Below are 56,871 nucleotides of genomic sequence, written 5' to 3' on the forward strand. Positions count from 1 at the left end.
CACTCACCATCGCGACCGCCATCATCGCCGAGGCGAGCCTCTCCTTCCTCGGGCTCGGCCAGCAGCCGCCTGCCCCTAGCTGGGGCTCGATGCTCAATGTCGCCAAGAACTATCTCGAACAGGCGCCCTGGATGGCCATGTGGCCGGGTGCCGCTATTTTTCTCGTCGTGATCGGCTTCAATCTCCTCGGCGACGGCCTGCGCGATGCGCTCGACCCGCGCGAAGCATGAATAAACTCAAAAGGATGCCCCCAATGACCGCATTCACCACCCGCCCTGAAATCCTCGGCACCTTCGGCGTCGTCACGTCGACGCACTGGATCGCATCCGCCGTCGGCATGAGCATTCTCGAAAAGGGCGGCAACGCCTTCGACGCGGCCGTTGCGACAGGCTTCGTGCTGCAGATCGTCGAGCCGCATCTCTGCGGGCCGGGCGGCGACATGCCAGCCATCCTCTATTCCAAGAAGAAGGATAAGGTCGAGGTCATCTGTGCCCAAGGCCCGGCACCGGCCGGCGCGACGATCGAGCATTACAGGCGCGAGGGGCTGAAACTGATCCCCGGCGATGGCCTGCTCGCCACCGTCATCCCCGGTGCCTTCGATGGCTGGATGCTGATGCTACGCGATTACGGCAGGCTGACCGTCCGCGACGTACTGGAACCGGCGATCCATTATGCGGAGAAAGGCCATCCAGTCCTGCCGCGCGTCTCCGCCACCATCGCAGGTCTTGCCGATTTCTACCGCAAGGAATGGCCGACCTCCTACGAGACCTGGCTGCCGGGGGGAGCTGCGCCCGAACCCTGGTCCAATTTCAGGAACCCGGTTCTTGCCGACACCTGGAAGCGTGTTGTCGCGGAAGCGGAAAGCAAGAGCGATCGCGAAGCGCAGATCGAAGCCGCTCGCGATGCCTATTACCGCGGCTTCGTCGCAGAAGCCATCGACAGCTATGTCAGCAAGACGGAGGTCATGGATGCAAGCGGCGGGCGCCACAAGGGCGTGCTGACCGCCGACGACATGGCCAACTGGCAGGCGACGGTCGAGGCGCCGCTGACCTATGATTATCACGGCTGGACGGTCGCCAAGATCGGCCCCTGGGGTCAAGGCCCCGTCTTCCTCCAGACACTGTCGCTGCTCAAGGGTTTCGATCTGGCCGGCATGGATCCCGCCGGCGCCGATTTCGTCCACACCGTGACCGAGGCCATGAAACTCGCCTTTGCCGATCGCGAGGTCTATTACGGCGACCCCAATTTCACGCGCGTACCGCTCGAAACCCTGCTGTCGGACGCCTATGCCGGCGAGCGCCGCCGGCTGGTTTCGTCAGAGGCGTCGCTTGCCCTGCGCCCCGGCAAGCTGCCCGGCTTTGAAAGCCAGTACGATCTTACCATGGCGATGCTCGACGCACCGGAAGCCAAGAGCGGCGCGGTCTATGAGCCCACCATGTCGCATCTTACCGAGAAGCGCGGCGACACCGTGCATATCGATGTCATCGACCGCGAAGGCAACATGGTCTCGGTCACGCCATCCGGCGGCTGGCTGCAATCCTCGCCGATCATTCCAGGCCTCGGCTTCTGCCTCAATTCTCGCGCCCAGATGTTCTGGCTGCAGCCGGGTCTGCCCTCCTCGCTGGCACCGGGCAAGCGGCCGCGTACGACGCTGACCCCGACAATGGCACTGCATGAAGGACGCCCGACGCTGGCCTTCGGCACGCCCGGCGGCGATCAGCAGGAGCAGTGGCAGCTGTCCTTCTTCCTGCGCTATGTCCATCATGGGCTGAACCTGCAGGAAGCGATCGACAAGCCGCTGTTCCACAGCACGCATTTCCCGAGCTCCTTCTATCCGCGCACCCGCGAACCGGGCGGCCTGACGGCGGAGGCGAATTTCGGCGCTGAGGTGCTCGATACGCTCCGCAAGAGAGGCCACCAGCTGACCGTCGCACCGGAGTGGACCGTGGGTCGGCTGACCGCCGCACGGCGCGACGCCGATGGCCTCTTGCGCGCAGCGGCAACACCTCGTTTGATGCAAGCCTATGCCGTTGGGAGATAGAGCCGATGACCTGGTCGATCGTTGCCCGAGAACCCGAAACCGGACATCTCGCCATCGCCGTCGCCACGCGCTTCTTTGCCGTCGGCAGCATCGTGCCGCATATTCGCGGCGGCATCGGCGCGGTTGCGACGCAGGCTTTTGCCAGCCCGCTTTACGGCATCGACGGACTTGCGATGCTGGCATCCGGTCATGCGCCCCGTGAAATTCTGGAAACGCTGAGCGCCCGCGACGAAGGCCGCGAGCAGCGGCAGTTTCACCTGATCGACAACAAGGGCAACAATGCCGCCTTTACCGGCGCCAAGTGTATCGATTGGGCGGGGCATCTGGTCGACGACAATGTATCGGTGGCTGGCAACATGCTGGCTGGACCGCAGGTGATTGCTGAAACGCTTGCGACCTTCAAGAAAACCGCAGGCAAACCACTTGCGGAGCGGCTGCTCCAAGCCATGCGGGCGGGCGAAGATGCAGGCGGGGATAAGCGTGGCAAGCAATCAGCAGCACTCGTCATCCACCGCGACCAGGATTACGCTTGGCTGAACATCCGAGTCGACGACAGCGCCGATCCGCTGACCGAACTCGAGCGGCTCTACGCAGTTGCGCAGGAACGCTATTTGCATGTCGCAGAAACCATGCCGACGCGGCAGAACCCCAGCGGGATGACCGACCGCCGCGAGATCGACGAAAAGATTGCCGCGCTTGAGGCCAAGAGGATTGCCGAAGGTCGCCCTTCAGCCTCCCGTGCCACGATAGCAGCTCCATCGTGAGTAAACGCAGTTGAAGCCTGACCAATGGTAAAATCATAAAAGGGAACTTCATGCCGATCGTTGCAGCGCCGATGACCAATGCAGACACCCAGCCTGTTCTTTCCATCTCCAATCTCACCACGTCGTTTCTCGTCGATGGCGAGTGGCGCAAGGTCGTGAAGGACATTTCCTTCGATGTAATGCCGGGAGAGACGGTCGCCATCGTCGGCGAAAGCGGTTCCGGCAAGAGCGTGACGTCCCTTTCGATCATGCGGCTGCTCGCCAGGGCCAGCAGCCGCATCGAGGGCGAAGTCAAGCTCAACGGCCGCGATCTCCTGGCATTGCCGGAGGCCGAGATGCGAAAGGTGCGCGGCAAGGACGTCGCGATGATCTTCCAGGAGCCGATGACTTCACTCAATCCGATCTTCACCATCGGCCGGCAGATTTCCGAGGCGCTGACCTGCCATGGCAATATTTCCAAGGCGGAGGCAAAAGCCGAAACGATCCGCCTTCTGGAAAAAGTGCGCATCCCCAACGCGTCCTCGCGCTTCGACGAATATCCGCATCAGTTTTCAGGCGGCATGCGCCAGCGCGTGATGATCGCGATGGCGCTTGCCAGTCGCCCGAAACTCCTGATCGCCGATGAGCCGACGACCGCGCTCGACGTGACAATCCAGGGCCAGATCCTCGATCTCATCAAGGTGCTGCAGGAAGAGGAAGGCATGTCCGTCCTCTTCATCACCCACGACATGGGCGTCGTCGCCGAAATCTCCGACCGCACCATCGTCATGTATCGCGGCGAAGCGGTGGAGACCGGCAAGACCGACGATATCTTTCATCGCGGCCAGCATCCTTATACCCGCGCCCTGCTGTCAGCCGTGCCGCGCCTCGGTTCCATGAAAGATCAGCCGCAGCCGCTGCGCTTCCCGGTCGTCGACGCGAGCACCGGCGAGCGCAGCGAACCGAAGGCGCTCGCCGATACCGTCGATCACGGCAAGACACCAGTGCTCGAGGTGAAGAACCTCGTCACACGCTTCGATCTTCGTGGCGGCCTGCTGGCCCGCCCAACGGGCGCGATCCATGCGGTCGAGAATGTCTCCTTCGATCTTGCACAAGGGGAAACGCTGTCGCTGGTCGGCGAATCCGGCTGCGGTAAGTCGACGACGGGGCGCTCCATCATGCGCCTCATCAATCCCAAATCCGGCGAGGTTCGCCTCGACGGCTATGACGTGATGAAGCTCAATACGCTCGATCTGCGCCGGATGCGCCGCAGCATCCAGATGATCTTCCAGGACCCTTTCGCGAGTCTCAATCCGCGTATGACGATCGGCGCTGCGGTTGCCGAACCCTTCATCGAGCATCGCTTGGGCACGCGCGCCGAAGCCCGGGAAAGGGCCGCCGATCTTCTGGAGCAGGTCGGCCTGAAAGCCGATATGATGAGCCGTTATCCGCACGAATTCTCGGGCGGCCAGCGGCAGCGCATCTGCATCGCCCGCGCGCTCGCCCTCGACCCGAAGGTGATCGTCGCCGACGAAAGCGTCTCGGCGCTCGACGTGTCGATCAAGGCGCAGGTTTGCAATCTGCTAATGGATCTGCAGCAGAGCCTCAATCTCTCCTATCTCTTCATCTCGCACGACATGGCCGTGGTCGAGCGCGTCAGCCATCGCGTCGCGGTCATGTATCTCGGCGAGATCGTCGAGATCGGCCCGCGCGCGTCGGTTTTCGAGAATCCACAGCATCCCTACACGAGGAAGCTGATGGCGGCCGTCCCGGTACCGGATCCATCCCGGCGCGGCATCCGGCGCAACCTCGCCGTCGACGAATTGAAGAGCCCGGTGCGCCCCGTCGGCTATCAGCCACCCGCGCGACACTACCGCGAAGTCTCGCAGGGCCATCTGGTTCGAATGGAAGAGGCTGCCTGAGGCGCATTCTGACCTTGACGCCACCGAATTCCGGGCAAATATCGGCATCCTGTTTTCCGTCTCATCTGGAGTGAATGATATGACCGATAGCGTGCTCGATATTCCGGTAAAGAGGATCGACGGCAGCGATACGACGCTTGCCGACTATCGCGGCAAGGTCATCATGGTCGTCAATGTCGCGTCCAAATGCGGCCTGACGGTACAGTACGAAGGATTGGAAAAGCTCTATGAAGAAAAGCGCGGCGAAGGTCTGGTCATCGCCGGCTTCCCGGCCAATGATTTCAAGGGCCAGGAGCCAGGCACCGACAAAGAGATTCTGGACTTCTGCACGCTGACCTACGACGTGCAGTTCCCGATGTTCTCCAAGATCGCAGTGACTGGCGACGAGCGTCATCCGCTGTACGACAGCCTGATCGCATCCGGCGTCGAGACCATCGGCGACGGTCCGATGCGTGCCCGCCTCGCCGATCGCGGCCTGCACACCGGCGACAATGGCGGCATCGTCTGGAACTTCGAGAAATTCCTGATTGGCCGCGACGGCAAGGTTGCCGCGCGCTTTGCGCCCGACGTAACCGCCGACGATCCGCGCCTGCTCTCAGTTCTGGAAAAGGAGCTGGCGCGCGCCAACTGAGGCGTGAGCTCTCTTTTGGACCTCCAAAAATAACACATCACATCAATAGGTTGCGCTACTTTTCAGGGCGAGGGCCTGGCGTGTTCAGCCGGATGGCGTAATTGCCTGCCCTCCAGCCTGGGAGTATCTTTCCCTATCCGAATACATCGTGACGGAACGCTGCATCAATTCTGATGGGAGGATGTCATGCGCGAACCTGATATGCAGAAACTCGATACCCTTGTCGGGCGCTTGGTCGGCGATCTCGGCGCGGCGGTCTCAGGCGTGTTGGTAACGCTCGGAGACCATTTGGGCCTGTTCAAGGCCATGGCTGACGGAACGCCAAGGACTTCGGCCGATTTGGCCGACAAAGTCGGTGTGAAAGAACGCTATGTGCGCGAATGGCTGTCAGCTCAGGCAGCCGCCGACTATGTCAGTTATGACGATAAGACCGAGCGCTTCTACCTGACGCCGGAACAGGCAATGGTATTTGCGGAGGAAGACAGCCCTGCCTTTTTCGCCGGCGCTTTCGATGTCGTTCAATCCATGTGGATCGACGAGCCGAAGGTCGTCAACGCCTTCAAGACCGGCAGCGGCCTTGGTTGGCATGAGCACAGCACCTGCCTGTTTCGCGGCACGGAACGCTTCTTCCGGACAGGCTACAACAGCCATCTCGTTTCGGAATGGATACCGGCGCTCGACGGCATGCAGGAAAAGCTCGAGGCCGGCGCGATCGTCGCCGATGTCGGCTGCGGCCACGGCGCCTCGACCATCCTGATGGCAGAAGCCTATCCGAACTCGACTTTCTTCGGCTTCGACTACCATCTTCCGTCCATCGAACGAGCGAAAGCTGCGGCGCAGGAGGCGGGCGTTGCGGGCCGGATCACGTTCGAACAGGCGACCGCCAAGGACTTCCCGGCTGCCGACTACGACCTTGTGGCGATGTTCGATTGTCTGCACGACATGGGCGATCCCGTCGGTGCCGGCAAACATATTAAGGAAACCCTCGCCGATGACGGCACCTGGATGATCGTCGAGCCCTTCGCCCATGACTGCCTGAAGGACAATCTCAACCCCGTTGGCCGCGTCTACTACGGGGCTTCAACGATGATCTGTACGCCAGCCTCGCTGTCGCAGGAGGTCGGGCTGGGTCTGGGCGCACAGGCTGGCGAGCTGAAACTGCGCAAGGTTGCCATGGATGCGGGCTATTCGCATTTCCGCAAGGCGACTGAAACGCCGTTCAACATGATCTTCGAAGTCAGGGCATGAAGATTGTGCCGCACGCTTCGTCCAACGCGCGGCACCGCATCTTATAGACGCTGCCCGTCTTCCCCGAACAGCGACGCGAGCGCCGGCTGAAAATAAACCGGCTGCTCGGTGTCGAGTGCGACATCCTCATCGGCATCGATACGCACCGACAGCGTCTCGCTGCCAACCTGACCCCAGATCAGATTGTCCGAGCCCATGGGCTCGACGATGGTGAAGGTCGCCGGCAGGCTGGCAGCCCGTCCGCTAGCGGGCTGGAACTGCATTTGCTCGGGTCGAACGCCAAGTGTCGCCTTGCGGCCCTCGCCCGGCGTGCCGGAAAACTCGTAGCCGTTGAGGTCGATCGCGCGGCCATCCGGCAACATGAACGCCGGCACGCCGCCATTGCTCGCCACCTGCCCCGACAGGAAGTTCATCGATGGCGAGCCGACGAAGCCTGCCACGAAGCGATTGACCGGACGGCGATAGATCTCCTTCGGCGTGGCGAATTGCTGGATGACGCCGCCGCTCATGACGGCGATGCGATCGGCGAGCGTCAGCGCCTCAATCTGGTCATGCGTCACGTAGATCATGGTGGAACCGAGGCCGCTATGCAGGCGCTTCAGTTCGACACGCAGCTCGGTTCTGAGCTTGGCGTCAAGGTTGGAGAGCGGCTCGTCGAACAGGAAGACGTCGACGTCACGCACCAGCGCACGGCCGATGGCGACACGCTGGCGCTGGCCGCCGGAAAGCTCCCCCGGTCGCCGTTTGCGCAAGGGGTCGATCTGCAGGATCTGCACGGCGCGGTCGACACGCTGGGCAATCTCCTCCTTCGCCATGCCGGCAATGTGCAGCCCGAAGGAGAGATTTCCTTCGACGGTCATCGTCGGGTAAAGCGCATAGGACTGGAACACCATGCCGATGCCGCGGTCCTTCGGTTCCTCCCAGGTGACGTTCCTGTCGCCGATCCAGATCTGGCCGTCGGTGATATCGGTCAGCCCGGCAATGGCGTTGAGCAAGGTCGACTTGCCGCAGCCGGAGGGACCGAGGAGTACGATGAACTCGCCGGATTGTATCTCAAGATTGAGCGATTTCAGGACGCTGACGCTGCCGAAATCGATTGCAAGTTCGCGAATGGAAACATTGGCCATGAACTATCCCTTGACTGCGCCGGCGGTGATACCGCGCACGAACCAGCGGCCCGAGCCGAAATAGACGATCAACGGAACCAGGGCGGTGAGGATGGTCGCCGCCATGTTGACGTTGTAGAGCTTCTCACCCTGGGTGGAGTTGACGATGTTGTTGAGCTGCACGGTCATGGGGAAGTTTTCTCGGCCGGCGAAGACGACGCCAAAGAGGAAATCGTTCCAGATGCCGGTCACCTGCAGGATCGCCGCGACCACCAGGATCGGGATCGACATCGGGATCATCAGCCGGAAGAAGATCTGCCACAGCCCCGCGCCGTCGATGCGAGCTGCCTTGAAGAGCTCCATCGGCAGGCTCGAATAATAGTTGCGGAAAAGCAGCGTCAGCACCGGCAGACCGAAGACTGTGTGGGTGATGATGATGCAGGGCAGCGTCGAATAGATGCCCACGTCGCGATAGATCAGAACCAGCGGATAGATGAACACCTGGTACGGTATGAAGGCGCCGAGCAGCAGGATGGCAAAGAGCACGTTTGCCCCTTTGACCCGCCAGAAGGATAGCGCATAGCCGGTCAGCGACGAGATCAGGATCGACAAAATCATGCTCGGGATCAGGATCTTCACCGAATTCCAGAAGCCGACGCTGATGCCGCCGCATTCCAGTCCGGTGCAGGCCGTGCTCCACGCCTGTATCCAGGCATCCGCAGTCCACATTTGCGGAAAGGCGAAGATATTGCCCTGACGGATCTCCGGCATGGATTTGAACGAGGTGACAAGCATCACATAGAGCGGCAGCAGGAAGAACAGGGCCGCGATGACGAGAAAGAGATAAAGGCCGATGCGTCCTGGGGTCAGATGCTGCGGCTTGCGGCCGGTCGGACCCTGCATGGCACCAGTGACGGAAGATGGCGTCGTCATCAGTTCCCCCTCGGCTTTTCACGGAAATATTCATAATAGAGCCAGGGCGTCACCAGGATGACCACCGTGATGAACATCACGGTCGATGCTCCGGTTGCAAGGCCGATATTGCCGCGCCCGAAGAGGTAATCCATGATGAATTTCCCGGGCACTTCGGTCGCGATACCCGGACCGCCGCCGGTCGTCGCCAGAACCAGTTCGTAAACCCTCACAACCGCAATCGCCAGAAGAACGCTGGCGGTGATGATGGTCGGTCTCAGAATCGGGATGACGATATGCAGGTAAACGCGCCAGCTCGGTATGCCGTCGATGCGCGTCGCCTTCCACAATTCCCGGTCGACGCCGCGCAGGCCCGCGAGCATGATCGCCATGACGAGGCCGGAAGATTGCCAGACACCGGCAAGCACGATGACGTAGAGCGCGAGATCGCTCTGGACGATCCAGTCGAAGCGGAACCAGGTGAAGCCGACACTGTCGGCAACCTTTTGCAGGCCGAGCGTCGGATTCATGATCCACTGCCAGACCAGCCCGGTGACGATGAAGGACATGGCAAAGGGATAGAGGAAGATCGTTCGGAAGGTATTTTCGAAACGGACCTTCTGATCGAGCGCGACGGCGAGAAGAAAGCCGAGGATCAGACAGCCGGCAATGAAGAGAATGCCGAAGACGACGACGTTCTGCAGCGACAGCAGCCAGCGCGCCGTCGAAAACAACCGCTCATACTGCTTCGTGCCGACGAAAGTGTTGACCGGCAGCACCTTGCTGTCCGTGAACGATATCCAGATGTTCCAGACGACGGTGACGACATAGGCCAGAAGCACGATGGCGAAGGCTGGAAACAGGGCCACGTAGGGCGAAAAATGTATCCTCCTGCGGCTGACGCTCGCAGGTGCGACAGCCGCTTTTGCAGCAGTGGCGCTCGTATTGGGGCTGCTCATGGACGCGCTCCTCCTCAGCATTCATGGAAACCGGCGGCAGGCTCACCTGCCGCCGCATGGATGTCGATCGAAGCTTACTTGGCCTGTTCAATGACCTGCGCAAACTGCGTGGCGAACTGGTCCGCCGTCATGCTGGGCGTCGTCCAGTATTGAGCAATGAGATCGCCTTCGGTCTGGACAATATCCTGAGGGGTCAGCACGTCGGGCGCCAGGATCTGGCGGCTCGGATCCTTGAGTGCGTTCAGGCCCTTCTGGGCGCAAGCGTCGAGCTTCGACGTATCGACGTCGAGGCGCACGGGCACCGAACCCTTCTTGGAGTTGAAGGCAAGCTGGCCTTCCTTCGACATGATGACGGTAGCGAGCAGGGTCTGGGCGTCGGTCGCCGTCTTATCCTTGAGAACGGGGAAGACAAAGATGTCGCCGCCCATCATGAAGTTTGATTCGCCAGGTCCGAGGATGCAACCGAAATCCTTGTCGGCGACGAGGCCGGCATGGATGAATTCACCCTTGGCCCAGTCTCCCATGAACTGGATGCCGGCCTTGCCGTCGATCAGCATGCCGGTCGCGACGTTCCAGTCGCGGTTCGGGCTGCCAGGGTCCTGATAGTTGCGAAGCTTGGCGAAGACTTCCGCCACATGCTTGAACTTGTCGGACTTGACGGCATCCGTGTCGAGATCCTTCCAGACCTTGGCATAGAGATCCTTCCCGCCCTCGCCGAGCAGGATGGCGTTGAACATCGACTGCAGCTGCCAGGGCTGACCGCCGACGGCAACCGGGATCAGGCCGGCAGCCTTGATCTTGTCGAGCGCGGCAAACATTTCATCCCAGGTCTTCGGCTCTTCCGTCACGCCGGCCTTGGTGAAGACGGCCTTGGAATAGAAGACCCAGTTCTGACCGTGGTCGTTGATGGGAGCGCCATAGATATGATCCTGGAACTGGATGGCCTGATAGAAAGATGGTGTCAGAACCGATTTCCAATCCTGCTCCTTGGCGAGATCGTCGAGCGGCCGCAGCAGGCCTTGCTGGGCCAGTTCGTTCATCTGCGTGCCGGTGTTGAACTGCATGGCCGTCGGCGGATTGCCGCCGATGATGCGGTTGATGCCGATCGGACGAGCAGTCGAGCCGGAGCCGGCAATTGCGGTATCCACCCATTCGCCGCCTGCAGCGTTGAAGGCCTTGGCCAGTTCCTTCACGGCTGCGGCTTCACCGCCCGAAGTCCACCAATGCAGAACTTCGGCCTTCTTGCCTTCGGCCAGAGCGCCGGTCACGCTCGCCGCGACCAGCGCCGTGGCGCCGACCAATGCCATCATCAATTTGCGCATGCGTTCCTCCTCCTTTGAGGGCGTTCTTCAAACGCCTTTCCTCAGCCGCCGCCGTCTCCAGACACCGGATGCCGAATCTCCTGATCCTCCAAAACTGTGCGGCAGGGCCTCCGTTCCCTGCAGCACGTGAGCAATGCTTCCTCAGGCATTGCCCCTTCGTCAAGCCCGCAGTCCAAAAGGACCGCATTTTCTCAACTCTATAGCGCACTCAATGAGAAACGTCCCTCATTTATTGCGCGCGGAATTGGATCGGGCCGACCGCAACTACTGTGGATTGCAACCACAGAACGCGATTGCGCCGAACGCTCGAATGCCGTCATCACCTCAAGGGCGTGGAAAGCTAGTTCCGACGATACCCGATGCTGACGTCCCGAGCGAAGGGAATCCACCATCTCCGCCGCGCCCAATCCGCGCAGACCGAGATGACCTGGCACACCTTCCGTATAGGGGTGATCGACGGGGATCTCCCTCCACGCCTCATCGCCATCGCGAAATATCTCGACCTTGCCGCTGAAATTGTTTGGATCCGGCGTCACCATAGTACCTTCCGAACCGTAAAGCTCGATCTGATTGTGCTTGTGCTTGATGACATCGAAGCTGGTGGCAATGGTGACGGTCGCACCGCTATGGAACTCCATAACGCCCGTCAGATGGGTCGGCACCAGTACCTTGATCGTCTCGCCGCGACGCGGATCGGTCTTCACCGTGCGTTCGATGCGGGTGATCTTCGCAGTGCCAAAGACCTCGCGCACGGGTCCGAGCAAGGCGATGAGGTTCGTCACATAGTACGGACCGACATCGAGCATCGGGCCGCCGCCGCGGCCGTAGAAGAAGGCTGGGTTGGGATGCCAATGCTCATGACCCGGCAACAGCAGCATGGCGGTGGCCGAAATCGTCTTGCCGATGCGCCCTTCATCGAGCAAGCGCCGTGTCAACTGGTGACCGCCGCCAAGGAAGGTGTCGGGAGCGCAACCGAGCCGCAGGTCTCCTGCCCGCGCGATGGCCATCGACTCCTCCGCCTCGCCCATGGAGACGCCAAGCGGCTTCTCCGAATAGACATGCTTGCCGGCAAGCAGCGCCTTCTTGCTGATGGCATAATGCGAGACCGGCGTCGTCAGGTTGATGATGAGACCGATTTCCGGATCGGAAAGCATCGTATCGAGCGCAACGGCCTCGATGCCAAACTGCTCGGCGAGCTTGCGGGCAGGCTCCTGATAAAGATCGTAAACAGACTTCACGCGAATGAAATCAAACATATGCAGGGTCGCAACATAGGTGGCGCTGATATTGCCGGCGCCGACAATGCCGACTTTCATGGGTTCGTTGCTCATTGGCTTGCCTCTAGGAAATGGTGATATCGAGTTCGGCGGCAGCGGCGCGCAGATAGCTCATGCCACGGCGCATCTCGTCATCGAATTCCGTCGTCGCTTCGCGGAAATGGGTCCAATGCGATGCACCCGGCGCGTCTTCCAGCTCCAGCGTGATCGGGCCGGAATAGCCGATGGTCTTGAGTGCCGCGAAAATCGCCTTCCAATCGATCTTGCCGCGCCCCGGGCGCCAATGGGCGTTGGTGTGCCCTTCATTGTCGGAAAAATGCGTGTTGAAGATCCGATCGCCGAGCGCCAGCACGACGTAATGCGGCATGTCGCCGGCCGGAAAGAGATGGCTCGGGTCGAAGTTCAGGCCGAGATTGGCGGCACCGGTGCGCTCGATCAGCCGCAGCATGCCCTGACCGGAGCTGACCCAGCGATAAGGATGCGGCTCGATCGCGACCTTGAGACCCGCGGCGGCGGCAATCTCGCAAGCCCGGATAAAACCCTCGACGACGGCTTCATATTCACCCGTCCAATCCCATTGCGGTTCGACCGCCGCGCCCCACTCCTGCGAGATCGGCCGCTGCAGGATCGGCCTGACCTCGGACTGAAACGGATAGGGTGTCATGCTGGTGACGATCGGCGTGCCGATCGCGGCGGCGACTTCCATGCCGCGCTGGTAGCCATCGAGGTCGACTGTCGAGACGGCAGCATTTGCTGCGCGGCTGAAGGGTAGATTGAAGAAGAAGTTGGTGAGCACCAGCCCCTCTCCGTCTGCAATCTGCTTCAACTCGAGGATGGTTTCGCGCGTGTAGTAGCTCAACATGTCCACCGACCACGCGGTGAGCTCAAATCCCTTGCAGCCTGTCGCAGCGAGCCGCCGCAACGGCGCTTGATACGGCGGGTTCCAATTGAAGGTCCAAATAGGCGATCCGAAAAAAAGCGATCCGTCGCTCACGTTATCCTCCCCTTGCAATGCGTGAAGCCGCGCGCGGCGAGGCCTCCACGCCTGAACAATGTGCCTTGCCGATGAGCTTCCTCACTCGAAATCGGCAATTCGTAACGTTACGATTATGGAAAAGAGGAAGACTGTCAATCAGCGATTTTCTGGTCGATTAACGTTTCAATATTGTGCAATCTGCAAATTCGTAACGTTACGAATACCTTCTCGCTGCCTGCTCATCCTGCGAGCAGCAATATTTTTCAAGCGTGACGTGACTGGCTTTGATGATCGACGAAGGCGGCTTGGACGACTTCGCGCAGATCGGCCGGATTTTCGCCGGCGATTGCCCGATGCAGGAAGGCCGCCAATCGCTCGCCTATGGCATGGTTCGAATAGTGAAAGGTACTCAAAGGCGGGTTAAAGAAATCCGGCAGTGCGGTGCCGCCATAGGTAATCAGCGCGAAATCCCTGCCGGCCTGCCGCCCGGCATCGCGCAGGCCGGCGAGGAAACCGAGAGCTGCCTCTTCGCTGGCAACGAAAGCGGCGGTCGCTGCGGGATTCTGCGCTGCTATGTGCTTTGCCATCTCGCGACCATTGTCGGGTGTCGCCGTGGTGAAATGGATGCCATCATCAGGCACATCGAGATGATGCTCGGCAAAAGTCCTGCGCCACCCTCTTACGAATTGCAGGCTGTAGGTGAATTGCTGGTTGGGCGCGATCAGCAGCGGCATATGGTGGCCGGCATCGAGCAGAAGGCGTGCAGCCTCTGCGCCGATCACTTCATGATCGAGATCGATGCTCGGATGAACGCTCAAGAGCTCTGTCCGCCCGAAGGTGACAAAAGGCATGCCGACTTCAAGCAGGTATTTGACGCGATCGTCCTGTGGTGTCGTATGCGTGATGATGACGCCGTCGACCGATCCCTCCTCGACGATATCGCGCACCGTCGCGAGCGGATCATCTGCCTGGAGCTGCGGGACGATTGTCGTTCGGTACCCTCGCGACTTCATATAGCGCGAAGCGCCTTCGATCAGCGAGGCAACGACAATGTTCATCTCGCCCTCACGCCCGAAAGGCAGCACGATGCCGATGGCGTGGGTTTTGCCGGTGCGCAGATTGATGCCACCGAGATTGGGACGATAGCCCAGCTCGCCCGCAACGCGCTTGACCAGTTCGATGGTCTCGCGATTGACCTCTGCGCCCTCCTTAAGGGCACGGCTGACCGTCGTGACCGAAAGACCGAGAGCCGTAGCAACGGTCCGCAAGGTCACGCGCTGACCTACTTCGCGACGCAAGCCGCGCCCCGCCGCCAATCCCTGCACCTTCGACAAATCATTCCGCTCCGCCATGTCGGGGCGAGAATGCCCGCAGGCGGGTGACGATGCAAGCGCAGGCTGCGATCAAAGTCGACAAGGGGGGAAGGTCGTGTTTGGGCTGTTATCCGATAGTATCACCCGACATCGGGGCACAACCTTGAGCATCTGTATTCAGCTCGCATTCAGAAAAGCAATTTTAAGATGCATATCGTTAGTCATTCTATCATTAGGGGAAACTCATGGACAAATACACCAAAACTGTTTTGACAATCATCGCCGTCGCGCTCGCGGCAATCGCCATCCAAAACACAATCACGCCGGCACAAGCGGTCGGTGGCGGCTGCGGTACCGAGACCTATCGGCCCTGCTATGTAAAGCTGGTGAACTAGAGCGGATCCAGATTTTAGGTTGAACAGACCTAAATCATCCGGCTCTAGCGCAACCACCGCTGCCCGTGGGATACCTCGGGCAGCTTTTATCTCAGCCGATTATGAATCAGCGCCTTTTCGCGCAGCCTGAATGGCCGTGCGGGCGCCGGCGCGCAGCTGCGCCGTTTCCGTGCCGGCGATAACCAGATCGAGGCCAAGCTTCAGATATTCCCCGGCGCGGGCGCCATCGCCGCCGAAGGCGCAAATGACCTTGCCGTGGGCGCGGCAGCGTGCCAGCACGGTTGCAAGCGCCTGATCGATCGCGGCGCTATCGGGTGCAAGACGGGCGCCGTTCGAAAGCGCGATCGAAAGATCGGACGGGCCAACAAAGATACCATCGATGCCGTCGACTGCGAGAATCTCGTCGATCGCATCGAGTGCCATGCGGGTTTCTACCATGGCGATGGTGGCGGTCAGGCTGTTGGCGCTCTGCAGATAATCTTCAGCTGGCAGGCCGAAATGATTGAGCGCCAGCGATGGCCCCCAGCTCCGCTCACCGAGCGGCGGATATTTCGTCGCTTGCACCAACGCGCGCGCATCATCGGCAGAATTGATCATCGGCGCGATAATCGCGGAGGCGCCGGCATCGAGAAGGCGTGAGGCAGAGGCAAAATCGCCGACGGGAATGCGGGCAATCGCCGGCTTGCCGGCCAGGCGCACATAGGCAATCCCGTTGGCGGCAGACTCCATGTTCCACATGCCATGCTGCATATCGAGCACGATGGTGTCGAAGTCTTCCTGCGCCAGATGATTGACGAGCATCGGATCGGGTATGCCGACCCAGCCGGAGATCATGCCGCCATTCTCGCGGCGTTTCAGGCGTCCGGTAAAACCGTTCATGTCAGTCGTCATCGTCTTTCCTCACCTATCAACAGCAGGGCTCTGTCTTTTTGCCAGCCTCGATCGCCAAATCAAGGCGAGCCGTTGCAAGCGACAATACCCAATTCCCACTGTCGGGCCACTCGAAAGTGCACATGCGACTGAAGCAAATCGACGAAGCACGGCTGCGACCATCGTCGGTTGCCGTGCCGAAAGATGATTTCAAATCTGCCAGACGACCATGACAAATATGCAGCTATTTAAGTCGGTTGGTCACGCTCGCAAGACGCCAAGGCGTGACTGAAGACGAGAGATGCCGACAGGCAGACAACATCGCCCAACCGCAGGATTTCGCCGGCTCCTTATCGCTCAACGATCAGCAAAACGCTGCTTCGCAAAGTCCGTAACAGGCGTGTAAAGGCTGATGAGCGTTCCCTCGGGATCGCGGATCTGCCCTGCCCGGTTGCCCCAGGGCATCAGCTTCGGTTCGTGCACGACCTCCACCTTGTCCTTTAGCTTTGCAAATTCGGCATCAACATCACCAACCTGGAATTCGATGATGACAGAGCGATTGGCGCAGGGCTCGGCACTGCCCTCCTTGAACAGGGCGACGGTCTCGGCGCTTCCGATCGCAAGCGTCGCCGCGGGGGTGACGATCTCGGCAAAGACCGGGGCCAGCCACTCCGCTGCCTGACCCGTGACCATTTCATAAAAGCCGACCATTTTCCTGATGTCTGAGGCGATCAGACGCGTGGATGCCAGTTTCATCGCATACTCCTTCAAAAGGCCCGCCGAACATATCGTTGGCGGCTTGAAGGCTCTTGTTGCATAAGGCTGTTGCCACCATACTGGCAGCAGGAGTCAGCAGGAATGCGTCGCGCCGACCGTTTGTTTCAGATCATACAGATATTGCGCCGGTCGAGCCGGCCGGTGACCGCTGCCGCGCTGGCGGGTGAGCTCGAAGTCTCCAAACGCACGGTCTATCGCGACGTCGCCGATCTGATGGGCCAGCGCGTGCCGATCGAGGGTGAGGCCGGCTTCGGATATCTCCTCTCGCCCGGCTACGAAATGCCGCCGTTGATGCTGACACCGGAGGAGATCGAGGCTGTCGTCCTCGGAGCGCAATGGGTTGCAAGCCGCGCCGACAAGGCCCTTGCCAATGCCGCACGCGATGTGGTTGCCAAGATCACCACCATCGTGCCCGAGCACTTGCGCCCCTTCATCCTCGAGCCGAGCGTCGGCGCCAAACCGCTTCTTCAGGAAGCTGAAGAGGAAAACATCGACCTGCCAATGCTACGGGCGGCAATCCGCGAGGGACGAAAACTTCGTCTGCGTTATCGGTCCGATGCGGGGGCGGAAAGCACAAGAATGGTTTGGCCCATCATCCTCGGCTATTCCGACACGAGCCGCATTCTGGTGGCCTGGTGTGAGCTGCGCCAGAGCTTCCGGCATTTCCGCACGGAGCGCATTCTCGCAGCCGACATGCTCGACGAAAACTATGGCCTGCGGCCAGGCGAATTGCGGCGTCGCTGGTCCGCCTGGCGAGAGGCCGAACTCCAGCAATTGGGGCAGGCGCGATAGGCATCGGGTGCCGGCGCCATTTTGTGCCGGCACCCGATAATCTCAGATGATCCCGCCGCCGCCGGCAACGGAAGCTGGACGCTCTCCGGCAACCTTGCGGCGATAACCGCTCTCCCTGTAGGTGGCGACCGGATCGATGGCACCACCGGCGCGGCGGCGAGCTTCGGCCAGGATCGGTTCGACATCGGCGCGATAGGCGCGTTTCAGCGTTTCCGATGCCATCAGCGCGTCATTCGCGTCCTGATACTCGCTAAGTGCATCGCGATCGACGATCAGCGCCTGCGCGTAGGCGCGGCGGATCTCGTTGGCGCTGGAAATCAAGCTCTCGATCGGATCGGTCACGTTATGCGACTGGTCGATCATATGCGCCGGATTGAAGTCGTTCACTCCGCACCGTTCCGCATCGACCAGCTCGTTGAAGACGAGGAACAGGCGGTAGGGCTCGATGGCACCGGCATCGAGATCGTCGTCGCCATACTTGGAATCGTTGAAGTGGAAGCCACCGAGCTTGCCGAACTGGATGAGGCGCGCGACGATCATCTCGATATTGGTATTCGGCGCGTGATGGCCGAGATCGACGAGGCAATGCGCTTTGGGGCCGAGCGTCTGCGCGATCAGATAGTTGGTGCCCCAGTCCTGCACGACCGTCGAATAGAAGGCCGGCTCGTACATCTTGTGCTCGGAAAACAGTCGCCAGTCATCTGGCAACGCCTTGTAGATATCGGCCATGGCGGCGAGATAGCGCTCGAAGGCCTTGGTGAAATTGGTCTGGCCGGGGAAGTTGGAGCCGTCGCCGATCCATACCGTCAGCGCCTTCGAGCCGATCGCCTTGCCGATTTCGATGCATTCGATGTTGTGCTCGACAGCCTGGGCGCGGGTTGCCGCATCGACGTGGCTCAGCGAACCGAACTTGTAGGAATGTGCCTGACCGGGCGCATCGGAGAAGGTGTTGGAATTCATGGCGTCGAAGCCGAGGCCGAGTGCATCGCCTTTCGCCTTCAGCTCCTTTGCGTTGGCCTTATCCCAGGGAATATGCAGCGAAACCCGCGGCGTCGCCCGCGTCAGCTGCTGAATGACGGCGCAATCGTCGAGCTTGTCAAAAATGCCGCGCGGCTCGCCGGTGCCGGGAAAGCGCGCAAAGCGCGTGCCGCCGGTGCCGACGCCCCAGGAGGGAACGGCGACGAAGAATTCGGAGACCTTCTTCGTGACGGCCTCGATGTCGACGCCGCGGCGCGAAAGCGTGGCGCCCAGCGCCTCATAATCGGATTTCAGCGCGGCGGCGCGCTTGTCGTTTTCCGCAGCCACGAGATCGGGCGCAATCCTGTATTCGGTCATTCTTTCCTCCCAAGTGCGTCATTCGAAACATTATCGTGCGACGACCCTGCAGGCCATCACCCGCCCTCGCCCTTCGAGGACCTACGGGTCACCTCAGGGTGAGGGCTGATCTCACCGTCAGTTGGCGCAAGCACTGCTCCACCCTCTTGGTGAGGTGCTCTGCCGCAAGAGCGAAGCGAGCGCGCCAGCGCCTCGAACCACGAGTGTGGCTCCGAGGCCACCGCTTCCCTTGAAACTAGCGCGTAAAACTCTGCGCGTTGCCGGCGTCGACGTTGATGATGTTGCCCGTCGATTTGGCAGAAAGGTCCGAGGCCAGGAAGTAGATCGCCTCGGCGATGTCCTCCGGGAAGACATTCAGCTTCAGCATCGAGCGCTTGCGGTAATGTTCTTCGAGCTCGTCCACCTCGATCTTCGAGGAGGCAGCGCGCTGCTCGCGCCACTCGCCGTTCCAGATCTTCGAGCCACGCAGCACGGCATCGGGATTGACCGTGTTCACACGAATGCCGGCTTCCGCACCTTCCAGAGCCAGGCAGCGGGCCAAATGAATCTCGGCAGCTTTTGCGGTGCAGTAAGCGGCAGCATTCGGCGAGGATGCAAGGCCGTTCTTGGAGGCGACGAAGACGACATTGCCACCAAGGTTCTGGCGACGGAACAGCCGGAAGGCTTCGCGCGAGACGAGGAAATAGCCGGTCGCGAGGATATCGATATTGCGGTTCCACATCGAAAGCTCGGTGCTCTCGATGGGCGCTGACGATGCGATCCCGGCGTTTGAGACCAGGATATCGACGCCGCCGAATTCGACGCAAGCCTCTGCAAAGGAGGAGATGACGGCATCTTCCTTTGTCACGTCGAGCTTGACGCTGCGCACGGCATCGGCACCATATCGCTTGGCGAAATCGGCCTGTGTGCTCTCCAGCGCCGCCTGGTCGATGTCAGCCAGAACCACACAAGCGCCCTCGCCCACCAGGCGAGCCGCCGTCGCACGGCCGATGCCGCCGGCGCCGCCGGTCACGAAAGCCACACGGCCGGCAAGACTCTTCGGCTTCGGCATGCGCTGAAGCTTCGCCTCCTCCAGCAGCCAATATTCGATATCGAAGGCTTCCTGCTCAGGCAGGCCCTGATATTCGGAAACCGTGGAGGCGCCACGCATAACGTTGATGGCGTTGACATAGAACTCGCCGGCAATACGGGCGGTCGCCTTGTCGCGGGCAAAAGACAGCATGCCGACACCGGGCACGAGGAAGATCACCGGGTTCGGATCGCGCATGGCAGGCGAATTATCGTGCTTGCAGTCGTTGTAATAGCGGGCGTAGTCAGCGCGGTAATCTTCCAATGCCTTGTCGAGACCGGCGATGACGGCATCGACATCGGGCTTGGCCGGGTCGAAATCAACGATCAACGGGCGGATCTTGGTGCGTAGAAAGTGATCCGGGCAGCTCGTACCGAGCGCGCCGAGTGGGCGAAGGTTCTTCGAATTGACGAATTCGAGCACGGCATCCTGATCGTCGAAATCGCCGAGCTTACGCTCCGCCTTGCCGATGCGGCCGCGGATTTCAGGCATCAGCCGGGCGGCGATCGCACGACGCTCCGCCTGCGGCAGGCTCTGGGTGATGGCACCGCCGAAAATCGTCTTGCCTTCCGTCTTGGCTGCGAACCATTCGATCGCCTTGTTGATGATCGCGAGCGTCAGCTCGTAGCAGGCTTTGGCATCATCGGCCCAGGTGAAGAGACCATGGCTTTCGAGCACGACGCCCTTGGCATTCGGATGCGCCTTGACGAAGGCTTCGAGATCGAGGCCGAGCTGGAAGCCGGGACGGCGCCAGGGCAGCCAGCCGATCTCGTCGCCGAAGATTTCGCGCGTCAGCTCGCGCGAGTTCTTCGAGGCGGCGATGGCGATGATGGCATCCGGATGCATGTGGTCGACATGGGTGAACGGCACGAAGCCATGCAGCGGCGTATCGATCGAAGCGGCACGGGCGTTGAGGTTGAAAGTGCAATGCGGCAGGAAGCCGACCATGCGGTCCTCGTCTGCAACGCCCTGATAGATGTTCTTCAGGCTGTCCAGCTTGTCCTGATAAAGCGTGGCGAAACCGTCAAGCTTGATGGTGCCGACATCGCCGCCGGAGCCTTTGACCCAGAGCACCCTAACCTTCTCGCCGGAGAGCGGATCGGGTTCCATGACCTTGGCCGACGTGTTGCCGCCGCCATAGTTGGTGATACGCTTATCGGCACCGAGCAGATTCGACCGATAAAGCAGCTTGCCAGGCTCATCGAGCCCATCAGCATATGCATCATCCCAACGGTTTTCCAGAAGCTGAACGCCAGCCGCCATGTCATCCTCCCTTGAAATCAAGTCTTTCGGGCAGATCGGATCATGATGGAACCGCCCTTTGTGAGCAGGGTATCGCTCACGTATAGTCGCCTTGTCAATCGAAAACGATCAAATTCGATAATGTTGCGATGCAATATGAAAGTTTATGATCGTTTATGATTGACACTTTGTCATATTTGCGAAATAACCGCCGACAAGGAGGAGCCAATGCACGAACGCGAACGCCATCGCATTATTCTGAGCGCCGTACAGGAAAAGTCCGTCGTGACGATTCAGGATATTTCCGAGCTGACCGAGGCTTCGGAAGCGACGATACGCCGTGATATCGCTGCCCTGCACGTACAGGGAAAGATCAGGCGTGTGCGCGGCGGAGCGGAATCGATCCATCCTCCGCAGCTCGGCAATCTGGCAGCGCGGCCGTTTCGTGTATCCGAAGCCGTCAACATCGATAGGAAGCGCGCAATTGCGCGCAAGGCCGCTGAACTCTGCAATCCCGGCGACGCCATTATCATCAATGGCGGCACGACGACATTCCAGCTGGTTCACTATATCTCGGCCTTCCGGCTGCAGGTGATGACCAATTCCTTCGCGATCGCCGAACACCTGGTCAAGCATTCGAAGAATAACGTGACGGTGCCGGGCGGCGCGATCTATCGCGAACAAAGCCTGATCCTCTCGCCCTTCGACAACGATACGATCCGCAATTTCTATGCTCAGCGCATGTTCATCGGTGCGCAGGGCGTGGGCCCGCTGGGCGTCATGGAAGCCGACGCGCTGGTCATCCAGAGCGAGCAGAAGCTCATGCGCCAGGCCGACGAACTCGTCGTCATGGTGGATTCAAGCAAATTCCGCCAGCGCTCCAGCCTGATCCTTTGCCCGCTCGATCAGGTCTCGACCATCATCACCGATGACGGTGTTACCGCCGAAACCGTGCGCATGATCGAGGATGCGGGCATTTCGCTCATTATTGCAAATGTTTCGGCTGAAGCCGAGGAGGAAGATTCCCCGTCGGTCGCATGAGACGCGCGGCTCAGGTGGGGTGAGCATGCCTATTAACTTTGGGAGGAAGTGACATGAATATTGCAAAGAAATTGGCGATCGGCGTCGCGCTCGCCGCCACGCTTTTCGCCGGCGCGGCCAGTGCAAAGGACATCAAGATCGGCCTCGTGGTGAAGTCGCTGGGCAACGGCTTCTTTGAAGCCGCCAACAAGGGCGCACAGGAAGCCGCAAAGGATCTCGGCGGCGTGCAGGTGATCTACACCGGCCCGACCTCGACCACGGCCGAAGGCCAGATCGAAGTCATCAACTCGCTGATCGCCCAAGGGGTCGATGCCATCGCGATTTCCGCAAACGATCCCGACGCAGTTGTTCCGGCCCTTAAGAAGGCGGCACAGCGCGGTATCAAGGTGATCTCCTGGGATTCCGGCGTCGCCAAGGCTGGCCGCATCCTGCAGCTGAACCCCTCGTCCAACGAACTGATCGGCAAAATGTGCCTGACCCTCGCCAAGGATCACCTCGACGGCGGCAAGGGCAATTTCGCCATCCTGTCGGCAACGACCACCTCGACCAACCAGAACATCTGGATCGGCGAGATGAAGAAGCAGCTGAAGGATTTCCCGGGCCTCAACCTGGTGACAACAGTCTATGGTGACGACCTCTCCGACAAGAGCTATCGTGAAGCCCAAGGCCTCCTGACCTCGCATCCGGAAGTCAAGGTCATCGTCGCTCCGACGACGGTCGGTGTGCTCGCTGCTTCGCAGGCGGTCAAGGATGCCGGCAAGATCGGCCAGGTCTATGTGACCGGTCTCGGCCTGCCGTCCGAAATGGCCGGCGCCATCAAGTCCGGTGCGACGAAGGAATTTGCGATCTGGAACCCGATCGATCTCGGCTATTCCGCAACGCAGATCGCCTATCGCCTCGTCAAGGGCGAGACCGACGGCAAGCCGGGCAGCGAGATCAATGCCGGCCGCATGGGCAAGATCAAGGTTGGCGAAAACGGCGAAGCCGCCATGGCTGATCCGTTCGTCTACAATGCTTCGAACATCGATCAGTTCTCCAAGGTTTTCTGATCGAAAATCGAACTCGCAGCTCTCCGGCGGCATCAGCCGCCGGACCTGGTTTCATTGATCCGGTACATTGCTGATGACCACAGTCCTTCAACGCTCCATCGCGGACGCACCAGCCGCGAACAATCAGGCCATTCTGGAAATGCGCGGCATTTCCCAGATCTTTCCCGGCGTCAAGGCGCTGGATGGCGTCAGCATTTCGCTCTATCCCGGCAAGGTGACCGCGCTGATCGGCGAGAACGGGGCGGGCAAATCGACCCTCGTGAAGATTTTGACCGGCATCTATCGTCCTAACGAAGGCGAGATCCTCGTCGATGGCAAGCCGACGGCCTTTGCGAATGCGCAGGCCGCGATCGATGCCGGCGTCACGGCTATTCATCAGGAAACCGTACTCTTCGACGAGTTGACCGTCGCCGAAAACATCTTCCTTGGTCATGCGCCGCGCACATCCTGGCGCACCATCGACTGGAAGAGGATGAACAGCCGATCGAAAGAGCTTCTGCAATCTCTCGAAAGTGCGATCGATCCGACAACCCGATTGAAGGACCTCTCCATCGCGCAGCGCCATCTTGTGGCAATCGCACGCGCCTTGTCGATCGAGGCCCGCATCGTCATCATGGACGAACCCACCGCCGCCCTTTCCCGCAAGGAGATCGACGATCTCTTCCGCATTGTCGAGGGGCTGAAGGCGAAGGGCAAGGCCATCCTCTTCATCAGCCACAAGTTCGACGAACTCTATGAAATCGCCGACAATTTCGTCGTGTTCCGCGACGGCCGCGCCGTCGGCCATGGAGAATTGAAGTCCACACCACAGGACGAAATCGTCCGCATGATGGTCGGACGCGATGTCAAGGACGCCTTCCCGAAAGTGCCGGTGACGATCGGCGCAACCGTTCTTGAAGTCGACAAATACTGTCACCGCACCGAATTCCGCGACATTTCCCTCAAGCTTCGGCGCGGCGAGATCCTCGGCGTCTATGGCTTGATCGGCGCCGGACGCTCCGAGCTTTGCCAATCGCTCTTCGGCATCACCAAACCGCTGTCCGGACGCCTGACGCTCGACGGACAGGAAATCCAAGTGCGATCGCCGCAGGATGCCATTCGCGCGGGAATCGTGTATGTGCCCGAAGAGCGCGGTCGCCACGGCCTGGCACTGCCGATGCCAATCTATCAGAATATGTCGCTACCTTCACTCGGGCGCACGTCGCGCAAGGGCTTCCTGAAGGCAGCCAACGAATTCGCGCTTGCCCGCAAATATGCGGAACGGCTCGATCTGCGCGCTGCCGCACTTTCCGTGCCCGTCGGCACGCTGTCTGGCGGCAACCAGCAGAAGGTGGTCATCGGCAAATGGCTCGCGACGCAGCCGAAGATCATCATTCTGGATGAACCCACCAAGGGGATCGATATCGGCTCGAAGGCCGCCGTCCATGGCTTCATCAGCGAGCTGGCCGCCGAGGGCCTCAGCATCATCATGATTTCTTCCGAACTGCCCGAGATCCTCGGCATGTCGGATCGTGTGCTGGTCATGAAGGAAGGCCTGTCCGCTGGCCTTTTCGAGCGCGAGGGGCTCACGCCGGAAACCTTGGTGCGCGCCGCCACTGGAAATGCATAGGGAGGACGGGATGCCACGCATCCTCAAAAAGCGCGAAACGCTGCTCGCCATCATCATCATCGTGATGATCGCCGGTTTCGCAACGCGTGCGGCCGGCTTTGCCGAGCCCGCCAATCTCGCCAATATCTTCAACGACACATCGATCCTCATCATCCTCGCGCTCGCCCAGATGACGGTCATCCTGACAAAATCGATCGATCTGTCCGTTGCCGCCAATCTGGCGCTGACAGGCATGGCGGTTGCGATGCTGAACGCGGGCTATCCCGATATTCCGCTGATCGCGCTCGTCATTACCGCAATCCTGACGGGTGCAGTTCTCGGCGCCATCAATGGCTATCTCGTCTGGGCACTGGAAATCCCACCAATCGTCGTCACACTTGGCACCTTGACGATCTATCGCGGTATGGCCTTCGTGCTGTCGGGCGGCGCCTGGGTCAATGCCCACCAATTCACGCCGGTCTTTTTGAACGTGCCCCGCACGCCGCTTCTCGGCCTGCCGGTTCTTGCCTGGATCGGCATCGCCATCGTGCTGATGATGTATCTGCTGCTGCGCTATACGCAGTTCGGCCGTTCGGCCTATGCGAGCGGCGGCAATCCGGTTGCCGCCGTCTATGCCGGTATCGATGTCGGCTGGACGCGCTTCCTCGCCTTCGTCCTCTCCGGCGCGCTTGCAGGGCTGAGCGGCTATCTCTGGGTTTCGCGCTATGCGGTCGCCTATGTCGATATCGCCAATGGTTTCGAACTTGATAGCGTGGCGGCCTGCGTCATCGGCGGCATTTCGATTGCCGGCGGTGTCGGTTCAGTCGCCGGCGCGGTCTTAGGCGCCCTCTTCCTCGGCGTCATCAAGAACGCACTTCCGGTCATCGGCATCTCGCCGTTCACGCAGATGGCGATTTCAGGCACCGTCATCATCCTTGCCGTCGTCTTCAACGCCCGGCGCGAACGCAACCGCGGCCGCATCATCCTGCGCGATCAAGCCGCAAAGGACACCGCCAGCCAGGGAGCACACGCATGAGCAACGGTTCGCAAGCGGCAACCGCGGAAAAGCGCGCCATTCCTGATCGCCTCGGCACGCCCTTCAAGCGCATCATGGCAAGCTGGGAAACACTGCTCTTCGGCGTCGCGGTCGCGATCTTCATCTTCAACTCGCTGGCCTCGCCCTATTTCCTCGATCCGTTCAATCTCTCGGACGCGACCTTCAACTTTACCGAAAAGGCGATGATCGCCTTTGCCATGGCGCTGCTCGTCATCGCCGGCGAAATCGACCTCTCGGTCGCAGCCATCATCGCGCTGGCGTCGACGGCGATGGGCGCTGCCGCGCAAATGGGCGTCGACACGCCCGGCCTCGTTGCGATCGGTATCGGCGTCGGCCTCGTCTGCGGCATCTTCAACGGATTCCTCGTTTCCGTGCTGAAGCTGCCGTCAATCGTCGTCACCATCGGCACGATGAGCCTGTTTCGCGGCATTTCCTATATCGTTCTCGGCGACCAGGCCTATGGCAACTATCCGGATAGTTTCGCCTATTTCGGCCAGGGCTATGTCGTCTGGGTCTTCTCGTTCGAATTCGTGCTCTTCATCGTGCTGGCGATCGCCTTTGCCATCCTGCTGCATGCGACGAATTTCGGCCGGCAGGTCTATACGATCGGCAACAATGATTTCGCAGCGCGCTTCTCGGGCATTCCGGTCGAGCGGGTCAAGTTCATCCTGTTCCTTCTGACCGGCATCATGAGCGGCATTGCCGCCGTCTGCCTCACCTCGCGCCTCGGCTCCACGCGTCCGTCGATCGCGCTCGGCTGGGAGCTCGAAGTCGTCACCATGGTTGTGCTCGGCGGCGTGTCGATCCTCGGCGGCTCGGGGACGATCGGCGGCGTCGTCATCGCCGCCTTCGTGATGGGCTTGGTCACCTTCGGCCTTGGCCTGCTCAACGTACCGGGCATCGTCATGTCGATCTTCATCGGCCTCCTCCTCATCATCACCATCGCGCTGCCGATCGTGGCAAAGCGCATCAGGACCATGAGCTCCAAATGACCCCTGCTCTCGAACGCCACGCCTTCAAGATGACGCTCAATCCAGGCATGGAAGCGGAATACCGCAAGAGACATGATGAAATCTGGCCTGAGCTGGTGGATCTGCTGCATCAGGCAGGTGTCAGCGATTACTCCATCCATCTCGACCGCGAGACGAATACGCTTTTCGGCGTGCTGACCCGGCCGAAAGATCACACTATGGCCAGCCTGCCCGAACATCCCGTCATGAAGAAATGGTGGGCGCATATGGCCGACATCATGGCGACCAATCCCGATAACTCGCCCATCCAAAGTGATCTTGTCACGGTCTTTCATCTGCCATGAACAGCGAGACAGCCTACCGCCACATCGCCGTGATCGACATCGGCAAGACCAACGCTAAGGTCGTTGTGCTGGACGCCGGGACCGGTGCCGAGATCGCCGCCGTCAGGACCGCAAACAGCGTCCTGAAGTCAGGTCCTTACCCGCATTACGATATCGAAAGCCTATGGCGCTTCATCATCGAGGCGCTGAAGGGCTTTGCAGCCACGCCCGGCTTCGATGCCATATCAATCACGACGCACGGTGCTTCGGTGGTCCTGTTGGACGCCGGCGGCGATCTTGCCTTGCCGGTTCTCGATTACGAACACATCTATCCCCAAGCCGTTCAGGATGCCTATGCGCAAGTGCGCCCGGCTTTTGCCGAAACCTTTTCGCCGCGGCTATCCGGTGGCCTGAATGTCGGCGCGCAGATCCACTATCAGCAAAGCGCCTTCCCGGCTGATTTCGCTCGCGTCGCAACGATCCTGACCTACCCGCAATATTGGGCGTTTCGCCTGACCGGCGTCGCCGCCAATGAGATGACGTCTCTTGGCTGCCATACCGATCTCTGGAACCCGACGACCCAAAGCTATTCGTCCCTGGTTGACACGCTTGGCATTCGTGCCTTGATGGCGCCGGTCCGTTCGGCATTCGACGCCCTAGGGCCGGTGCTACCAGCACTTGCCGCCGATATCAGTCTCTCGTCGCCTGTCCCTGTCTATTGCGGCATTCATGATTCCAACGCCTCGCTGCTGCCGCATCTTGTCGAGAATGAAGCGCCTTTTGCCGTCGTCTCGACGGGGACATGGGTTATCAGTTTTGGCGTCGGCGGCGATCTCGATCATCTCGATCCCGCCCGCGATACCCTTGCCAATGTCGATGCCTATGGCCGCGCCGTGCCGTCTTCCCGCTTCATGGGCGGCCGCGAGTTCGAGATTCTGGCAGCGGAAATCGGTATTGCATCCCATGAAGCAATCGAAGCCGCGTTGGAACGGGTGATCGAGAAAGGCCTCATGCTACTGCCCAATGTAGTCGAGGGCTCTGGTCCGTTTCCGGGCAGGAAAATGCGTTGGATCGGCAGTGCGACCAATTCCGCCGAACGCCTTGCCGCCGTCAGCCTCTATCTCGCGCTGATGACGGAAGCCTGCCTCGATCTGATCGGCGCTAAAGGACCGATCTTCGTCGAAGGTCCCTTTGCGCTCAATCGCGCCTACCTCATCGCCCTCTCTGCCTTGACGAACACCGATGTCATCGCACTAGCGGGCTCGACAGGCACCAGCCAGGGTGCTGCCTTGCTGACGGGGATAAGACCCGTCGGCGCCGCGGACAGCCCACCTATTCGCACCGAACTGCCGGGGTTGGCGCGCTATCGGCAGTCCTGGCGCGCGGCCTTAATCTAGTCTTCGGTTCTGGCGAGTTCTGCCGCCGCGATTTCGGCAACGCGCAGCGTTGGTTCGACGTATTCCTCCTCGCCATCTTCGATCAGCCAGCTTGCTGAAAGACCGGCCCAGGCAATGATCCATCGCAACAGGCGTCCGCGCTCCATTCCCGCCGCCTCGGCAACGATCGTCACTTGCCGGGCAAGACGGCCGGGAGATGTGGCGACGGCATTGTCGGGATTGCAGAAGAGATTGGCGTAATCAAAGCCGCGCTCGCCCACTAGGCCCTTGGGATCGATCGCAAGCCAGCCACGCTCCGCGAAATCGAGGATATTGCCGTGATGAATGTCCCCATGCAGCGCGACGACATCGCGGGGCTCCGCCAACAGCGTGCGCGCGACAACCGCGGACTGGACGAAGATACCGCCTTCACAATGAGCCATGGTTTCGAGCGAACGAAACCGGTGGACAAGCGGGATCAATTGCGGCAGGGCGCCGCCGCGAGAGGCGTGGAGCCCGGCGACGGCCTTGCAGATGATCCGGCTTGCCTCGTCGTCCTCACCATTCCTTGCCATCTCGGCAAGTGAGCGGCTGCCTATTGCCCGTTCGAGCAGGATAGCATCGTCCTGATGCTCGAGAACGCGCGCAGCACCAATGCCATTCCACCAGACCATAAGCTCGGCCCCCGATTTCTCCTCCGGTGCATCGGCGATCTTCAGCATCGCCGGCTCGCCATCGCGACGCACGGGAAAAAGCCGGCTGGAATGCGTCACGATCGGGGTACCGTCGGGAATCAGCCGCCAGAGGTCAAAATAGACCTTCGAATCGTCATTGTCGTTCACGCGATACTGATCTCCTTGGCCCGGGCCGCACCATGACAGACGCCGCGGCTTATGTGGATCCGCCGCATGCAGATTTCCACTTTCAGATCCACCTCGGTTTACCGCCCTATTACCTAGGCTCTGCGGCAAGCAGGCAACAACCATCCCTCGTCAAAATTTTTCGAAAAACGCTAAAATTGTCTTCGCGACGGTTATTTTCTTGCGAAATCGTCGCAATATTCCTACACAAATACCCTCATGAGCGCTTTCAAGATCAAAAAATGTCCGAAGGCGATCATCGGCTTCGATATCAGCTTTGTCTCTTTAAAAAGAACGCCTCACGGCAGTTTGCGCGTCGAGACAGGCGATTGCGGGCGGGTTCAAAGGGTGCTGCCGCGCCCATCCAAGGAGAGCTAACATGAGTCTGAAGACATTGACGGCCGCGACCTTCGTCGCTTCGCTGGCCTTCGCACCTCTTGCACATGCGGACATCACCATCGGCCTCATCGCGCCGCTGACCGGCCCGGTTGCTGCCTATGGCGAGCAGGTCAAGAATGGCGCACAGACCGCCATCGACGAAATCAACAAGAGCGGCGGCGTTCTCGGCCAGAAGCTCATCCTGAAGCTCGGCGACGATGCCGGCGACCCGAAGCAGGGCGTATCCGTCGCCAACGGCTTTGTCGGCGATAGCATCCGCTTCGTCGTCGGCCCGGTCACTTCGGGTGTTGCCATTCCGGTTTCGGACGCGCTGGCCGAAAACGGCATCCTGATGGTCACGCCGACCGCAACCGCTCCGGACCTGACCAATCGTGGTCTCACGAACATCTTCCGCACCTGCGGCCGAGATGACCAGCAGGCCGTCGTCGCCGGCGAATATGTCGTGAAGAACTTCAAGGACAAGAAGATCGCCATCCTCAACGATAAGGGCGCTTACGGCAAGGGCCTGGCGGACGCCTTCAAGGCTGCGATCAACAAGGGCGGTATCACTGAGGTCGTCAATGACTCGCTGACCCCCGGCGAGAAAGACTACAGCGCTCTGACGACAAAGCTGAAGCAGGCCGGCGTCGACGTGATCTACTTCGGCGGCTATCATCCGGAAGCAGGTCTGCTGGCCCGCCAGCTGCACGACATCTCCGTCAAGGCGCAGATCATCGGTGGCGACGGCCTTTCCAATACCGAATATTGGGCGATCGCCAACGATTCGGCTGCCGGCACGCTCTTCACCAACGCGTCTGACGCGCTGAAGAACCCGGATTCGCAAAGCGCCGTCGCCGCCCTCAAGGCGCGCAACATCCCGGCCGAAGCCTTCACGCTGAACGCCTATGCTGCCGTGCAGGTATTGAAGGCCGGCATCGAGAAGGCCGGCAAGGCAGATGATGCCGAAGCAGTCGGTACCGCTCTGAAGAAGGGCGAACCGATCGACACCGCCATCGGCAAGGTCACCTACGGCGAAACCGGCGACCTGACCTCGCAGAGCTTCTCGCTCTACAAGTGGGAAGGCGGCAAGATCGTTTCGGCCGAATAAGCCGTTACGTCGATGGTTTGAAATAGGAGCCGGGCCAATTGGTGGTCCGGCTTTTTTATTGGCGATGCTGCCTCAGCCGCCGCAAATCAGCAGACGGTGCGGAAACGCTCGATGCAGGTGGAGAGGACCTCCTCACCCGGGCGCTTCCACCAATCATTCTGAGAGAAGATCTCGACCTCCTGCAAGCCAAAGAAACCGGCCTTCTCGATCTCGGCGCGGATGCCTTTCAAGTCGATGACACCGTCGCCCATCATGCCGCGATCGAGCAGCAGGTCCGTGGTCGGCACGAGCCAGTCGCAGATGTGATGCGCCAGGATGCGGCCACCGGCGCCAGCACGCGCGATCTGCTGATAAAGCTTCGGGTCCCACCACACGTGGTAGACATCGATCGCGACGCCGATGCCTTCGCCCAGGAGATCGCAGATGTCGAGCGCCTGCTCCAGCGTGTTCACGCAGGCGCGGTCGGCCGCATACATAGGATGCAACGGCTCAATCGCGATCGGAATACCGGCGCTGCGCGCATGTGGCAGGATCGCCGCGATACCGTCCGCTACCATCTCGCGGGCATGCGTGATATCCCTCGATCCTTCCGGCAGGCCACCGACAACAAGGACGAGGCAATCGGCATTCAGCGCCGCCGCTTCGTCGATCGCCCGCTTGTTGTCTTCGATTGCAGCCGCCCTACCCTCGGCGCTTGCCGCGGGAAACATGCCGCCGCGGCAAAGGCCAGTCACTTTGAGCTTGTTGTCGGCGACAATGCGAGCAGCCTCCGAAAGCCCGATCTTATGCACCTGATCGCGCCAGGGCGCGATCGCGACGATATCCTGCTTCAGGCAGGCTTCGACCGCCTGGCGCATGTCATATTGCTGGCGCACCGTCGCCAAGTTGATGGACAGACCCTCTACGGCCATCGTGATCCTCCCCCATTCTTATCCGCTAGTCGATGCCGATGGTGGCAAGGATTGCCTTCATGCGATAGACTGCGAGATCCGGATCACGCAGTACGCGCGCCGTGTCGGCCAGACGGAAAAGCTCCGAAAGATGCTGGATCGAGCGGGCGCTCTGCTGACCGCCGAGCATCTGGAAATGGTCCTGAAAGCCGTTGAGATAGGCAAGGAAAACGACGCCGGTCTTATAGAAGCGCGTCGGTGCCTTGAAAATATGGCGTGATAGCGGGACGGTCGGCGCCAGGATCGCGTGGAAGGCGTCGAGGTCGTTCTGAGCGAGCTTTGCGAGAGCTGCGCTCGCTGCCGGCGCGATGGCATCGAAGATGCCGAGCAGGGCATGCGAATAGCCCTGCTCGTCACCGGCGATCAGTTCTGCGTAGTTGAAATCGTCGCCGGTATACATCTTGACCGACGGATCGAGCCGGCGGCGCATGATGATTTCCTTCTCTGCCGAAAGCAGCGAAATCTTCACGCCATCGACCTTGGCTGCGTTCTGATTGATGATCGCTGTTGCCGTCTTCATGGCCAGCATGTCGTCGGCCGAGCCCCAATAGCCCGCCAGGGCCGGATCGAACATCGAGCCGAGCCAATGAATGATGACGGGCTCTTTGACCTGACCGAGGATGCGGTCGTAGACCCTGACATAGTCGTCTGGGCTCTTGGCGACTGCCGCCAGAGCCCGGCTCGCCATGAGAATGACGCGGCCGCCCTGTCCTTCGACATAAGCGACCTGTTCCTCATAGGCGCGGATGACGTCATCGATCGTGACATCGGGACCGGGCTGCAGATGGTCGGTCCCGGCGCCATAGGCAATCACGGCATCCGGCCGGCCGCGGGCGGCTGACTGTGCATGCGCGATCAGCTCCTTTGCGCCGGTCCAGTCGAGCCCCATGCCGCGCTGTGCGGTATCCATCGCTTCCGCGACGCCGAGGCCGAGACCCCAGAGATATTCGCGGAAGGCGATCGTGCGCTCCCAGTCGATGTTGCGGTCAAGCCAGGGATCGTTGTCGGCAAGCGCATCGACCACAACATGCGCCGCCGCATAGGCCACGCGATTGAAGTGATGGCCGCCAGCCGGTTTTACAGGCGCGATCAATGGCTCATTGACGGGCGTGAAGGCGGCGATCGTGCCATCGGCACTTGGCAAGTGAAGACTTCTCTCCATGAGATCAGCCTCCTAGCGGGCCGACAGCGAGGGAACGTCGACCCAGCGGCGTTCCGCCCAACTCTTCTGTGCCAGCTCTGCCAGCTGCACACCCTTGGCGCCCTCGCGCAGCGTGAACTTCCAGGGCGCGTCCTCGGCCACATGGCACAGGAACTGCTCCCATTGCGCCTTGAAACCATTGTCGAAGGCTTGCGTGTCAGGCACCTCTTCCCAGGTATCGAAGAAATTGATTGGCTGCGGCTGATCGGGGTTCCAGACCGGTTTCGGCGTGTTGACGCGATGCTGTGTCCAGCAGCGCATCAGACCGCAGACGGCGGATCCATGGGTGCCGTCGACCTGGAAGGTGACGAGATCGTCGCGGCGTACACGCACCGCCCAGGAGGAGTTGATATGGGCGATAACGCCGCCCTCGAGTTCGAAGGTAGCATAGGCGGCATCGTCGGCATCGGCGACATAGGTGTTGCCGTTCTCGTCGACGCGGCTTGGAATATGCGTGGCGCCGAGGCAGCTGACCGACTTGACTTCACCAAAGAGATTGTCGAGCACATAACGCCAATGCGGCAGCATATCGAGGATCATGCCGCCGCCATCCTTTTTGCGGTAGTTCCAGGAGGGGCGCTGTGCTTTCACGCCCCAATCGCCTTCGAAAACCCAATAGCCGAATTCGCCGCGCACGGAGAGAATCTTGCCGAAGAAGCCGCTATCGCGCAGCATGGCGATCTTGCGCAAGCCAGGCAGGAAGAGCTTGTCCTGGACGACACCGTTCTTGACGCCGCGACGCTCTGCCGAAGCCGCAACCGAGAGCGCCTCCTCCAGCGTCTCCGAGATCGGCTTCTCGCAATAGACATGCTTGCCGGCCGCAATCGCCTTCACGAGAAGCTCGACGCGCATCTGCGTCGAACCGGCATCGAAGAAGATCGTATTGCTGGGATCGGCAAGAGCGGCCTCGAGATCGGTCGTCGTCTTGGACAGACCGTGCTTGCGGGCAATCGCCTCGATCTTTTCGGCATTGCGTCCGACAAGCAGCGGCTCCGGCATCAGCCTATCGCCGTTCGACAGAAGAACGCCGCCCTGTTCGCGGATCGCCAGGATGGAACGCACGAGATGCTGGTTATAGCCCATGCGGCCGGTAATGCCGTGCATGATGATGCCGATCGGCTTCGTTGCCATGAGTTTCTTCCTCCCGTAAATAACTATATAGTTACATAACTGACATGGCAAAGCCATGCTGTCAACGGCCATCGTCAATGGCCGCAGCGGCAATCGTCTATCGTTGCTGAGTCTGTTGCGCGGGAGATTTCAGGGACGCAGATAGGCGAAAATCACGTCGACGATATGCTCCCCCCAGGCGTCGATTTCGCTCTTGTCCGAGAGATTGCGACGGAAGATCGTCGAGAGCGTCCAGCGGTTCGTGAGGAAGAACGAGCCGAGGGCCGCAATGCTCATATAAATCTTCACGGGATCGCAATCGCTGCGGAATACGCCCGCCGCCGCGCCGCGATCGAGCAGGCCAGAAATCTCGGAGACCAGCGGCGAGTGCAGCTCGAAAATGCGCGCCGAACGCTTCAAGAAGCGGGCCTTATGCATGTTTTCCGTGCTGAGGATTCCTAGGAATTCCGGGTGATCCAGAAAATATTGCCAGGTGAAGACGACGAGCTCCCGCAAGCCGTCTGCAGGGGAGCGATGCGAGAGATCGAGCCGTGCTTCCGCCGAACGGATGGCGATATAGCTGCCTTCCAGAACGGCGACGTAGAGCGCATCCTTGCCGCCGAAATAGTGATAGAGCATCCGCTTATTGATTTTCGCCCGTTCTGCGATGGCATCGACGCGAGCACCGCCATAGCCGCGCTCGGCAAATTCCTTGGTCGCGGCCGCCAAAATCGCCTTGCTGGTGCGTTCCGCATCCCTGAGACGGGGCCGTTCCGAAGCTGCGCGCGAGGGAGTTTTCTCTGCATTCGCAAGGCCTGCATTCCTTGCGCTGCGCTTCACGGTCTTAGCTTCTGACATCATGGCTCCCGGCGGCATTTCGTAAGGCTTATGCGGCCCACCCTCACGCCGATAAGTAACCGATCATCGCATAAGTTGACAGCCCCCGGTGAATCAGAAGCAATAGTAACCATATGGTTATATCGATTTAAACGTGGATATGGCAAAGGATACGAGAGGAAACGTTGGATTTCCGGCGCTGCCGTAACCCCGCTCAGCGACAGTGAGATTGGACCGGGACGGCGGCGATCTTGCGTTCGGCCCCCATCCGGCCCTAGAGAACAGTAGGCAAGCGGCACCGGGTGAGTATGACAAAAAAGCAAATTGCAATCATTGGCGGCGGCCCTGCCGGGTTGATGGCGGCAGAGACCTTATCGCGGCTTAGCCATCGCGTTGTGATCTACGACACCATGCCGACGGTTGCGCGCAAGTTTCTGCTGGCCGGAAAATCCGGTCTCAACATCACGCATTCGGAAGATTACGGTGTCTTTGCCAACCGCTTCGGCGCCGCCTCGTCCCGATTGCGCGCAGCGCTTGACGATTTCCAACCGGATGACATCAGAGCCTGGGCGAAAGGCCTGGGAACAGAAACCTTCATCGGCTCATCCGGCCGCGTCTTCCCGAAAGTCATGAAGGCCTCGCCGCTGCTGCGTGCCTGGCTGGCCAGGCTGCAGGCGGGTAATGTCAGCATCATGACGCGGCATCGCTGGTGCGGCTTCGAGGACGACAGTCTAGTCTTCGAAACACCGAACGGGCGCGAGCTCGTGCGTCATGACGTCGTTTTGCTAGCACTCGGCGGGGCAAGCTATGCCCGGCTCGGATCGGATGCGGCATGGGTCAGCTGGCTTCGCGACAAAGGGATCGATATCGCCGCCTTCCAGCCGGCCAATTGTGGTTTCGACGTCACCTGGAGTGCAACCTTCAGCGAGCGCTTTGCCGGCACCCCCCTCAAGGCCGTTACGGCAACATCGGAAGACGGGACTTTTCCCGGCGAATTCGTCATCTCGAAGACAGGGATCGAGGGCAGTCTGGTTTATGCGCATGCCGCCTCGTTGCGCGACCGGTTGGCAAAAATGGGCGAGGCTTCGCTCATTGTCGATCTGGCACCGGGACGCGATGAGGTGCGCTTGGCGCGCGATCTGACGCGGCAGGACCCAAAGGCCAGCTTCTCCAATCGCCTGCGCAAGGGCGCCGGCATCGAGGGCGTCAAAGCGGGCCTTTTGCGCGAGCTTGCCGAGCCCGCCGTTCTCTCGCATCCGGAAGCGCTTGCCCGCCTGATCAAAGCCCTGCCGATTCCGTTGCTGAGGCCAAGGCCCATTGCCGAAGCCATCTCGTCTGCCGGCGGCATTCGCTGGGATGAGCTCGACGAGAGATACATGCTGAAGAAACTTCCCGGCCTGTTCGCGGCCGGAGAAATGATCGATTGGGAAGCGCCGACCGGCGGCTATCTTCTGACGGCCTGCTTTGCGACTGGTCATGCGGCAGCAAAAGGCATGGATGCCTGGCTCAGAAACACTGACCAGGCTTAAAGACTGGCCTTTCAACCGATCCGACCATTCTCCATCAGCCAGGCAACCGCCTCCTGAACGGCCTGCAGCGACGTATAGCGCGGCCGGTATCCAAGCAGCCTCTCGGCCTTCGCAATCGAGCAATTCGGGCTTCTGGCAATGTGCTCCCAGGTCGCCTGCGCATCTTCCGCCGACTGGCCTTCGGCCCATGCTTCATAGGGCAGGAATTCCAGCTTCGGCTCATGTCCGAACCAGTGCGACATCGCTTCGGCATAGCCTCTAAGCGTCAGCGCACCGCTTGAAACCGCATGGAAAGCCTCTCCCGTCGCAACCCGCCAATTGGCAATAGCGCCCATGAACATTTGCGCGACATCATCGGCATGGACATGGTGAACCGTCTCCAGGCCGAAATTCGGCAGGACGAGGGTTTCACCGCGCGCCAATGTCGAAAACGCCGACAGATTGAAATGCCCGGCGGGATTAAGAGGCTCCCAGCCTGGACCGACAATATGGCCGGGATGGATCAGGGTTGCGGGAAATCCCCTGCGCCGCGCCTCCTCAAGCAGATGCGCTTCGATCGCCGCCTTCTGGATGCCATAATCGCCGAAGGGCCGCTTCGGCGCCTCTTCCGGCGTCGGAACCACAGTCGAAAATCCATGCGTCCAGACCGTACCCGTATGCAGGAAATGGCCGACATGATCGGTGAGCGCCTCAGTCAGATGCCTTGCGCTATCGAGCGTGAAGCAGATCATGTCGATGACGATATCCGGTTTCAAGGCGCGAATGGCTGGACCGAAGCTGCCCTCCTTCTCCATGGCGGAGCGATCCATCGCCTGCATCTCCACATCATTCCACGCTTTGTTCGGCGAATAGGGTTTGGCCTGGCCGCGGCTGATCGCCACGACCTCATGCCCTGCTTCCACGAGCCGCGGCACGAGATAGGTGCCGATATGGCCCGTTGCACCGATAATCACCGTGCGCGTCATGATGTCCTCCCAAGGTCAAGATCGAAATCGGCGGCTGCCGATATCAAAGAAATGATCTGCTCCGTGAGAATAGGAGAGCGAACGGCTTTGTCATCCCTCTCATGGCTGAAAAAGTCATTCACCACCGTCTTCATTGCAGGGGGCGGTGGCGGAGGCATCCCGAGCATCACTTTAGCGTAGACAATGGTGTAATGCGCTGCGATCGAGATTACGGATAGCTCCCGCAGACAGCCCAGTGCGTCATTCAATGGCAGCTCCGTCTTCCAGGCCACATCGGGGACTGAACCGCCACTTTTTCCATCACCCATACACGAACATGCGAATTCCTGGGCACTCGCTGAGGCATGAACGCAAGATCGGCCTTTGGCATCTTTGCAGCCTTGGCAACAAGGGACTGATTTATTCTGAATAGATACAATGGCTTGAATCATGATCGCGCAGCTGCGGCGCCTTATGGCATCGGTATTGCATGTCTGACTTTCCAGACCATGCCGCCAGGATTTACCAATGCCGAACAAGACATCATCGCCATCCGTGCGACCGCTGATTTCATGACTCTCTCCGCCAAACAGACCGCTCAAACCAATTCGCCATCATCCCGTCCCATGATTGCGACACCGCATTGGCAGGCCAGCGAAGCAGGCGCAAAAGTGCTCAGACGCGGCGGCAATGCGATTGAGGCACTGATCGCGGCCGGAGCTGCTCTATCGGTAACCTACCCCCATTTCTGCGGGCTGGGCGGTGACGCTGTCTGGCTGGTGGCGGACGAAGTAGGCAATGCTCAGACTTTCCTCGGTATCGGGCAGGCGGCTGCGGCCATTCCGCGTGGAGACATACCTTTGCGGGGCGCGGCCTCTACCCTGACGACGGCCTGCCTCGTGGATAGTTGGGAGAAAGTGCTTGCCTATTCCGCCGACGCATGGGGCGGCACGGAGCGATTGCCGGCCCTTCTCGACGACGCCATCGCACTGGCGGACGCCGGCTTCGAAGTCAGCAGGTCGCAAGCCTTCTGGTACGAATTCCGGCGCGATGAACTGAGGAACTGGCCGGGCTTTACCGGGCTCTTCCGGCCCGGCGGCATCCAGCATCAACCCGCCTTGGCGCAGACGCTCAAAGCCATAGCGCGTCACGGCACCCGCGAATTCTATGAGGGGGCTCTCGCCCGTCGAATTGCGAACGGGCTTGCAGAGGCCGGCTCTCCTCTTTCGGCCGCAGATCTTGCTGCCACGCGGACTGATGTCGCGGCTCCTCTCCAGCAGGCGTATCGCGACACGATACTTCTTGCTCCATCCCCTCCGACGCAAGGAATAACCACCCTCGCCATCATGGGTGTGCTCGACCATCTGCCGATGGCTAATTTCCGGCCCGACGGTCCAGCCTATTATCATGCGCTGGTCGAAGCCGTGAAACAGGCGTTCCTCGATCGGCATGCAATCGCCGATCCTCGTTTCGCCGAGGACGCCTCGAAATACCTCCTCGATCCAATGCGCCTTGCCGCCAAGGCTGCGGCGATCGATCCGGCACGAGCCCTGCCTTGGCCACAAGATTATCGACACGGCGATACAGCGCTGCTTGCCGCCGTGGACGCCAATGGAAGATGCGCCTCTCTGCTGCAAAGCCTCTATTTCGACTGGGGCAGCGGCGTGGTGATCGGCGACACTGGCCTCCTCTGGCAAAACAGAGGGGCGGCCTTCAGCACCGATCCGGTAAATCCCAATTGCATCCAACCGGAAAAGCGTCCTTTCTATACGCTCAACCCGGGCCTTGCGCTGAAGGACGGGCGTCCGCATCTGGTCTACGGCACACAGGGCGCGGACGGTCAACCCCAGACCCTGTCGCTGCTGCTCAGCCTGCTGATCGACCACTGCCTTGATCCCGCTGCAGCACTCGCACGCCCGCGCTTCTTGCTCGGCCGCACATTTTCCGACAGTCGGGATAGCTTAAAGATCGAGGAAAATATTGGCGCCGAAACGGTTTCTGCCCTCGCAGCCATGGGACATGAGATCTCCACCATCGACGCCTTCAGTCCACTTGGGGGCCAAGCCGGTATCATCCGCATCGGCGAAGACGGGGCGATTGACGGCGCGCATGATCCGCGGAGCGACGGAGGCGCGATCCTGCTGTGAGCGCCAACGGCCAACCGTTCGATCTCATCATTCGAAATGTCCGTGTTGTAGAAGATGGCGATTTCGTCGACATCGGCGTGCGGGATGACCGGATTGCAGCCATCGAACCCCGCATTCGATGTGACGCAATATCGAACGTAGACGGCGAGGGAAGCTTCGCCTTTGGCGGATTTGTCGATACCCACATTCATCTCGACAAGGCCTGCATTCTCGATCGTTGCGCAATGTGCGAGGGGACACTGGCTGAGGCCGTGCGGGAAGTCGCCAAAGCCAAGGCCGGCTTTGAAGAAGCCGATGTTTATTCGCGCGCTGCACACGTCGTGGAGAAAGCGATATCCCATGGCACGACGCGGATGCGCACCTTCGTCGAAATCGATCCGCGCGCGGGCTTCCGCTCCTTCGAAGCGATCAAACGTCTCCGTCGGGATTATGCTTTCGCAATCGATATCGAAATCTGTGCTTTTGCCCAGGACGGGCTCACGAATGAGCCCGAAACATACGACATGCTCGACGCAGCACTTGCCGATGGTGCGGATCTGGTGGGTGGCTGCCCCTATACAGATCCCTCCCCCGGCCGGCACGTGGACATGATTTTTGCCCTTGCCGTAAAGCACAATGTCGCGGTCGACTTTCATCTCGATTTCAGTCTCGATCCGGATCGAACCGATCTGCCTGACGTGATCGACGCGACGCTCCGTCATGGCTGGCAGGGCCGCGTATCGATCGGCCACGTCACCAATCTGTCGGCCATGCCACAGGCGCAGATTCTTGCTATTGCCGATGACCTGGCAAAAGCAGGGATCGCTTTATCGGTGCTTCCGGCAACCGATCTGTTTCTCATGGGCCGAGGTCAAGACCGCCTGATTCCGCGTGGCGTAGCGCCGGCCCATCTGCTCGCAAGAAGAGGGGTCGTCACCTCCATCGCGACCAACAATATTCTCAATCCCTTCACGCCCTATGGCGACGCTTCGCTCATTCGCATGGCCAATCTTTACGCCAATGTCGCCCAGCTTTCGCGTGACGAAGATATGAGCCTGGCTTTCGACATGGTGAGCGGAATGGCAGCGGGCCAACGCGACGGCAGCACGCGTCTGCAGGCCGGCGACGAAGCGACGATCGTGCTCCTCGACAGTGCCGGCCCCGGTGCGGCCGTGCGCGAGATTGCCCGAATGATTGCCGGCTGGAAAAAGGGGCGCAAGAGCTTCGACAACGGCCGCCCTATGCTCCACAAACCGATCTAGGACAGCGCGCTATTCCGTTATGGAATCCGATTGGTCCACGCGGAAGAAGCGAGCCTGGCATCGGGATTAGCTACACTGTTAAGGCCCAACGATCAGTCATGCCGCTCCAGGAAACTTGAAACCGTCTTCAGGCAAAGATCCTTTTCTTCGACATGCGGCATGTGGCTCGAATTTTCAAAGAGCACCCACTCGCACCCCCTGACGCCATCGACATAAGGCTTGACCACCAGCGGCGTCGCCTCGTCATATTTGCCCGAGATCAGCAAGGTTGGCGCCTCGATCAGGGGAAGTCTGTCTTCGATCGTCCAATCCTTCATCGTGCCGATGACGTGAAACTCGGTCGGACCGTTCATGTTGCGGTAGACGGTATTGTCCTCGTCCATGGTGGCGAAGGTGCGGGCAACCTCCTCCGGCCAGGGCACGACGCGGCAGACATGGCGATCGTAGAAGACTCGGGAAGCTGCGATATATTCCGGATCGGTGATCGTACCGGCCTCTTCGTGCCTTAGCAGCGTGTCCTGCACCTCCTGCGGCAGCTCCTCGCGAAGGCGGTTCGCTTCTGCGACCCAGGTGTGCATGTTGGCCGGCGAATTGGCGATGACCAGTGCCTTCAGACCCTTCGGTCCGCGCACCGCATGTTCGGCACCCAGCATGCCGCCCCAGGACTGCCCGAGAAAGGCGTAGCGATCCTGAATGCCGAGATGCCTTAATAACGTATCCAGCTCATCGAGGAAAAGCGCCGGCGTCCAGAAGTCGGGGCCTTTCTCCGGCAGGCGCGTGGACTTACCATTGCCGAGTTGATCATAGTGGATGACGGCGCGGCCATCGATTTCGGCAATGCCCTTGAAGCTGTCGACGTAGTCATGAGTGCAGCCCGGCCCGCCATGGGCGACGACGAGCGGCAGCCTGCCGGAATCGAGCGAGCCGGTGATGCGGTACCATGTCCGGTATTCACGGAAGGGCAGAAAGGCTTCCTGCGTCGGGATTGCGGCCACGTGTCTCTCCATCTCCAGGCTTCGATGGACCAGACCATAACGCGGCCGAAACGGGTACGGCAGCTATCACAAGTTATAGGATGGCTGTGCGTCCAGCAGGCGATAATGCGTGGCCCGGACGACTGCCTGCGTGCGGTTCTTGGCGCCGAGCTTCTTTGCCGCGGCATTCAAGTGCATGACAACGGTCGGCACCGAGCGATCGATGATGCGCGAGATCTCCTTGGCGGAATAACCCTCGGCGGAATAGCGCAGGCATTCCCTCTCGCGCTCCGTCAGCCGGATTTTGCCGACACTCAGCGCTGCGGTATCAAAGAGCGAATAGGCCGTCTCATGAAAGACATGCGCAAGCAGGTTGAAATCGGCGATATAGCGCAGAGCGTCGCGCTCGAACTCCCTGTTGGCACCAAAACGAATTCCGGTGACCGTCGCATAATCGCCGCGCGGCATGTGCACCGGCACTGTGACACCCGTCGACATGTCGCGCTCGCTCAAATATCGCGCAACGGGAACCGTATCCTCGCTCATGAAGCGCTTGATCAGCGTATCGGCGTCGGGATCGTAATTCCAGAAGAACGGCGCCGAGGTTCGTAGCGCCACCTGCTGCACGGGATCGATGCGGAAATAGCCGCGATCGAACCAATATTCATACATGTCGTCGGAGATGTTCCTGAGCTTCAGAAGCGAAGGGATCATGATCTTGCCGTCTAGGTCGTAGGGCACCGGCGAATAATCGTAGATCAAAGCCTCGAAACCGATTGCCTTCATTCTCTCGAAGATATGATCGATGCGGCCGTCCAGCGTCTGATGCGCCGTGAACTGGCGCCTGATGGTTCCGATTTGATCGAACATGCAGCGGTTCCCGTCTGTGCCTGCGACCTCCCAACCTATCACTTCTTATAGCTGGTGCCGAGCGCGGTTTAAGGTAAAAATTTAGCCATGCTCAAATATTGAGCAAGCAGAATCTTTCGCCGGAGTTATCAATGTGGCGTGAAATTGAGCCGGAGGCGCGGCATGTCGTCGAGGTCGATGGCTACAAGGTGGTCGCCTACAGCTTCGGCAGCGGGCCGGAGACGGTCTACTGCCTGAATGGCGGCCCAGGCTTGCCCTGCGACTATCTGCGCGAGGCGCATTCCTGCCTGATCGACAAGGGGTACAGGGTCGTCGCCTTCGACCAGCTCGGCACCGGCGCCTCAGACCGCCCAACCGACAAGGGTTTGTGGACCATCGGCCGCTATGTCGAGGAGACCGAGACTGTCCGCAAGGCGCTCGGCCTCGGCAAGGTCCATATGCTCGGTCACTCCTGGGGCGGCTGGCTGGCAATCGACTATGCTTTGACCTATCCCGAGAACCTCAAGACGCTGATCCTCGAAGATACCGTCGCCGATATGCCGCACCTGATTTCCGAGCTGGAGCGGCTGCGCGCGGCACTCGGTCCGGAAACGGTCGCCATGATGCAGAAGCACGAGGCGCAGGGCACCTATAATCACCCCGAATATCTCGCCGCCGTCACCATCCTCAATTATCGCCATGTCTGCCGTCTGCCGGAATGGCCGGCACCCGTCCGCCGTTCGCTCGACGATTGGAACATGGGTCCCTACGAGACGATGCAGGGGCCGAATGAATTTCTCTATATCGGCAATCTCAAGGACTGGAACCGCATTCCGGACCTTCCGCAGCTTGCCATGCCGGTGCTGATCACGGCGGGCGAACATGACGAATTGACGCCGGCCTGTGCGCTCAGGATGAAGCGTGCCTTGAAGGATGCCGAACTCAAGGTCTTCGCCAATGCCAGCCACATGCCTTTCTATGAGAACCCGTGGGATTACTATCCGGCGCTCCTCGACTTCCTATCGCGGCATAGGGCAAGCTGATGCAAGCTAAGGTGATCCAATCCCACCGACGACAAGGGGGCGATCGCCGCCATGCATCGCTATAGATTCGTACTGACGCGACCGCTGCAGTTCCTGCCTGTCCTCTTCGGCATCAGCGTCATCACATTCGTTCTGGTCCGCCTCATTCCCGGCGATCCCGCGCGCAATATCCTCGGCACGCGCGCCACCCCGACAGCGCTTGCCAGCATTCGCGCGCAATACGGCCTCGATCAGCCGATGTGGCTGCAATATTTGTATTTCATCAGGAATCTCGGCAATGGCGAGATGGGCAAATCGATCCTCTACAAGATCGACGTGCTGCCGCTGATTTCGACGCGGATCGAACCGACCGTCTCGCTGGTCGTCTCGAGCGTCATTCTGTCGATCCTGATTGCCGTGCCGATGTCGGCGATTGCCGCACGCAATGTCGGCCGCGCACCGGATCACATCGTGCGCGTGGTCTCGACCTTCGGCATCGGCTTCCCGCCCTTCTGGCTGGGGCTGATGCTGATCATCCTGTTCAGCGTTCAACTCGGGATGCTGCCGGTCTCGGGATATGGCTCGACGATCGGCGAGAAGATCGCCCATCTCATCCTGCCGGCCCTGACGGTCGCGCTGTCGCTTTCGACCGTGCTGACGCGCAGCCTGCGGGCGGCGATGATCGAATCTCTTAAATCGGATGTGGCGACTGCGGCCCGCGCCCGCGGCATGCCTGAGGGCATCGTCTTCTGGCGGCATGTCGTGCCGAACTCGCTGGTGCCGACTATCAACCTGCTCGCCGTCAACATCGGCTGGCTGATCGGCGGCACGGTCGTCGTCGAAAGCGTCTTTGCCCTGCCCGGCATGGGTCAACTGCTGGTGCGCGCCATCTTCTCGCGCGACTACATGGTCGTTCAGGGTGTTGCGATGGTGTTTGCCTGCGCCACGGTGCTGGTCAATTTCCTCGCCGATATCGTCACGGTCGCCGTCGATCCTCGGGTGAAGCTATGAGCATCGACACAACAGCAACCGCCTCCCTCGGCTGGAACAGGTTTTTGGGGAAGCACCTGACGCTGACGCTCGGTGGCGGCATCCTTCTGTTCTTCCTTCTTCTGGCGATTTCGGCACCAATCGTCGCGCCCTATGACCCGATCTTTCAGAATGCCGACATGCGCCTGCAGGCGCCGTCGTTCCTGCATCCGTTCGGTACGGACAATTTCGGACGAGACATTCTTTCGCGCGTCATCTGGGGAGTGCGCATCGACCTGCAGATCGCCGTCATCGGCGTGCTCTTCCCCTTTCTGATCGGCACGACCGTCGGCACCATTGCCGGCTTCTTCGGTGGCATTGTCGATGCGCTCTTCATGCGCATCGTCGATATCATCCTCGCCTTCCCCTTCCTGGTGCTGATGCTGTCGATCATCGCCATTCTGGGACCGGGGCTCAGCAGCTTCTATATCGCCATGGCCCTGGTCGGCTGGGTTTCCTATGCGCGCCTGATCCGCGCACAAATGCTGGTGCTGAAGGGCAGCGATTATGCCATTGCCGCCGTCAGTCTCGGCTTCAGCCGGCCCAGGATCATGTTCCGTCACCTGCTGCCGAATGCCATTGCCGGCTCGATCGTCTTTTCCATGTCGGATGCCGTGCTCGTGCTCCTAAGCGGCGCGGCTGTCAGCTATCTTGGCCTCGGCGTTCAGCCTCCGCTTGCCGAATGGGGCGTCATGGTGGCGGAAGGCCAGAGCTTCATTACGACGGCCTGGTGGATCACGCTGTTTCCCGGCCTTTCCATCGTCTGCCTCGCCTTCGGTTTCAGCATGCTGGGCGATGCGCTCGGCGAACTGCTCGGGGTGCATGAATGAGTGCACCCGTCCTTTCCGTTCGCGATCTGGTGGTCAAGGCCCGCCTCGATGGCGGTGCACGCACGCTGATCGACGGCGTTTCGCTCGATCTCGGCAAGGGTGAGATCCTTGGCCTTGTTGGCGAGAGCGGCTCGGGCAAGAGCCTCCTGTGCCGTTCGCTGGTGCGGCTGCTGCCCTCGTCACTTCTAAAGATCGACAGAGGCTCCATCCGTCTTGAAGGACGGGAACTCACGAAAATCAGCGATGCCGAGATGCTTGAGGTGCGTGGCGGCGAGATCGGCATGATCTTCCAGAATCCGACAAGCCATCTCGATCCCGTCATGCGCATCGGTGACCAGATCGCCGAAGGCATCCGCTACCATCAAGGGCTCACAACGCGCGAGGCGCGCACAGCCGCGACCGAAATCCTTGAGCAGGTCGGCTTTCCCGATCCCAAAAGACAGTATGACAGCTATCCGCACGAGTTTTCCGGCGGAATGCGGCAGCGTGCCATGATCGGCGTCGCACTCTCCTGCGACCCTAAGATCTTGATCGCCGACGAGCCGACGACGGCCCTCGACGTCACCATCCAGGCGCAGATCCTGCGGCTCCTGATCGATATTCGCAACAAGCGCGAACTTTCGATCATCCTCATCACCCATGATCTCGGCATCGTCGCCCAGACCTGCGACAGGATCGCCGTCATGCGCAGCGGCCGCCTGCTTGAACAGGGTCCCAAAAGGACGATCCTCAGCCGGCCTGAAAACCCCTATACGATCGATCTGATCAACAGCCACCCTTCCCTGCCCGACGAAGCGGCAATGACGCAGCCGGAACCAACCCGGCCGAAAACGTCAGCCAAGCCGCTGCTTGAAATCGATGACCTGAGTGTAGACTTCAGGGTCGGCGGCGGCTTCTATAGGGGCAGCGGCGCAAAGACGGTCAGCGCCGTTTCCGGCGTCAGCCTGCAGATCATGCCGGGCGAAACCATCGGCATTGTGGGAGAATCCGGCAGCGGCAAGAGCACGCTTGCGCGCGCCGTTCTCGGCCTTACCCCGATCTCCTCCGGTCACGTCACGTTCGATGGTGTCGATCTGACCCAGCAGAAGAGCGCTGGCCTCGCAAGGCTCCGGCGCGAAACCGCCATGGTCTTCCAGGACCCCTTCAATGCGCTTAACCCGCGGCTGACGATCGGCCAGACGCTTGCCGAAGTGCTGAAAGTCCAGGGCAAGATCGCAAAACCCGACATCCCCGCGCGCATCGGCGAGTTGCTGGATCTCGTGGGGCTGGAGCGCGAATTCGCCGATCGCAAGCCGCGCAGCATGAGCGGTGGCCAATGCCAACGTGCCGGCATTGCAAGGGCGCTTGCGGTCGATCCGAAGCTCATCATCGCCGACGAATGCGTGGCTGCCCTCGATGTCACCATCCAGGCGCAGATCATCGATCTCTTCCGCGAACTGACGCGCCGGATGAACCTGACCTTGATCTTCATCGCTCACGACCTCGCCATCGTGCGCGACCTCTGTGAGCGGACCGTCGTGATGTATCGCGGCGAGATCGTCGAGGAAGGCCGCTCGCAGGAGATCTTCTCTCGCCCGAAGCATGCTTATACCGCAGCGCTCATTGCAGCCATTCCCGATATCGATCCGGACAAGCCGTTGCATGGCGAGCGCGATGCGGCACCCGCCGGGCAGACCCAATCAGCCAAACGCATGCGATAACAACGAAGGGAACGAATTCATGATCAACAAATGGAAGACAATCGGGCTTGCCGCCATCCTCGCCGGCCTGACGCTGAGCGCGAGCTATGCCGAAGCCGCCGGCGTGCTGACAATCGGCCGCCGTGAGGATTCGACGACGTTCGATCCGATCAAAACAGCGCAGAATATCGACAACTGGGTGTTCTCCAACGTTTACGACGTGCTGGTGCGCGTCGACAAGACGGGCACGAAGCTGGAGCCGGGTCTCGCGGAAAGCTGGACGACCTCGGATGATGGCTTGACCTATGTCTTCAAGATTCGCGATGCGAAATTTTCCGATGGCTCGCCGCTGACGGCTGACGATGCAGCCTTCAGCCTGCTGCGCATCCGCGACGACAAGGCATCGCTCTGGAGCGACTCATACAAGGTGATCGATACCGCCGTCGCGACTGATCCGCACACACTGACGATCAAGCTCAAACACGCATCGGCGCCTTTCCTTTCGACGCTGGCGTTGCCGAACGCATCGGTCATCTCGAAGGCCGGGATGGAAACGATGGGGCCGGATGCCTATGCGGAAAAGCCGATCGCCTCCGGCGCCTTCTCCGTCGAAGAATGGCGCCGCGGCGATCGCATCATCCTGAAGAAGAACCCGAATTTCTGGCAGGCCGACCGCGTGAAACTCGATGGTGTCGAATGGATCTCGGTACCGGACGACAACACCCGGATGCTGAACGTGCAGGCCGGCCAGCTCGATACCGCCATTTTCGTTCCGTTCTCGCGTGTCGAAGAGCTGAAAAAGGACCCAAACCTCAACGTGCTGATCGATCCTTCAACGCGTGAGGATCACCTGCTGATCAACCACGCCCATGGCGACCTCGGCAAGAAGGAGGTCCGCCAGGCTCTGGATATGGCGATCGACAAGAAGGCGATCGTCGACGCCGTTACCTTCCGTCAGGGCACCGTCGCCAATTCCTACATTCCCAAGGGCGCCTTGTATTACTATGCGGATAATCCGCAACGCCCCTACGATCCGGAAAAGGCCAAGCAGATGCTTTCGGCGGCCGGCGCCTCCAATCTCACGTTAAAATACCTCATTCGCGCCGGCGATGAAGTGGATGAACAGACGGCCGTGCTGGTCCAGCAGCAACTCGCCAAGGCCGGCATTACTGCCGACCTGCAAAAGGTGGACCCCAGCCAGGAATGGGACATGACCATCGCTGGCGACTACGACATTTCCGTCAACTACTGGACCAACGATATTCTCGATCCGGACCAGAAGACGACCTTCGTTCTCGGCCACGATTCCAACAACAACTACATGACCAACTACAAGAATGATGCGGTAAAGGATCTCGTCGCCAAGGCGCGGCTGGAGCTGGATCCGAAGAAGCGCGAGCAGATGTATATCGATCTGCAGAAGATGGCGAAGGACGACGTCAACTGGATCGACCTTTATTACAGCCCGTATATCAACGTCGCGCGCAAGAATATCGATAATTTCCATCAAAACCCGCTTGGCCGCTTCTTCCTGGAAGACACCGTCAAGAATTGACACAGCCTCAAGCTCCGCTGTCCACAGGGACGGCGGAGCATTGTTTTGGGAGATGCCCCCTTTCGCAAACCCATGAAGCGGTTATTCTGTCATCTTGATGCAAGGCAGGGATCATTGGCGAATGCACGTGCCGCAAGGTGAATTTCGGGAGCGCATGACGATACTGGGCGACCTTAACGCAGCCTCATTCGTCCCGTGGATCCGGCGTCACGCCAACAAGCTCGGACTTGCGCAGACATTCTTCCATTCCGATGCGGCCCGGATCGAACTTGAGGTCACCGGACCTGTGGAACTGATCGACATGCTGGAAATGGGCTGCTCACTCGGTCCGATCGACGTCTGGGTTGAGGAGATTCAACGCAGGGTCATGAATGGGCCGGAAACATCGCATCTTAGAAATTCCTGATCTATTGCCTTTTATTTAATCATTGTTGCAAATGCGAATTATTTATGCAAAATCTTTGAACACTAAGGGGATGCAGGCATCAGTGCCTGCCTATGACCAGCGGCGCTAAGCCATTGGTGAAATTAGAGAGTTGAGACCATGCCATTTGATGGGGCCGGATCCTGGGCGCCAGTCGCCCTTTCTTCCGATCTGCCACCAGGAACCGTCATGCCGGCCTGGACATCGGTTGGCCCGATTGCCCTTTGGCGCAGTCAGTCGGGTCGCGCAACCGCATCATCCGATCGCTGTCCACATCGCGGAATGAGATTGTCGCACGGCTTCGTCCGCGGCGAGGCACTCTCCTGCATCTATCACGGGTGGAGCTATTCGACGTCAGGCGGATGCATTCGCATTCCGGCCCATCCCGATCTCGTTCCGCCGGAAACCATCCGCGTCGCCGTCCAGCAAGTGGAAGAAGCGGATGGTGTTCTATGGATGGCAGCCGGGCAACCGGCAACACCGCCTCCTCAGCTCGACGAATTCATTCCGCTGCGCTCCATGATCGTGGAAACAGGGGTTGCGGAGATCGAGGCTGCGGCAGGGGCAAAGATTGATGCAAAGGGGCTGGTTCGCCTACCTCAATTTCCCTGGATCGGGCTGCTGCTGGCACCTCAGGGAAAACATACGCTCCTTCTTCTCTTGATCGATAGGGATCGCAGCCCGGCAGACCGCATTGCGGCATCCCGGATTGTCGAATCCATCCGCCGTGCCGCGGAAGAGCGCCAAAGGGAGAATGCATGATGAATGGCGGCGCGATGATCGATGAATGGTATCCGGTCGGCCTTTTCAGCCAGCTCAGCGAGAAGGGAAGCAAGACCTGGCTGATGGGCGAGGCGATCGAGGTCGCGCGTGATCAGGATGGCAATGCGCGGGTGACGACCGTCGAGGGAAGAACACTTCCCGTCCGCGTTCAATATGGCCACGTCTGGTCCTCGCTCGGAAAGCCGGACAAGGAGCTTTTTGCCATTCCCGAAGCCGATCAGCCGGGCCGGCGCTTCGTCGATGTCGGCGTGGTCCGCGTGCGCTGTTCGCCGCTTCGCGCCGTGGAGAACTTTCTCGACATCGCGCATTTTCCCTTCGTTCACACCGACATCCTCGGCGCGGAACCGCATACGGAGGTCGAAAACTATAAGGTCGAGATCCGCGAGGGTGTGGATGAAGTCTGGGCAACGCAGGTGAAGTTCTACCAGCCGCAGGCTGCAAAATCTGCGACCGGCGGCATTACGACCGAATATATGTACCGCGTGCCGGCCCCGACCTGTTCCGTCCTCTACAAGACGTGCCCTCCGCGCCCCAGCGAATGGGACGTCATCACCTTATTCGTCCAGCCTCTTGCCGAAGATCTCTGCGACGTATGGCCCTGGATGGCGCTCTTCGATGATGAAACGCCGATGACGGACCTTATCCACTTTCAACAGACGATCTTCCTGCAGGATCGCTCGATCCTCGAAAACCAGATACCCGCGCTTCTTCCGCTCGATCCCGGCATGGAAATTCCAACAAGGGCCGACCTCACCTCGGTCGCCTACCGGCGATGGCTCAAGCGCCACAACTATACCTACGGCGCACAGTTGGTCGCACAATGAAGCTCTACGATTATGTTCTATCGCCGAGCTGCTACAAGATCCGGCTGATGGCCGCGATCCTCGGCATCAAGCTCGAGATCCGGCCAGTCGACTTCCATCCCGGCGCGGAGCATCGCGGGCCGGAGCTTCTGGCGCTCAATCCGGCAGGCTCAATCCCGATCCTCGAAGATGGCGATCTCGTGCTCACCGAATCCTCGGCGATGCTTGCCTATCTCGCGGCCAATGCTGCGCCGGAATGGCTGGGTCAGGGTTCGCCGCGGGAGACGGGGCGCGTACAGCAATGGCTCTCCCTTTCGCATCGCCTGACAGCCAATCTTGGCGGCGCGCGGCTCCACGAAATGCTCCTGCGACCGGGTGACATCAAGGTTCTACAGGCTCAAGGGATTGCTGCCCTGCGCGAGCTCGAAGCGGGCCTCTTCGAACAGCGCGAGCGCGGCATGCGGTTTCTTGCGGCAAGTGAGCCGACGATCGCCGATATCGCCTGCTTTCCCTATGTCGCGCTTGCGCCTGACGGCGGCATCCCGCTTGATCCCTATCCCTTGATCCGCCTCTGGATGCGCGCCATCCGCAGCCTACCCGGTTTCATCGAAATGCCCGGCATTCATCGCCTGCATGAGTTGAAACCCGATCCGCATCCGGCAGCAGAGGCATGATGGAATGACCGGTTATCTCCTGAAGAATTGCGCTGCAGTTATCGTCGATGAGGGCAATGGGCCGAGCGTGCGCCGGAACGTCGACCTGCTCACCAAGGGCTCGGCGATCCAGGCGATTGGCGAAAACCTGTCGTTGAGCGGCTTACCCGAAGGAACGGCAGTCCAGGACGCATCCGGCTGGTTCGTCTATCCGGGGCTCGTCAACACCCATCACCACTTCTTTCAGTGCTTCGTGCGCAACCGGGCCGACCTCGACTGGACCAAGCTTTCCGTCATCGAATGGCTCGACCGGATCTATCCGATCTTCTCTCGGCTGACGGAAGACTGCTTCTATCATTCTTCGGTCACCGCCATGGCCGAGATGATCAAGCACGGCTGCACGACCGCCTTCGACCATCAATATTGCTTTCCCCGCCATGCGGGCAAGCGCCTGATCGATCGACAGTTCGAGGCGGCGGAATTGCTCGGAATGCGCTTTCACGCAGGCCGTGGCGGCAACACCCTGCCGAAGTCCGAGGGGTCGACGATCCCGGATGCCATGCTCGAAACCACCGACGAATTCATCGCCGACTGCGCGCGGCTGATCGATAGCTATCACGATGCCAGCCCCTTCAGCATGCGCCGGGTGGTTGTCGCGCCTTGCCAGCCGGTCAATTGCTATCGCGAAACCTTCGTCGAGTCGGTTGCGCTGGCGCGCGATCGCGGCGTGCAGCTGCATACGCATGTCGGCGAAGGCGAAAGCCCCGTCATCGAGACGCGGCATGGCATGCGCACGGTCGACTACTGCGCGGAATTGGGCTTTGCCGGCCCCGACACCTTCTATGCCCATTGCTGGGAACTGACGCATGACGAGTTGCGCAAGATGGCGGCAAGCGGCACCGGCGTTTCCCATTGCCCCGAGCCGGTTTACCTTGTCGGCGCCGAAGTGACCGATATTCCGGCGATGCAGGCTTTCGGCCTGCGCATCGGCCTCGGCTGCGATGGAGCCGCATCGAATGACAACTCCAACCTCATGCACTGCATCCATTCCGCCTACATGCTGCAGTGCCTGACGGCATCCACGCGCGCGCATGCAGTTCCGGCCCCGCTCGACTTCCTGCAATATGCGACCAGCGGGGGCGCAAGCCTGTTGGGGCGCACGGATATCGGGCGACTTGCCCCGGGTATGGCCGCCGACCTATTCGCTATCGATACGCGGCGGATGGATTATGTCGGCACACGGCATGACCCGCTGAGCCTGATTGCTAAGGTCGGGATCGGCATGCCCACCGATCTGACCATGATCAACGGATGCATCGTCTGGCAAAAGGGTGAATTCACCGGACTGGATGAGGCCGCGCTGTTTGCGGCGGCCGAAGCTGCTCTTGCAACAGTAGAATTCTGAAAGCCAAAAAGGGGAACTGGGATGCAGAAGAATCTGACCCGCAGAACATTGATGAAGAGCGCGGCCGTCGCAGGCCTCGCAACGGCCTTTACCGGTCGCTCTGCCTTTGCCGCCGCCGAACCGCTCGGCATTACGCTCGTCGTGCCCTCGCCGATCGGCGATGTCGGCTGGGGTCATGCGCTGGCCGCGGGCCTCGATCCGATCAAGGCCGCCTATGGCGACAAGGTTAAGGTCACCGTGATCGAGAACATCGCCGAAGGCCCGGATGCGGATCGCATCATGAACAAGACAGTCGCCGACGGAAACCACTTCCTGATCGCCGGCTCCTTCGGCTATCAGAACGGCGCGCTTCAGATTGCCCGCCGCAACCCGAAGGTGACCGTCCTGCATGCCTCCGGCTTCCAGGTCGCGCCGAATTTCTCGCCCTTCGCCGCCAAGTATTTCCAGGGAACCTACCTGCTCGGCATGGCAGCGGCCGCCGTTTCCAAGACCGGCAAGCTCGGTTCGGTTTCCGCATTCGCCATTCCCGAATTGATCACGTCGATCAACGCCTTCACGTTAGGTGCACAGGCCGTGAAACCGGACATCGAAGTATCGGTCGTCTGGGTCAATTCCTGGTTCGATCCGGCCAAGGAACAAGAGGCCGCCAAAGCTTTGATCTCGCAAGGCTGCGATGTGATCTTCTCGAACGCACAGGATACGCCTTCGGTCATTTCAGCCTGCGAGGAAGCTGGTGTCTACGCCTTCAACCTGAATTCCTCGATGAAGAAATATGCGCCGAAAACCTATCTCGGCTGCGTGTCCACAGACTGGTCGCCCTTCTTCAAGGCATCGGTCGATGCCCATCTCGCCGGCACCTTCAAGGGTGCCAACGCTTTCCTCGGCGTCGCGGACAAGGTCGTCGAAGTCGTCGACTGGAGCCCGGCAATTCCGGCCGACACCATGGCCAAGATCAAGCAAGTCGAAGCGAAGATCGCCAGCGGCGGCTTTTCGCCATTCACCGGCCCGATCACCAAGGCCGATGGCAGCGAAGGAGCGGCTTCGGGCGCGACACTGACGGATGCCCAGATCGTCGCGATGGACTGGCATGTCAAAGGTGTGAAGACGCCTTTGCCGAAGTAAATCCAAATGACCATTCCGCTGCTGTCGCTGCGCGGCATCTCCAAAAGCTACGGCCAGGTCCATGCCAACAAGCATATCGATCTGGACGTAGCCCCGGGCTCGATCCATGCCATCCTCGGAGAGAATGGCGCAGGCAAATCGACGCTGATGAAGCTGATCTACGGCGTCGAACAACCGGATGATGGGACCATTGGCTGGCATGGAAAGCCCTTGAGCCTTGCCTCCCCTGCGGAGGCGAGGCGTACTGGCATCGGGATGGTCTTTCAGCATTTCTCGCTGTTCGAGAGCCTGACGGTCGTCGAGAATATTCGCCTGATCGTCTCCGGCAGCAGGGCCGAGCTTGCGCAGCGCATCCGCGCCCTGGGAGATGAATTCGGTCTCGAAGTCGATCCGCTCGCCCATGTGCACGAACTGTCGGTCGGCGAGCGGCAGCGGGTGGAGATCATCCGGTGCCTGATGACCGATCCGAAGCTGCTGATCCTCGACGAGCCGACTTCGGTGCTGCCGCCGCAAGCCGTCGAGAAGCTGTTCGACACGCTGCGCCGGCTGCGCGATCGCGGCGTGTCGATCCTCTTCATCTCGCATAAGCTGGAAGAAATCCAATCCCTGTGTGACCGGGCTACGATCCTGCGCGGCGGACGCGTGACCGGGCATGTGGATCCGCGTGAACACGACGCCCATGATCTCGCCCGCATGATGATCGGCCGCGATATGCCGGAAGCGATACCGGCCTTGACTTTGGCCGAGGGTGAAAAGCGCCTGGAAATCATCGGCCTCGACTACCGGCCGGACGACCCCTTTGGCATGCCGCTCTCCACGATCAGCCTGACGGTGCGCAGCGGCGAGATTCTGGGCATCGCCGGCATTTCCGGGAATGGGCAAAAGGAGCTTGCCGCCCTGATTTCAGGGGAAATGCCCCTGCCCCGGGACAAACGCGATCAGATCTTCATGATGGGACAGGATGTCGGCAGCCTCGACGCCGCCAGCCGCCGGAAGCTTGGCTTTGCCTTTGTTCCGGAGGATCGGCTCGGGCATGGCGCCGTTCCCGAAATGTCCTTAACGCTCAACAGCTTACTGACGGCCCATCCCTTGAAGCTCGTCAGGCATGGTCTCATCGACAAAGCGAAGGCAACGGATTTCGCAAACGAGTGCATTCGCGATTATGACGTGCGCACGCGCGGTCCGGAGGCTGAAGCCGGGTCGCTTTCCGGGGGGAACCTGCAGAAGTTCATCGTCGGGCGCGAAATCATGCTCGCCCCGAAACTGCTGTTTCTTGCACAACCAACCTGGGGCGTGGATGTCGGCGCGGCTTCCGCCATTCGCAAGCGACTGATCGAGCTGCGCAATCAAGGCATGGCAATTCTCGTCATATCGGAAGAGCTCGAGGAATTGTTCGAGCTCAGCGACGTCATTCAGGTCCTTTACCACGGCACGCTGAGCCTGCCGCTCGTGACCCGCGATACAAAAGCTGAAGATATCGGTCGATACATGATCGGCGCACAGCCCCAAGGCGAAAAGGCATTCGCATGAGCCGTTCCTTTTCTGCAATCCTTCCCAGCTTTGTCCGCCGCGATCGAGCCTCGTTCGCCGCAAAGCTGCTCGCGCCGCCGATCGCCCTCATCGTCACCATCGCACTCAATCTCGGTCTCTATATCGCGATGGGCCGTGATCCGATGGCGGTGATCTATGCCATGCTGATCGAACCATTCGTCTCCTGGGCCTCGTTCTCGGAAGTATTGCTCAAGACTGGCCCCCTGCTTTTGATTGCACAGGGTCTCGCAATCGGCTTTCGTGCCAAGGTCTTCAATATCGGCGCTGAGGGCCAATTCATTCTTGGCGCAATCTTCGCCTCCGCCATACCCATCTGGATGCCGCAGGCAACGGGCCAATGGATATGGCCCGCAATGCTGCTGCTCGGCACTCTCGGCGGTGCTCTATGGGCGTCTCTCACCGCCTTCTGGCGCGTCAGGCTCAACGCTAACGAAATCCTTGTCTCACTGATGCTAAGCTTCGTTGCCGCGCAATTGCTCAACTATCTTCTTCTCGGCCCATGGAAAGATCCCGGCGGTTTCAATTTCCCGCAGTCGGTCATGTTCCAGTACGACGCAATGGTGCCGATCCTGTTCGAGGGAACCCGCGTCAATGTCTCGCTTATCCTTGCCGTCGGCCTGTCGATCGCAGCGTGGATCTTCATGCAGATGAGCTTCGCCGGGTATAAATTGCAGGTCGGCGGACTGGCTCCCCGGGCGGCAAGCTATTCCGGTTTCAAGGAGAGCTGGGCAATCTGGCTGTCGCTGATCATTGGCGGAGCGGCGGCCGGACTTGCGGGGGCCGCTGAAGTTGCCGGACCGCTTGGCCAGCTGCAGCGTTCGATCTCGACCGGATATGGATACGCGGCAATCATCGTTGCCTATCTTGGCGGCCTCAATCCAATCGGCATCGTCATCTCCGCGATCATCATGGCAGCTCTCTATATCGGTGGCGATAACGCCATGGTCTCCGCCAATCTGCCCATTGCAGCCGTCCGCGTGTTCCAGGGCAGTCTGCTCCTCATCTATCTCATCGCCGTGGCTTTCGTGCGCTATCGCATCGTCTGGCGCCCCATGCCCGTCCGGAGCGCATCATGAGCGCCGTCGAGTTCATTCTTGCCGGCATGCTGGCAGCCGCAACGCCATTTCTGCTGGCAGCCCTGGGCGAGCTTGTTGCCGAGCGCGCCGGCGTCTTGAACCTCGGCGTAGAGGGCTTGATGGCCGTTGGCGCCGTCATCGCGTTCATTGTCGTCTATCATGGCGGCGGTCATCTTCTTGCCTTCCTTGCGGCCGGCCTCGGAAGTGCACTCCTCTCCATGATTTTTGCCGCTATCACACTGGGCTTCAACGCAAACCAGGTTGCTGCCGGTCTTGCCCTTGGCATTCTCGGCCAGGGCCTCTCGGCACTATTCGGCAAGAGTTATGAGAGCCTGACCGTCACCACCTTGCCAAAGATCGCAATTCCCGGGCTTTCACAAATTCCAGTCGTCGGGGGCCTCTTCAGCCAGGATATCGTCGTCTGGATCTCGCTTGTCGTGACGGTCGGCATATGGGCGATGTTTGCCTATAGCAAG

Annotated in this window: 53 protein-coding genes (2 of these 53 running past the window's edge); 33 read left to right on the top strand and 20 right to left on the bottom strand. The window is 60.2% G+C overall.

All coding sequences use genetic code 11. The features are described 5' to 3' along the window. From AC13RC_RS13040 to AC13RC_RS13065, 6 genes are all read left to right on the top strand, one after another. A protein-coding gene (locus tag AC13RC_RS13040; RefSeq protein WP_113355826.1) for an ABC transporter permease crosses the window boundary here: on the top strand, window positions 1-230 show its end. 649 nt of this gene lie to the left of the window's left edge; only the last 230 of its 879 coding nucleotides appear in the window; its start codon lies beyond the left edge, outside the window; it ends in the stop codon at window positions 228-230. A gap of 23 nt (window positions 231-253) precedes the next feature. Beyond that, window positions 254-2,041: a gamma-glutamyltransferase family protein gene (locus tag AC13RC_RS13045; protein WP_488557366.1), complete on the top strand. Its 1,788-nt coding sequence runs from the start codon at window positions 254-256 to the stop codon at window positions 2,039-2,041. A gap of 5 nt (window positions 2,042-2,046) precedes the next feature. Beyond that, entirely contained in the window at window positions 2,047-2,805 is a 759-nt protein-coding gene (locus AC13RC_RS13050; protein ID WP_488557367.1) for a DUF1028 domain-containing protein, read from the top strand. A gap of 50 nt (window positions 2,806-2,855) precedes the next feature. Continuing rightward, the gene (locus AC13RC_RS13055) at window positions 2,856-4,706 is read left to right on the top strand and encodes an ABC transporter ATP-binding protein (protein WP_488557368.1); all 1,851 of its coding nucleotides are present in this window, start codon (window positions 2,856-2,858) and stop codon (window positions 4,704-4,706) included. Between the two features lie 79 nt (window positions 4,707-4,785). Then, window positions 4,786-5,337, top strand: coding sequence for a glutathione peroxidase (locus AC13RC_RS13060; protein WP_145634013.1), 552 nt, complete (start codon window positions 4,786-4,788; stop codon window positions 5,335-5,337). Window positions 5,338-5,523: 186 nt separating this feature from the next. Next, window positions 5,524-6,585: a class I SAM-dependent methyltransferase gene (locus AC13RC_RS13065; RefSeq protein WP_113329768.1), complete on the top strand. Its 1,062-nt coding sequence runs from the start codon at window positions 5,524-5,526 to the stop codon at window positions 6,583-6,585. A 41-nt stretch (window positions 6,586-6,626) separates the two neighbouring features. Here the strand turns inward: AC13RC_RS13065 and AC13RC_RS13070 are convergent, their stop codons facing one another. The 7 genes from AC13RC_RS13070 to AC13RC_RS13100 form a co-directional block, all read right to left on the bottom strand. Beyond that, window positions 6,627-7,712 (bottom strand): ABC transporter ATP-binding protein, encoded by a 1,086-nt coding sequence (locus AC13RC_RS13070; protein WP_488557369.1) that lies wholly within the window; start codon window positions 7,710-7,712, stop codon window positions 6,627-6,629. A 3-nt stretch (window positions 7,713-7,715) separates the two neighbouring features. Beyond that, window positions 7,716-8,624, bottom strand: coding sequence for a carbohydrate ABC transporter permease (locus AC13RC_RS13075; RefSeq protein WP_069614645.1), 909 nt, complete (start codon window positions 8,622-8,624; stop codon window positions 7,716-7,718). After that, entirely contained in the window at window positions 8,624-9,562 is a 939-nt protein-coding gene (locus AC13RC_RS13080; protein ID WP_113329766.1) for a carbohydrate ABC transporter permease, read from the bottom strand. Before AC13RC_RS13080 ends, AC13RC_RS13075 begins: the two co-directional genes overlap by 1 nt. Window positions 9,563-9,636: 74 nt before the next feature. Further along, a complete protein-coding gene (locus AC13RC_RS13085) occupies window positions 9,637-10,884 on the bottom strand; it encodes an ABC transporter substrate-binding protein (RefSeq protein WP_083258275.1) in 1,248 nt (415 codons plus the stop codon). A gap of 197 nt (window positions 10,885-11,081) precedes the next feature. Further along, window positions 11,082-12,215 carry a Gfo/Idh/MocA family protein gene (locus tag AC13RC_RS13090; protein ID WP_488557370.1) on the bottom strand — a complete coding sequence of 378 codons (1,134 nt, stop codon included), beginning with the start codon at window positions 12,213-12,215 and terminating at the stop codon, window positions 11,082-11,084. Window positions 12,216-12,225: 10 nt separating this feature from the next. Further along, complete coding sequence (locus AC13RC_RS13095; RefSeq protein ID WP_488557371.1) at window positions 12,226-13,155, bottom strand: sugar phosphate isomerase/epimerase family protein; 930 nt, start codon at window positions 13,153-13,155, stop codon at window positions 12,226-12,228. Window positions 13,156-13,400: 245 nt separating this feature from the next. Next, window positions 13,401-14,462: a LacI family transcriptional regulator gene (locus AC13RC_RS13100; protein WP_233789874.1), complete on the bottom strand. Its 1,062-nt coding sequence runs from the start codon at window positions 14,460-14,462 to the stop codon at window positions 13,401-13,403. A gap of 233 nt (window positions 14,463-14,695) precedes the next feature. On the opposite strand from AC13RC_RS13100, the gene AC13RC_RS13105 reads away from it, so the two are divergent. Further along, window positions 14,696-14,845: a hypothetical protein gene (locus AC13RC_RS13105; RefSeq protein WP_015342612.1), complete on the top strand. Its 150-nt coding sequence runs from the start codon at window positions 14,696-14,698 to the stop codon at window positions 14,843-14,845. Window positions 14,846-14,944: 99 nt separating this feature from the next. On the opposite strand, the gene AC13RC_RS13110 is transcribed toward AC13RC_RS13105, so the two are convergent. Beyond that, window positions 14,945-15,736 carry an HpcH/HpaI aldolase family protein gene (locus tag AC13RC_RS13110; protein WP_113329762.1) on the bottom strand — a complete coding sequence of 264 codons (792 nt, stop codon included), beginning with the start codon at window positions 15,734-15,736 and terminating at the stop codon, window positions 14,945-14,947. A 336-nt stretch (window positions 15,737-16,072) separates the two neighbouring features. Beyond that, window positions 16,073-16,471, bottom strand: a complete 399-nt coding sequence (locus AC13RC_RS13115; RefSeq protein WP_145318498.1) for a VOC family protein — start codon at window positions 16,469-16,471, stop codon at window positions 16,073-16,075. 102 nt (window positions 16,472-16,573) lie between these two features. Between AC13RC_RS13115 and AC13RC_RS13120 the strand changes: the two genes are divergently transcribed. Beyond that, window positions 16,574-17,284 carry a helix-turn-helix transcriptional regulator gene (locus AC13RC_RS13120; RefSeq protein WP_488557372.1) on the top strand — a complete coding sequence of 237 codons (711 nt, stop codon included), beginning with the start codon at window positions 16,574-16,576 and terminating at the stop codon, window positions 17,282-17,284. A gap of 42 nt (window positions 17,285-17,326) precedes the next feature. Here the strand turns inward: AC13RC_RS13120 and rhaI are convergent, their stop codons facing one another. Then, entirely contained in the window at window positions 17,327-18,619 is a 1,293-nt protein-coding gene (gene rhaI / locus AC13RC_RS13125) for an L-rhamnose catabolism isomerase (RefSeq protein ID WP_488557373.1), read from the bottom strand. A gap of 235 nt (window positions 18,620-18,854) precedes the next feature. After that, window positions 18,855-20,951, bottom strand: coding sequence for a bifunctional rhamnulose-1-phosphate aldolase/short-chain dehydrogenase (locus tag AC13RC_RS13130; RefSeq protein WP_488557374.1), 2,097 nt, complete (start codon window positions 20,949-20,951; stop codon window positions 18,855-18,857). Between the two features lie 207 nt (window positions 20,952-21,158). Here AC13RC_RS13130 and AC13RC_RS13135 point away from each other — a divergent pair, with 207 nt between their 5' ends. The 7 genes from AC13RC_RS13135 (at window position 21,159) to AC13RC_RS13165 (ending at window position 28,356) form a co-directional block, all read left to right on the top strand. Next, window positions 21,159-21,971 carry a DeoR/GlpR family DNA-binding transcription regulator gene (locus AC13RC_RS13135; protein WP_152093276.1) on the top strand — a complete coding sequence of 271 codons (813 nt, stop codon included), beginning with the start codon at window positions 21,159-21,161 and terminating at the stop codon, window positions 21,969-21,971. 53 nt (window positions 21,972-22,024) lie between these two features. After that, complete coding sequence (gene rhaS / locus AC13RC_RS13140; protein ID WP_075853916.1) at window positions 22,025-23,020, top strand: rhamnose ABC transporter substrate-binding protein; 996 nt, start codon at window positions 22,025-22,027, stop codon at window positions 23,018-23,020. Window positions 23,021-23,093: 73 nt separating this feature from the next. Next, complete coding sequence (locus AC13RC_RS13145) at window positions 23,094-24,629, top strand: sugar ABC transporter ATP-binding protein (protein WP_488557375.1); 1,536 nt, start codon at window positions 23,094-23,096, stop codon at window positions 24,627-24,629. Window positions 24,630-24,639: 10 nt separating this feature from the next. Beyond that, window positions 24,640-25,644, top strand: coding sequence for an ABC transporter permease (locus tag AC13RC_RS13150; RefSeq protein ID WP_488557376.1), 1,005 nt, complete (start codon window positions 24,640-24,642; stop codon window positions 25,642-25,644). Beyond that, entirely contained in the window at window positions 25,641-26,657 is a 1,017-nt protein-coding gene (locus AC13RC_RS13155) for an ABC transporter permease (RefSeq protein WP_145318519.1), read from the top strand. The genes AC13RC_RS13150 and AC13RC_RS13155 overlap by 4 nt, the downstream gene beginning before the upstream one ends. Next, window positions 26,654-26,980, top strand: coding sequence for an L-rhamnose mutarotase (gene rhaM / locus AC13RC_RS13160; RefSeq protein WP_488557377.1), 327 nt, complete (start codon window positions 26,654-26,656; stop codon window positions 26,978-26,980). Before AC13RC_RS13155 ends, rhaM begins: the two co-directional genes overlap by 4 nt. Next, complete coding sequence (locus AC13RC_RS13165) at window positions 26,977-28,356, top strand: FGGY-family carbohydrate kinase (RefSeq protein ID WP_488557378.1); 1,380 nt, start codon at window positions 26,977-26,979, stop codon at window positions 28,354-28,356. The genes rhaM and AC13RC_RS13165 overlap by 4 nt, the downstream gene beginning before the upstream one ends. Here the strand turns inward: AC13RC_RS13165 and AC13RC_RS13170 are convergent. Beyond that, entirely contained in the window at window positions 28,353-29,177 is an 825-nt protein-coding gene (locus AC13RC_RS13170) for an aminoglycoside phosphotransferase family protein (RefSeq protein WP_488557379.1), read from the bottom strand. The two genes, AC13RC_RS13165 and AC13RC_RS13170, sit on opposite strands and share 4 nt — an antisense overlap. A gap of 397 nt (window positions 29,178-29,574) precedes the next feature. Here AC13RC_RS13170 and AC13RC_RS13175 point away from each other — a divergent pair, with 397 nt between their 5' ends. Then, window positions 29,575-30,681: a branched-chain amino acid ABC transporter substrate-binding protein gene (locus AC13RC_RS13175; protein WP_113329751.1), complete on the top strand. Its 1,107-nt coding sequence runs from the start codon at window positions 29,575-29,577 to the stop codon at window positions 30,679-30,681. A gap of 86 nt (window positions 30,682-30,767) precedes the next feature. Here AC13RC_RS13175 and AC13RC_RS13180 read toward each other — a convergent pair whose 3' ends face one another. The 4 genes from AC13RC_RS13180 to AC13RC_RS13195 all read right to left on the bottom strand — a co-directional run bounded on the left by AC13RC_RS13180 (window position 30,768) and on the right by AC13RC_RS13195 (window position 34,800). Then, window positions 30,768-31,592 (bottom strand): sugar phosphate isomerase/epimerase family protein, encoded by an 825-nt coding sequence (locus tag AC13RC_RS13180; RefSeq protein ID WP_488557380.1) that lies wholly within the window; start codon window positions 31,590-31,592, stop codon window positions 30,768-30,770. 25 nt (window positions 31,593-31,617) lie between these two features. Beyond that, window positions 31,618-32,793: a dihydrodipicolinate synthase family protein gene (locus AC13RC_RS13185; RefSeq protein ID WP_183809021.1), complete on the bottom strand. Its 1,176-nt coding sequence runs from the start codon at window positions 32,791-32,793 to the stop codon at window positions 31,618-31,620. A 12-nt stretch (window positions 32,794-32,805) separates the two neighbouring features. Then, window positions 32,806-33,963 (bottom strand): Gfo/Idh/MocA family protein, encoded by a 1,158-nt coding sequence (locus AC13RC_RS13190; protein ID WP_488557381.1) that lies wholly within the window; start codon window positions 33,961-33,963, stop codon window positions 32,806-32,808. Between the two features lie 129 nt (window positions 33,964-34,092). Further along, window positions 34,093-34,800 carry a TetR/AcrR family transcriptional regulator gene (locus AC13RC_RS13195; RefSeq protein WP_488557554.1) on the bottom strand — a complete coding sequence of 236 codons (708 nt, stop codon included), beginning with the start codon at window positions 34,798-34,800 and terminating at the stop codon, window positions 34,093-34,095. 287 nt (window positions 34,801-35,087) lie between these two features. On the opposite strand from AC13RC_RS13195, the gene AC13RC_RS13200 reads away from it, so the two are divergent. After that, window positions 35,088-36,308: a TIGR03862 family flavoprotein gene (locus AC13RC_RS13200; protein ID WP_488557382.1), complete on the top strand. Its 1,221-nt coding sequence runs from the start codon at window positions 35,088-35,090 to the stop codon at window positions 36,306-36,308. A gap of 11 nt (window positions 36,309-36,319) precedes the next feature. Here the strand turns inward: AC13RC_RS13200 and AC13RC_RS13205 are convergent, their stop codons facing one another. Then, window positions 36,320-37,273 carry an NAD-dependent epimerase/dehydratase family protein gene (locus tag AC13RC_RS13205; protein WP_488557383.1) on the bottom strand — a complete coding sequence of 318 codons (954 nt, stop codon included), beginning with the start codon at window positions 37,271-37,273 and terminating at the stop codon, window positions 36,320-36,322. Continuing rightward, the gene (locus AC13RC_RS13210) at window positions 37,270-37,521 is read right to left on the bottom strand and encodes a hypothetical protein (protein WP_488557384.1); all 252 of its coding nucleotides are present in this window, start codon (window positions 37,519-37,521) and stop codon (window positions 37,270-37,272) included. Before AC13RC_RS13210 ends, AC13RC_RS13205 begins: the two co-directional genes overlap by 4 nt. Before the next feature lie 303 nt (window positions 37,522-37,824). Between AC13RC_RS13210 and AC13RC_RS13215 the strand changes: the two genes are divergently transcribed. After that, a complete protein-coding gene (locus AC13RC_RS13215) occupies window positions 37,825-39,399 on the top strand; it encodes a gamma-glutamyltransferase family protein (RefSeq protein ID WP_488557555.1) in 1,575 nt (524 codons plus the stop codon). Then, window positions 39,396-40,640 carry an amidohydrolase family protein gene (locus AC13RC_RS13220; protein ID WP_488557385.1) on the top strand — a complete coding sequence of 415 codons (1,245 nt, stop codon included), beginning with the start codon at window positions 39,396-39,398 and terminating at the stop codon, window positions 40,638-40,640. Before AC13RC_RS13215 ends, AC13RC_RS13220 begins: the two co-directional genes overlap by 4 nt. A 92-nt stretch (window positions 40,641-40,732) precedes the next feature. Here the strand turns inward: AC13RC_RS13220 and AC13RC_RS13225 are convergent, their stop codons facing one another. Next, window positions 40,733-41,647 (bottom strand): proline iminopeptidase-family hydrolase, encoded by a 915-nt coding sequence (locus AC13RC_RS13225; protein ID WP_488557386.1) that lies wholly within the window; start codon window positions 41,645-41,647, stop codon window positions 40,733-40,735. A 54-nt stretch (window positions 41,648-41,701) separates the two neighbouring features. Then, window positions 41,702-42,484, bottom strand: coding sequence for a LuxR family transcriptional regulator (locus AC13RC_RS13230; protein ID WP_488557387.1), 783 nt, complete (start codon window positions 42,482-42,484; stop codon window positions 41,702-41,704). Between the two features lie 131 nt (window positions 42,485-42,615). On the opposite strand from AC13RC_RS13230, the gene AC13RC_RS13235 reads away from it, so the two are divergent. The 14 genes from AC13RC_RS13235 to AC13RC_RS13300 all read left to right on the top strand — a co-directional run. Beyond that, window positions 42,616-43,506, top strand: a complete 891-nt coding sequence (locus tag AC13RC_RS13235; protein WP_488557388.1) for a proline iminopeptidase-family hydrolase — start codon at window positions 42,616-42,618, stop codon at window positions 43,504-43,506. Between the two features lie 51 nt (window positions 43,507-43,557). Beyond that, window positions 43,558-44,496 (top strand): ABC transporter permease, encoded by a 939-nt coding sequence (locus AC13RC_RS13240; RefSeq protein WP_488557389.1) that lies wholly within the window; start codon window positions 43,558-43,560, stop codon window positions 44,494-44,496. Continuing rightward, on the top strand, window positions 44,493-45,344 hold the full coding sequence (locus tag AC13RC_RS13245; RefSeq protein ID WP_488557390.1) for an ABC transporter permease: 852 nt from the start codon (window positions 44,493-44,495) through the stop codon (window positions 45,342-45,344). The genes AC13RC_RS13240 and AC13RC_RS13245 overlap by 4 nt, the downstream gene beginning before the upstream one ends. Further along, on the top strand, window positions 45,341-47,044 hold the full coding sequence (locus AC13RC_RS13250; protein ID WP_488557391.1) for a dipeptide ABC transporter ATP-binding protein: 1,704 nt from the start codon (window positions 45,341-45,343) through the stop codon (window positions 47,042-47,044). Before AC13RC_RS13245 ends, AC13RC_RS13250 begins: the two co-directional genes overlap by 4 nt. A gap of 19 nt (window positions 47,045-47,063) precedes the next feature. Beyond that, window positions 47,064-48,578, top strand: coding sequence for an ABC transporter substrate-binding protein (locus tag AC13RC_RS13255; protein ID WP_488557392.1), 1,515 nt, complete (start codon window positions 47,064-47,066; stop codon window positions 48,576-48,578). Window positions 48,579-48,699: 121 nt separating this feature from the next. Further along, window positions 48,700-48,984 (top strand): acylphosphatase, encoded by a 285-nt coding sequence (locus tag AC13RC_RS13260; protein WP_113329737.1) that lies wholly within the window; start codon window positions 48,700-48,702, stop codon window positions 48,982-48,984. A gap of 138 nt (window positions 48,985-49,122) precedes the next feature. After that, complete coding sequence (locus tag AC13RC_RS13265; protein WP_488557393.1) at window positions 49,123-49,764, top strand: Rieske 2Fe-2S domain-containing protein; 642 nt, start codon at window positions 49,123-49,125, stop codon at window positions 49,762-49,764. Next, window positions 49,764-50,609 carry an aromatic ring-hydroxylating dioxygenase subunit alpha gene (locus AC13RC_RS13270; RefSeq protein WP_488557556.1) on the top strand — a complete coding sequence of 282 codons (846 nt, stop codon included), beginning with the start codon at window positions 49,764-49,766 and terminating at the stop codon, window positions 50,607-50,609. Before AC13RC_RS13265 ends, AC13RC_RS13270 begins: the two co-directional genes overlap by 1 nt. Beyond that, window positions 50,606-51,262, top strand: coding sequence for a glutathione S-transferase family protein (locus AC13RC_RS13275; RefSeq protein ID WP_488557394.1), 657 nt, complete (start codon window positions 50,606-50,608; stop codon window positions 51,260-51,262). Before AC13RC_RS13270 ends, AC13RC_RS13275 begins: the two co-directional genes overlap by 4 nt. A 4-nt stretch (window positions 51,263-51,266) precedes the next feature. Beyond that, window positions 51,267-52,646: an amidohydrolase gene (locus AC13RC_RS13280; protein WP_488557395.1), complete on the top strand. Its 1,380-nt coding sequence runs from the start codon at window positions 51,267-51,269 to the stop codon at window positions 52,644-52,646. 21 nt (window positions 52,647-52,667) lie between these two features. Continuing rightward, window positions 52,668-53,768: a BMP family ABC transporter substrate-binding protein gene (locus AC13RC_RS13285; RefSeq protein ID WP_145318587.1), complete on the top strand. Its 1,101-nt coding sequence runs from the start codon at window positions 52,668-52,670 to the stop codon at window positions 53,766-53,768. 6 nt (window positions 53,769-53,774) lie between these two features. Then, window positions 53,775-55,298, top strand: coding sequence for an ABC transporter ATP-binding protein (locus AC13RC_RS13290; protein WP_488557396.1), 1,524 nt, complete (start codon window positions 53,775-53,777; stop codon window positions 55,296-55,298). Then, window positions 55,295-56,395: an ABC transporter permease gene (locus AC13RC_RS13295; RefSeq protein WP_488557397.1), complete on the top strand. Its 1,101-nt coding sequence runs from the start codon at window positions 55,295-55,297 to the stop codon at window positions 56,393-56,395. The genes AC13RC_RS13290 and AC13RC_RS13295 overlap by 4 nt, the downstream gene beginning before the upstream one ends. Further along, on the top strand, window positions 56,392-56,871 hold the 5' portion of the coding sequence (locus tag AC13RC_RS13300; protein WP_113329729.1) for an ABC transporter permease. 432 nt of this gene lie beyond the right edge of the window; only the first 480 of its 912 coding nucleotides appear in the window; the start codon lies at window positions 56,392-56,394; the stop codon falls past the right edge of the window. Before AC13RC_RS13295 ends, AC13RC_RS13300 begins: the two co-directional genes overlap by 4 nt.

The sequence above is a fragment of the Martinezella sp. CNPSo 3890 genome (assembly GCF_057784455.1).

What these genes read in the sequence shown, in the direction of transcription:
- AC13RC_RS13045 (WP_488557366.1), top strand. Translation starts at nt 254, where the DNA reads ATGACCGCATTCACCACCCGCCCTGAAATCCTCGGCACCTTCGGCGTC.
- AC13RC_RS13050 (WP_488557367.1), top strand. Translation starts at nt 2,047, where the DNA reads ATGACCTGGTCGATCGTTGCCCGAGAACCCGAAACCGGACATCTCGCC.
- AC13RC_RS13055 (WP_488557368.1), top strand. Translation starts at nt 2,856, where the DNA reads ATGCCGATCGTTGCAGCGCCGATGACCAATGCAGACACCCAGCCTGTT.
- AC13RC_RS13060 (WP_145634013.1), top strand. Translation starts at nt 4,786, where the DNA reads ATGACCGATAGCGTGCTCGATATTCCGGTAAAGAGGATCGACGGCAGC.
- AC13RC_RS13065 (WP_113329768.1), top strand. Translation starts at nt 5,524, where the DNA reads ATGCGCGAACCTGATATGCAGAAACTCGATACCCTTGTCGGGCGCTTG.
- AC13RC_RS13070 (WP_488557369.1), bottom strand. Translation starts at nt 7,712, where the DNA reads ATGGCCAATGTTTCCATTCGCGAACTTGCAATCGATTTCGGCAGCGTC.
- AC13RC_RS13075 (WP_069614645.1), bottom strand. Translation starts at nt 8,624, where the DNA reads ATGACGACGCCATCTTCCGTCACTGGTGCCATGCAGGGTCCGACCGGC.
- AC13RC_RS13080 (WP_113329766.1), bottom strand. Translation starts at nt 9,562, where the DNA reads ATGAGCAGCCCCAATACGAGCGCCACTGCTGCAAAAGCGGCTGTCGCA.
- AC13RC_RS13085 (WP_083258275.1), bottom strand. Translation starts at nt 10,884, where the DNA reads ATGCGCAAATTGATGATGGCATTGGTCGGCGCCACGGCGCTGGTCGCG.
- AC13RC_RS13090 (WP_488557370.1), bottom strand. Translation starts at nt 12,215, where the DNA reads ATGAGCAACGAACCCATGAAAGTCGGCATTGTCGGCGCCGGCAATATC.
- AC13RC_RS13105 (WP_015342612.1), top strand. Translation starts at nt 14,696, where the DNA reads ATGGACAAATACACCAAAACTGTTTTGACAATCATCGCCGTCGCGCTC.
- AC13RC_RS13110 (WP_113329762.1), bottom strand. Translation starts at nt 15,736, where the DNA reads ATGACGACTGACATGAACGGTTTTACCGGACGCCTGAAACGCCGCGAG.
- AC13RC_RS13115 (WP_145318498.1), bottom strand. Translation starts at nt 16,471, where the DNA reads ATGAAACTGGCATCCACGCGTCTGATCGCCTCAGACATCAGGAAAATG.
- AC13RC_RS13120 (WP_488557372.1), top strand. Translation starts at nt 16,574, where the DNA reads ATGCGTCGCGCCGACCGTTTGTTTCAGATCATACAGATATTGCGCCGG.
- rhaI (WP_488557373.1), bottom strand. Translation starts at nt 18,619, where the DNA reads ATGACCGAATACAGGATTGCGCCCGATCTCGTGGCTGCGGAAAACGAC.
- AC13RC_RS13130 (WP_488557374.1), bottom strand. Translation starts at nt 20,951, where the DNA reads ATGGCGGCTGGCGTTCAGCTTCTGGAAAACCGTTGGGATGATGCATAT.
- AC13RC_RS13135 (WP_152093276.1), top strand. Translation starts at nt 21,159, where the DNA reads ATGCACGAACGCGAACGCCATCGCATTATTCTGAGCGCCGTACAGGAA.
- rhaS (WP_075853916.1), top strand. Translation starts at nt 22,025, where the DNA reads ATGAATATTGCAAAGAAATTGGCGATCGGCGTCGCGCTCGCCGCCACG.
- AC13RC_RS13145 (WP_488557375.1), top strand. Translation starts at nt 23,094, where the DNA reads ATGACCACAGTCCTTCAACGCTCCATCGCGGACGCACCAGCCGCGAAC.
- AC13RC_RS13150 (WP_488557376.1), top strand. Translation starts at nt 24,640, where the DNA reads ATGCCACGCATCCTCAAAAAGCGCGAAACGCTGCTCGCCATCATCATC.
- AC13RC_RS13155 (WP_145318519.1), top strand. Translation starts at nt 25,641, where the DNA reads ATGAGCAACGGTTCGCAAGCGGCAACCGCGGAAAAGCGCGCCATTCCT.
- rhaM (WP_488557377.1), top strand. Translation starts at nt 26,654, where the DNA reads ATGACCCCTGCTCTCGAACGCCACGCCTTCAAGATGACGCTCAATCCA.
- AC13RC_RS13165 (WP_488557378.1), top strand. Translation starts at nt 26,977, where the DNA reads ATGAACAGCGAGACAGCCTACCGCCACATCGCCGTGATCGACATCGGC.
- AC13RC_RS13175 (WP_113329751.1), top strand. Translation starts at nt 29,575, where the DNA reads ATGAGTCTGAAGACATTGACGGCCGCGACCTTCGTCGCTTCGCTGGCC.
- AC13RC_RS13180 (WP_488557380.1), bottom strand. Translation starts at nt 31,592, where the DNA reads ATGGCCGTAGAGGGTCTGTCCATCAACTTGGCGACGGTGCGCCAGCAA.
- AC13RC_RS13185 (WP_183809021.1), bottom strand. Translation starts at nt 32,793, where the DNA reads ATGGAGAGAAGTCTTCACTTGCCAAGTGCCGATGGCACGATCGCCGCC.
- AC13RC_RS13190 (WP_488557381.1), bottom strand. Translation starts at nt 33,963, where the DNA reads ATGGCAACGAAGCCGATCGGCATCATCATGCACGGCATTACCGGCCGC.
- AC13RC_RS13195 (WP_488557554.1), bottom strand. Translation starts at nt 34,800, where the DNA reads ATGTCAGAAGCTAAGACCGTGAAGCGCAGCGCAAGGAATGCAGGCCTT.
- AC13RC_RS13200 (WP_488557382.1), top strand. Translation starts at nt 35,088, where the DNA reads ATGACAAAAAAGCAAATTGCAATCATTGGCGGCGGCCCTGCCGGGTTG.
- AC13RC_RS13205 (WP_488557383.1), bottom strand. Translation starts at nt 37,273, where the DNA reads ATGACGCGCACGGTGATTATCGGTGCAACGGGCCATATCGGCACCTAT.
- AC13RC_RS13215 (WP_488557555.1), top strand. Translation starts at nt 37,825, where the DNA reads ATGACTCTCTCCGCCAAACAGACCGCTCAAACCAATTCGCCATCATCC.
- AC13RC_RS13225 (WP_488557386.1), bottom strand. Translation starts at nt 41,647, where the DNA reads ATGGAGAGACACGTGGCCGCAATCCCGACGCAGGAAGCCTTTCTGCCC.
- AC13RC_RS13230 (WP_488557387.1), bottom strand. Translation starts at nt 42,484, where the DNA reads ATGTTCGATCAAATCGGAACCATCAGGCGCCAGTTCACGGCGCATCAG.
- AC13RC_RS13235 (WP_488557388.1), top strand. Translation starts at nt 42,616, where the DNA reads ATGTGGCGTGAAATTGAGCCGGAGGCGCGGCATGTCGTCGAGGTCGAT.
- AC13RC_RS13240 (WP_488557389.1), top strand. Translation starts at nt 43,558, where the DNA reads ATGCATCGCTATAGATTCGTACTGACGCGACCGCTGCAGTTCCTGCCT.
- AC13RC_RS13245 (WP_488557390.1), top strand. Translation starts at nt 44,493, where the DNA reads ATGAGCATCGACACAACAGCAACCGCCTCCCTCGGCTGGAACAGGTTT.
- AC13RC_RS13250 (WP_488557391.1), top strand. Translation starts at nt 45,341, where the DNA reads ATGAGTGCACCCGTCCTTTCCGTTCGCGATCTGGTGGTCAAGGCCCGC.
- AC13RC_RS13255 (WP_488557392.1), top strand. Translation starts at nt 47,064, where the DNA reads ATGATCAACAAATGGAAGACAATCGGGCTTGCCGCCATCCTCGCCGGC.
- AC13RC_RS13260 (WP_113329737.1), top strand. Translation starts at nt 48,700, where the DNA reads ATGCACGTGCCGCAAGGTGAATTTCGGGAGCGCATGACGATACTGGGC.
- AC13RC_RS13265 (WP_488557393.1), top strand. Translation starts at nt 49,123, where the DNA reads ATGCCATTTGATGGGGCCGGATCCTGGGCGCCAGTCGCCCTTTCTTCC.
- AC13RC_RS13270 (WP_488557556.1), top strand. Translation starts at nt 49,764, where the DNA reads ATGAATGGCGGCGCGATGATCGATGAATGGTATCCGGTCGGCCTTTTC.
- AC13RC_RS13275 (WP_488557394.1), top strand. Translation starts at nt 50,606, where the DNA reads ATGAAGCTCTACGATTATGTTCTATCGCCGAGCTGCTACAAGATCCGG.
- AC13RC_RS13280 (WP_488557395.1), top strand. Translation starts at nt 51,267, where the DNA reads ATGACCGGTTATCTCCTGAAGAATTGCGCTGCAGTTATCGTCGATGAG.
- AC13RC_RS13285 (WP_145318587.1), top strand. Translation starts at nt 52,668, where the DNA reads ATGCAGAAGAATCTGACCCGCAGAACATTGATGAAGAGCGCGGCCGTC.
- AC13RC_RS13290 (WP_488557396.1), top strand. Translation starts at nt 53,775, where the DNA reads ATGACCATTCCGCTGCTGTCGCTGCGCGGCATCTCCAAAAGCTACGGC.
- AC13RC_RS13295 (WP_488557397.1), top strand. Translation starts at nt 55,295, where the DNA reads ATGAGCCGTTCCTTTTCTGCAATCCTTCCCAGCTTTGTCCGCCGCGAT.